Below are 57,671 nucleotides of genomic sequence, written 5' to 3'. Positions count from 1 at the left end.
CGATCTGATCGCCTGCACCCGCAGCGAGCCCCTTGTCGACCACATGCGTCTGGATGTCGTCAAAGATCGGGAAGTCGCGACCGACGTTGTGGAAGGTCACGGCCTTGTAGCCATCCGCCTTGTCGCCTGCGGGCATCACGTCATGTTCGGCACCGGACCACCACACGCCAATGAAGTTTTCCATCGGGAAGCGGATGTTGGCGGCTTCCTGGATCGCCACCTGGTTCATCACGCCCCAGCCCCACATCACGACATTATCGGGACGGTCCCGGCGGATCTGAAGCCACTGCGACTTTTGCTCCTGACCCGGATGGTCCACCGGCAGCAGGCTCAGCTCAAACCCGTGCTTTTCGGAAAGCTCCTCCAGCGTGCGGATCGGCTCCTTGCCGTAGGCGGAGTTGTGATAGACCAGCGCGATCTTCTTGCCGTTCAGGTCGCCCCCGTTTTCTTCGAGCAGGTAATTGATCACGCCCGAGGCCCCATCCCAGTAGTTGGCCGGGTAGTTGAAGACGTTCGAGAAGACCTTGCCATTGGCGGCGGAGGTCCGGCCGTAGCCCATGGTATGAAGCGGAATACCGTCTGCGGTCACTTTGGGGATCAGCTGGTAGGTGATCCCGGTGGAGAGCGGTTGATAGATCAGGGCACCTTCACCCTTGGTGGATTCATAGCATTCCACACCTTTTTCGGTGTTATAGCCGGTCTCGCATTCGATCACGCGGGCCTTGACGCCGCCGATGCCCCCGTCACGCTCGTTCACCAGGGTGAAATAGTCGTTGTAGCCGTCAGAGAACGGAATGCCGCCCGCGGCATAGGGGCCGGTGCGGTAGCTGAGATCCGGGAATACCAGATCCGCCATTGCGGGGCTTGCGGCAATCAGCGCACTCAGCGCCACGCTTGTCAGTTTCAGTTTCATCGGGTGTCATCCTCCCTGAATTTTTCCGATGTTTTTGTAGTTCGGGGCCGACCTCCTCTTGCCGCCCCCGGCGAATATCGTGTGGTCCGCCGCGCTAGTGCGGGAACGGCCAGAGCCGCAGTTTCTCCTTGGCGACACGCCAGAGCTGCGCGAGGCCGTGTGGCTCCAGGATCAGGAACGTGATGATCAGCCCGCCGACAATCACCAGCTGGAAATGCGCCACGATATCCGTGGGCCAGCCCAGCCAGTCGACGCCCACGACCTTGAGGATCACCGGCAGCAGCACCAGAAATGCAGCCCCTGCAAAAGAGCCAAAGATCGACCCCAGACCGCCGATGATGACCATGAACAGCACAAGGAACGACTTGTTGATGCCAAAGGCCTCACCGACCTCGACCGCGCCGAGATAGACCGAGAAGAACAGCGCCCCGGAGATGCCGACAAAGAAGCCAGAGACCGCGAAGGCTGTCATTTTTGCCTTCAGGGGGTTCACGCCGATGATTTCAGCCGCAATATCCATGTCGCGGATCGCCATCCATGTGCGCCCCTGGGTGCCCCGCGTCAGGTTGCGGGCCACGATGGCGCAGAACGTCAGGAAAATCAGACAGAACATATAGGTCGCCCAGGCCGGTGCATTGGGGCCGGTGATGATGATGCCAAACACGTCCCGTTCCGGTGCGTTGATCTGACCAGAGGCCGAGTAGTTGTAGAACCACGGCACCCGGTTGAAGAGCCAGACCAGAAAGAACTGTGCCGCCAGGGTTGCCACCGCGAGGTAAAACCCTTTGATGCGCAAACTGGGCAAGCCAAACAGCACGCAGACCAGCGCCGTGATTCCCCCCGCCAGCAAGACGTGGATGAACATGGACACCTCGGGGAAGGCCGTCATCAGCTTGTAGCAAGCATAAGCGCCCACCGCCATGAACCCCCCGGTGCCCAGCGAAACCTGCCCGCAGTAACCAACAAGGATGTTCAGCCCGATCGCCGCGATCGCGTAGATCAGGAACGGCAACAGGATCGCATTGACCCAGTAGTCATTGACCAGAAACGGCACCACACCAAAGGCCACGGCCAGCACCGCATAATAGCGGTAGCGGTCGAATTTGATCGGAAAGGTCTGACTGTCCTCGACATAGGAGAGTTTGAAATCCCCGGCTTCACGGTAGAACATGGCTCAGAGGCTCCCTTCTTTGAATTTATCGTTCTGCATCAGACCTCTCCCCAGTTGGACTGCGCCGCGTCCCGCTGTGCGCGGGTCATCCGGTTGGAGGGTTTGGCGTAGCCCGTCCGCTCCGAGATCCGCACCAGTTTCAGATAGGCAAAAAGGCCCCCGAACAGACCCAGCGCCGCCAATAGGGTCGCGACGGTGATCTGACCGGTCGTGTAGCCCTCGCCCGTCAGCGCAAGGTAGCCAAAGGCCCAGAACCCGGACCACGCAACGACGTTCAGCACTGCGATCAGCTTGCTCATGACAGGGCCTCCCCGTTAACCATTTCGTCAGATTTCCGCGTTTCGCCACATTTTGCCCCAATCTGCCTCGCACGGTGCGCGTGGGAAAAGTGAGTGGGTGACATGACCGTAATGCTGGAGAGACTCCGGCAGCTGGATGCTGCACGGAAACGAGGTGATCTGACCGACGCGCAATATGCCGATGCCCGGTCAAAGCTTTTGTCAATGGTCGAAGATGCCGAGGTGGAACCCGCCGGACCGCGCGCGCGCAGGTCCGCGGCAGGGAAAGCGGCGCGTCCACGGCCCCGCCCGGCCGCCCCGTCTTCCACGCGCCGCACCGCACCGATGGTGGCTCCGCAGTCGGACCCCGCCGAGAGCCATGACATGTCGTTCTTCTGGGGGCTCATCCTTGTGGGGCTCTGCGCCGCGGGCTTGATGACCTTCCTCATCGGACGGCTCATCGGGGATATCACCATCGCATTGACGCTCGCGGTCACGGTCTTCGCCGCCGTGGTCATCGCCGCCTTCCAGCGGATGCAGAACTGAGTCTGCACACCGCCGGAGGGGGGGAGGATATGCGCCTCAAACCCGTTCAATGATCTTCTCGCCAAAGAGGCCCTGTGGGCGGAACACGAGGAAAATCAGCGCCAGCACGTAGGCAAACCAGTTCTCGGTGGCACCGCCCACCATCGGGCCAATGAGGAACTCGAACAGTTTCTCGCCCACGCCGATGATCAGCCCGCCCACAATGGCACCGGGGATCGAGGTGAAACCACCCAGCATCAGCACTGGCAGGGCCTTGAGCGCGATCAGCGACAGCGAAAACTGCACGCCGGATTTTGTGCCCCACATGATGCCGGCAACCAGTGCGACAAATCCCGCAACCGACCAGACCAGCACCCAGATGAAGTTCAGCGAAATCCCCACCGACAGCGCTGCCTGGTGATCATCCGCCACCGCACGCATGGCCCGGCCTTGTTTTGTGTACTGGCTGAACAACACGAGGCCGGTCACCAGAAGCGCTGCAATGACCGTCGCCACGATATCGAGGTTGTCGATAAAGAAACCGTAGCCGAAGATCCCAAAGGTCGTCTCGTCAATCCAGAGGTTGATCCCTTGAGGCAGGCCCACATCAAGCGTCTTGATCTCGGACCCCCACATCAGATCCGCCACACCTTCGAGGAAATAGGCAAGCCCGATGGTGGCCATAAAGAGGATGATCGGCTCTTGGCCCACGAGGTGTTTCATCACGAGGACCTGCACCAGCCACGCCAGCACCACCATCACCACAACGGTCATCAGGATCGCCACGAATGAGGGAACCGTCCAGCCAAAGTGGGTGATATGGCCGCCAAAGACCGCGTTGATCATATGCGAGAACGGCACCTGCCCCTGCATGATCCCCACCAGCGTCATGGCCGCAAACAGCGCCATCACGCCTTGGGCGTAGTTGAAGATGCCAGAGGCCTTGTAGATCAGTACGAAGCCCAGCGCGACCAGCGCATAAAGCACCCCGGCCATCAGCCCGTTCAGCGTCACCTCCATGGCAAAGATCAGTTGATCAGGCATGGTTCGCCTCCTTGTTCATTGCTGTTGCGCAGGCGAAATCAGTCATGGGACACCCCCAGATAGGCGTCGATGACGTCCTGGTTGTTGCGCACCTCATCCGGTGTGCCATCGCCAATCTTCTTGCCGTAATCCATCACCACCACCCGATCAGACAGGTCCATGACCACGCCCATGTCGTGCTCAATGAGGGCAATGGTGGTGCCAAACTCGTCGTTCACATCGAGAATAAAGCGGGACATGTCCTCTTTTTCCTCGACATTCATGCCGGCCATCGGCTCATCCAGCAGCAACAGCTTCGGCTCCGCCGCCAATGCGCGGGCCAGTTCGACGCGTTTCTTCAGACCGTAGGGCAGTCGCGCGACGGGGGTTTTGCGGATCGCCTGAATTTCAAGAAAGTCGATGATCTTTTCGACGACTTCGCGGTTCTCGACCTCTTCTTTCTCGGCGCGGCCTTTCCAGAAGGCCTGCTGGAACATGCCCGCCTTCATGTAATTCAACCGGCCAGTCATCACGTTGTCGAGCACGCTCATCCCGTCAAACAGCGCGATATTCTGAAACGTGCGCGCAATCCCCTGCCGGGCCACCTCATAGGGTTTCATCGGGGGGCGCTTGGCCCCGTGAAACCAGACCTCGCCTTCTTGCGGCACGTAAAAACCTGAAATCACGTTCAGCATCGAGGATTTCCCGGCACCGTTCGGGCCGATGATCGCGCGGATTTCCCCTTCGCGGATGTCAAAGGAGATATCCTTGATCGCCACCACGCCGCCAAACCGCAGGGTGATGTTCTTCATCTCCATGACCACGCCGCCAATGGTGCGGCCATCCTCGGTCACATAGCTCTCAGCCGCATCAAGCATGGGTCACTCCTTTGGAATTTCGCGCCAGATGATGGGACGGCGGGCGGGGCGATGTGCAGCTTGCCTGCACGAGCGTCGTCAAAGCCGTCATTCCGCTGCCACCTGCTGTGCCATGGGGGATTGCACCTTCGCATCCACACAGGTCAGCGTCGCACTGATCGCGCCTTTGCGACCGTCTTCATAGGTGACCTCGGTCCGGGTCGAGATCTGTTCGGAGCCATCATAAAGCGCGGCAATAATGTCGGCGAATTTCTCCTCGACGATGCGACGGCGCACCTTGCGGGTCCGCGTCATTTCACCGTCATCGGCGTCCAGTTCCTTGTGCAGCACCACAAAGCGATGCACCTGACAGCCCGACAGCATCTCATCCTGCGCCACCGAGGCATTCACCGCCTCCACATGGTTCCGGATCGTCTCCAGCACGCGCGGATGACCGGCCAGCTCCTGATAGGAGGCATAGGCGATATTGTTGCGCTCCGCCCAGTTGCCCACCGCCGTGAGGTCGATGTTGATGAAGGCCACACAGCGGTCGCGGCCATTGCCAAACAGCACCGCCTCCAGAATATCCGGATAGAACTTCAGCTTGTTCTCGACGTATTTCGGCGCAAACATCGCGCCGCTGGCCATTTTGCCAACATCTTTGGCCCGGTCGATGATCCGCAGATGGCCGGAGCTTTCCTCGATAAAGCCCGCATCACCCGTGGCGACCCACCCCTCGGCATCCTTGGTCGAGGCGGTGGATTCCGCATTCTTGTAGTATTCGACAAACGTACCCGGCGAGCGGTAGTGGATCTCGCCCTTGTCGTCGATCTTGATCTCCACATCCGGCGCAGGCACGCCCACGGTATCGGCGCGCACTTCGCCATCGGGCTGCACGGTGATGAACACCGTGGCCTCCGTCTGACCATAGAGCTGTTTGAGGTTGATCCCCAGCGAGCGGTAGAAATCAAAGATCTCCGGCCCGATCGCCTCCCCCGCCGTGTAGCCGACACGGATACGGCCATAGCCAAGCGTATCCTTTAGGGGACCATAGACCAGCAGATCACCCAGGCGATACTTCAGCCGGTCCATCATGCCGACGGGTTTGCCATCCAGGATCAGACCGCCGACTTTCTTGGCATGGGCCAGGAAGTGATGAAACATCTTCTGCTTCAGCTTGCCCGCGTCTTCCATGCGGATCATCACATTGGTGAGCTGACCCTCAAACACGCGCGGCGGCGCAAAGAAATAGGTGGGGCCGATCTCGCGCAGATCGGTCATCATGGTGTCTTCGCTCTCGGGGCAATTGACGCAGAACCCGCACCAGTAGGACTGCCCCAGCGAAAAGATGAAATCCCCCACCCAGGCCATCGGCAGATAGGACAGGATGTCTTCTTTTTCGGTGAGCTTGTCGAACATGCTCACGTTCTTGGCGCTCTCGACAACATTGCGATTGGAAAGCACCACGCCCTTGGGCCGCCCGGTGGTGCCCGAGGTATAGAGCATCACACAGGTGGAATCATAAGTGAGCTTGGCCTTGCGCGCCGCCAGATCATCGCTGAACTCATCGCGCGCTGCACGTCCCTGTTCCTGCACGTGGCTATATTGATGCAACTGGTGATGGTCGTATTTGCGCAGGCCCTTCGGGTCCACGTAGATCATGTGCTTGAGGTTGGTCAGCTGGTCCTTGACCTCGATGACCTTGTCGACCTGCTCCTGATCGCCGGCGATCACATAGGCCGCACCACAGTGATCCAGCACATAGGCCATCTCTTCCGCGCTGGAGTCCTGATAGACCGGCACCGGCACCGCACCAACACTTTGCGCCGCAACCATCGACCAATAAAGCGAAGGCCGGTTGCGCCCGATTATGGCGATAAAATCTCCCTCAGCCACGCCGAGGTTCAACAGACCCAAGGCAAGCGCCTCGATTTCCTCGGCGGTTTCCTTCCAGGTCCAGCTTTGCCAGATGCCAAACTCCTTTTCCCGGTAGGCCGGGCGGTTGGCATGGACAGTTGCGTTTCTCTCCAGCAGGGCCGGAACAGACATAAGCTGCCCGGCGCCAGACGATGTCTGCGCAGCGGTCTGAGACACGTATTTACTCCTCCCATATCCGGTCCTCCCCGACCGGATTGATCGCATCTCCCACAGGTGCGGGATGCGATCCTTATGTCCGCATTAGGACTGTACCTTTGTAACAAAGCAAGTTTTTCGCGATGATTTCTGAAACCTATCGAATTGTAACAAGGTCGCGAAAATGCGACGCTGGGGCCGAGCCGACCGGCGCGAGAAGCCGCTTTGCCAATGCTGCGCAAGCTGCTAGCCCATACGTGGGGAGCTTAAATGAAACAGTCGACTGCACAGCGAATGGCGATGATTGACGCCGGTCTCAACCTGATTGCGCAGGCCATGTCGATCTATGACAGTGATTTGCGCCTCGCCGCCTGCAACCATCGTTTTCAGGAAATGTTCTCCCTGCCCCCCGAACTGGTGCAGGACGGTGCAAGCTTTGAGGACACCATCCGCTTCATTGCGGAGCGGGGCGACTACGGCCCCATTGATGACATCGAATCGTTCGTCCAGTTGCGCGTCGATCAGGCCCGCGCCTTTGTGCCCCATTATGTCGAACGCCAGCGCGCGAACGGGCATGTGATCTCGATCGAGGGCGCGCCTCTGCCGCAGGGCGGCTGGGTCACGGTTTACACTGACATCACCCGCACCAAACGGGTTGAGGAATTGCTGCGCACCCGGTCCGAGGAACTCTCGGATCAGGTGATGAGCTACACCGAGGAGCTTTCGGCCACCAACCGCAAGCTGGCCGCGACCATCACCACGCTGGAGGAAACCAAGCGTCAGCTGACCCAGACCGAGGCCCGCACCCGGCTGACCACCGAAATGATGCCCGCGCATATCGCCCATGTGGACCCGGAGGGGTATTACACCTTCACCAACGGACGTCTGAACAAGGTGTTTCCCGGGCGCCCCTCCGATATTCTTGGCGAACATATTGCCGACGCCCTGGGGCCAGCCGCATATGGCCGCATCGCCCCGCATCTGGACGCCGCCTATCAGGGCGAAAGCCCGGTGTTTGAGTTCACGGAGGATCACGACAGCCGCCGCCTGCGGGTGGCCTTTACGCCCGACACTGAGGGCGGCGTCTTTATCCTGTCGATGGACGTGACCGAGGAAACCCAGACCCGAGTCGCACTGCAACAGGCCCGGAAACGCGAGATTGCAGCACAGATGACCAGCGGTCTGGCGCATGATTTCTCCAATCTTCTGACCATTATCCTCGGTATGCAGACGCGTCTGGCCCGTATTTCCCTGCCCGAAGGTGCAGGTGAACTGGTTGAGGCGACGCTATCCGCTGCACGACGTGGGGGGCGTCTGCTGGACCGGATGGCGGAGATGACGAGCCATCGGGGATTGCGCCCGCAAGCCACCGATCTCCACGCGCTGCTGGAGGAGATGAAAATCCTCGCCACGCCGTCACTGCCGCAGGGCATTGGCCTCAGCGTGCTGGACAATACTGGCGACGGGCGGTTCCTTCTGGATCCGGGCCGGTTGCAGGATGCGCTTTTGAACCTGATCCTGAACGCCCGCGACGCCTGTGGCACCACTGGACAAATCACGGTTGCCGCCCATTTGGTCGGCCAAACATGGATTGAGTTTTCCGTCAGCGACACCGGCCCGGGGTTTTCCAAACCGGCCCTGGAAAACGCGCTCAACCCGTTTTTCACCACCAAAGGTCAGGAAGGCTCAGGCCTCGGGCTGTCAATGGTCTATGACATGGTGAAATCCGCCGGGGGTGACATTCGCATCAGCAACACAGTGTCAGGTGCCATGGTCACACTGCGTCTGCCTCACCGCCCAGCGCCCATGGCAGCGGGCGGCATTGCCCTGTTGGTGGAGGACAGCGACGCGCTCCGGGCGACCTATCGGCAAGTGTTGATGGACCTTGGATATTCGGTGATTGAGGCCACCAGCGTGGACGAGGCCATAGCACTACTGGCCGATGTGGAGGGGATCGCGCTGATCCTGTCGGACATTAAACTGGAGGGCGAGGCCACCGGCGTCGATCTCTGTGCGCGGCTCGGGCCAGACGCGCCGCCCGTTGTGTTGATGACCTCCCTGCCCCACACGGACCCGCTCTACCGCGCGGCATTGGCCTCTGCGCCGCTTTTGCCCAAACCCTTTGAAAGCCCCCATCTGATGGCGCTCCTGCAACAAGAGGCCGACCATGCGTGATGCCACCCCATCCCCGCTCGTGACGATCCTCGATGATGAGCCCGAGATCCGCCAGCTGCTGACCGAAACACTGGAAGATGCGGGCTATCGCACGCAGAGCTTTTCCCGCGCGCGCGATTTCGAGGCGGCGCTCAAACGGGTGACGCCGGATGTCTGTCTGGTGGATCTGTCACTGCCCGACACCGACGGGCTGGCGCTGGTTCATCGGCTGGCGCTGGAACAGGGCGCCAGCGTCATCATCATCTCGGGCCGGGCACAGGTACAGGATCGGGTAACAGGGCTGGAGCTGGGGGCGGATGATTACATCACCAAGCCATTTGATCCCGCCGAGGTCGTCGCGCGCATCCGGGTGCGCCTGCGCGACACGCCGCGTGGTGGTCAAATGCCATCCGGGGATCGCGCACAATTCTCAGGCTGGACCGCACATTTCGACCGCTACGCGCTTGAGGATGAGAACGGAGGCGAGACCGCCTTCTCCCACGCCGAAGGCGAGGTGCTCAGGCTGTTTCTGGAAAGCCCAAAGCGGCTGATCTCGCGCGCACAGATGATGGAACGCCTGGGCGGAGGGGCGGGCGACAGTTTCGACCGCGCCATGGATGTGCGGGTCTCGCGCCTGCGCACAAAATTGCGCGAGAACCCCAAGAACCCGCGCCTCATCAAAACCATCTATGGCGCAGGCTATATTTTTCTGGGCGATGTCAGCTGGAGCTGATCGTTTAAACTGTACACGGATACCCAGATCGCGACGGGGGCGCTCCCGCCCCTGCAGGTGCCTTGCCTGCGGCAAAACCCCTTGGCAGCGTTGGGCCGACCGCTTGCCCTGCCGGGCAAGCGGTCACGCCGCGCCAAAGGCGCGGCGCCGGGCCCAACGGGAGCGGAGGAGATTTCTCCTCCGGCGACGGGCGGGAGGGCCCCCGCCTCTTGCGGCGGTGATTCGGGTGGCGTAAAAAGAGCTATGGCCACCTGTCTGCTCTATCGCCACGCTGAAACCCGCCCTGCCCGGTTCTACCGGATCGAACTGGCGATGAACCTCTTTGACGAGGTCTCGCTCTTGCGGGAGTGGGGCATCAAAGGGGGCAAGGGGTGCTCAACGATCAGCATCTTCGGCAATCTGCGCGAGGCCTCCGTCGCGGCGGATCGCCATCGTCACCGGATGTTGAAACGTGGCTACGACCGCGCCTAAGTGCGACAGCGCCGACTGCCTGCATCCGGCGCATTGCTCACCGCGCGCTTACACCCAATGCAGTTTGACCCTTTTAACCCGGACGCCCCTCCCCTAGTACTTCTGCAACAGGATCGAAGGGGCGCGCATGTCAGAGATAACGCTGGTCCGCCACGGCCAGGCCAATACCGGGGCACGGGACGAAGCCAGCTATGACAAGCTGAGCGCCCTTGGTCATCAGCAGGCCCAATGGCTGGGCCACTATCTGCGCAACTGCAAGGACAACTACGCCCGCATCTATTGCGGCACCCTGATCCGGCACGAAGAAACCGCCCGCGCCATGGGCTTTGATGCGGGGCAATTGATCCGTGACCCCCGCCTCAACGAGATGGAATATTTCACCCTCGCACAGAGGATGGAAGCCCAGCACGGCCTGCCGATCCCGCAAGAACGCGAGGGATTTGTCGCCCATCTCCCACAGGTTTTTGCTGCGTGGGAGGCCGACAAGATCGGTGCCCCGCCAGAAAGCTGGCGTGATTTTGAATCCCGGACCAAAGCCGCACTCGCGGAGATCGCAGACGGTGAAGGCCCCGCATTGGTGGTCACATCAGGCGGGCTGATCTCCATGGTGATGCGCCAGTGTCTGGGGCTCGATACGGCCGCAACCGCGCGTATGGCGCTGGCGATCATGAACACCTCGCTGCACCGCCTGCACAATATCGGCGGGACCTATGCGCCGGTTCTCTTTAATGCGGTGCCGCATCTGGAAGAGCCGGACCGGCAATACGCGCGCACCCACCTCTGAGATCCCGCACAGGAGACAGCCATGCAACTTTACTACGCGCCCCACACCATCTCCATTGCGGTCGCCATCGCGCTCGAAGAGGCCGGCCTCGCCTATGAGGCCATCAAGATCGATTTTGCCGAGAAACAGCAAACAACCAAAGCCTATCATCAGATCAACCCGAAGGGCCGCGTGCCGGCATTGGTGGTCGATGGCGGCATCCTCACGGAGACCGGTGCGCTGTTGGAGTATATTGCCGATCTGGCGCCTGATGCGGGGCTGCGCCCCACCGATCCGGTCCTGATGGCCCGCATGCGCGAGGTGATGTTCTATCTTGCCTCCACCATGCATGTGAACCACGCCCATAAAATGCGGGGCCACCGCTGGGCCTCCAATCCGGCCTCGTTCAAGGACATGAAACGCAAGGTGCCCGAAACCATGGCCGCCTCCTGCGACTACATCTGCAATCACGGCCTGCGCGGCCCGTTTGTGCTGGGGGAAACGCTCAGCCTTGCGGATTGTTACCTCTACGTGGTCTGCACCTGGCTCGACGGGGATGGCGTCAAGGTTGATCGCTTCCCCAAGATCAGAGCCTTTATGGACGCGATGGAAGCCCGCGACAGCGTCAAGGCTGTACGCGCCAAAGATATGCTTTGAAGGACAAGACTATGACACATCTCTGGGTCCGGGCCGAGCAACGCCCGAACGAGGATCGCGTGGGGCTGACGCCTGCGGGGGCAAAGGCCCTGTTGGACGCAGGCATTCGCGTCACCGTCGAAGACAGCCACAGCCGCGCCATCCCGCTGCAAGGCTACATCGACGCAGGCTGCGAGATTGCGGCAGAAAACTCCTGGCCCGATGCGCCGCGCGACGCGATCATCTTTGGCCTGAAAGAGCTGCCCGAGGACGGCACCCCCCTGCCCCATCGCCACATCATGTTCGGCCATGCCTTCAAGGGCCAGCATTCCGGCAAGGAGCTTTTGCGACGGTTCCGCGAGGGTGGCGGGACGCTGTATGATCTGGAATACCTTGTGGACGAGACCGGACGCCGGGTTGCCGCCTTTGGCTATTGGGCGGGCTATGCGGGGGCTGCCGTGACACTCAAGGCCTGGGCTGCGCAACAACGCGGTGAAGTCTGTGGCCCGGTTGGTGTCTACAAAGACAAGGACGCTCTGCTCTCTGATCTGGGGGATGAGCTGGATGCATCCGGCGCTGAGCGTCCCACAGCCATTGTCATCGGAGCCTTGGGGCGCGTGGGCACCGGCGCGGCGGACCTCTGCGAGGCGATGGGCGTCACGGTCACAAAGTGGGATATGAAAGAGACCGCCAGCGGCGGGCCGTTTCCCGAGATCCTGAACCACGATCTGTTCCTGAACTGCATCTTCGCGCGCCCCGGCACACCTGTGTTTGTGCCGCAAGACGCGCTTCAGGCCGACCGTAAACTGACCGCAATTGGGGATGTGGCCTGCGATCCCGACAGCGACTACAATCCGGTTCCGGTCTACTCCCGTGCCACCACGTGGGACGCGCCTGTGCTGCGTGTTGCCAACGCCCCGGTGCTGGATGTGATGGCCATCGACAACCTGCCCTCGATGCTGCCCGCCGAGAGCTCCGAGGATTATGCAGACCAGCTGCTGGCCAGCCTCTTGACCCTGTCCGATCTGGATGCGGGTGTCTGGGGCCGGGCCAAGGCAGTCTTTGACGAACATGTGGCGGGCTAATCAGCCTGCCCGGACGAAGGAGAACAACTATGACTATTCACTGGTGCGGCACGGGCCTCTCCGCCATTCCCGGCCTGCGTCGCCTGCTCGAAGCGGGTCACGACGTGGCCGTCTGGAACCGCACACCGGAAAAAGCCGCCGAGGCCGTTGGCGACCTCACCACCAACATCCACAAGTTTTCCATCGCGCGGCTGTCGGAACTCCTCAGCCCCGCTGACGTGGTGGTCTCGATGCTGCCCGGCGATTGGCATGTGGAACTGGCAGAGCTCGCCATCAACAATGGCGCGCATTTTGTGTCCTCCTCCTATATCTCACCAGAGATGCGGGCGCTGGATCAGAAAGCCAAGGACGCAGGCGTCGCGCTGGTCAATGAGGTCGGGCTTGATCCGGGCATTGATCACCTGATGGCGCATGCCTTGGTGGCCGAATATGCGGAATCCCCCGCATTCGACCCCGACAATGAAATCAGCTTTCTGTCCTATTGCGGCGGCATCCCCAAAACCCCGAACCCCTTCCGCTACAAGTTCAGCTGGTCGCCTCTGGGCGTGCTCAAGGCACTGCGGTCCCCCTCACGTTCGATCCGCGATTTCGAGGTCCTGGACGTGGCGCGCCCTTGGGACGCGATCTCCACCTATGACGCGCCGCTTGCGACGCCCGAAACCTTCGAGGTTTATCCCAACCGCGACAGCCTGCCCTTCATGGCGCAATACCACTTTGACAAGGACTGGAAGGTCAAAACCTTCGTGCGTGGCACCCTGCGTCTGGATGGCTGGACCAAGGCCTGGGCGGATGTCTTCAAAGAGGTCGAAACACTTGAAGGCCCCGAAGGCGATGCCCGGCTCAAGGAAATGTCCGACCAGTTCTGGGATGAGAACGCCTATGACGAGGGCGAGCCGGACCGCGTGGTGCTCTGCGTCGATCTCAAGGCGGAAAAAGACGGCCAGACCAAATGGCACAAGACCTATGTGATGGACGCCTGGGGCGACGAGCGCGGCAGCGCCATGGCGCGTCTGGTGTCCTATCCGGTGTCCTTCGCGATCGAGGCCGCGATGAACGGCAAGATCGCCCCCGGCGTCAGCGCCGCGCCGAGTGATCCGGCGCTTGTGGACAGCTGGATGGGTCGGATCGGTGCGCTGGCCCAGCACCTTCAGGTGGTGTCACACCGCTCCTGAAATCAGTGAATTCAAAAGAGCCCCGTCAGAGAAATCTGGCGGGGCTTTCTTATGTTAGTTACCGCCCCATGACATCCTCGGCGGCGGCTGTCACGTCAACGCCCAGCGCCTCCAATCCCGCCTCAATGTCATAGGCAAGGTTCGGGGTCGCGAGGAGATAATCCTCGGTTGGCGTGGTTTTCTCGGCGCGCGCCGTGGCGACCGCCTGACCAAACTCCTCCGCCTCAAATACACCGCGCCCCACCCAGACCAAAGCCACAAGCTCCGCCTGCTCATCTTCATTCATATCGGCGATGAAGGCGCGCAGCTCAGGTTCCGCGCGCTCGATCTCGCGCGCCATCAGCGCGACCTGTTCCGCCTTGTTGCTTGCAATCTCGACCATCCTGCGCGTCCTTCCATGAAGCTATCGGGTGCTGCAACAGTGACACCCATGGCAGGCCGCGACCTTGATCTACAGCAAATCAGGCCATACCGGCCTCACGCATGCGCTCCTGACGTCCAAAGAGGGCAAGCGGCTGGCTGCGCCCGCGCAAGGGCGCCGGTTCCAGCGCAATCCAGTCCTCGCGCGCGGGCTCCGCTGCCGCCTCAAGCACCGCGCCCGATACGATGATCTCCATCTCACAGGTCTTGGTCATCTGCTCCAGCCGCGCCGCGATGTTCACCGTATCGCCCAGGGCGGTGTACTCCAGCCGGTCCTCATCACCGACCACGCCGGAAAACACCTCGCCCCAATGCAGCCCGATCCCCACATGCACGGCGCTACGTCCGTCTTTCAGCCGCGCATCGGACCAATCGTGCATTTCATCCGAGAGACGCCGCGCGCAGTTCAGTGCCCGGTCCGGCGCGCCCTCGCCGTCAAACAACAACATCGCACCGTCCCCGATGAACTTGTCCACCATGCCACCGGTCTCGCGCGCGGCGCGCTGGACGCGTGTACGGTACTCCGTGACAAAGGCGCCAACCTCCGCCGGATCGCGCCCTTCGGCCCAGGAGGTGAAGCCGCGAATGTCCACGAACATCACCCCCATGTCCTGCCGCTGCTCCTGACGCATGTCGTCCAGGTTCTCGCCCTGCACCCGGTCTGCCAGCCGCGCTGGCAAATAGCGTGTCAGCAGCAGGCGTTTCTCCGTCTCGATCAGCGCGCGATGCAACAGATCCCGCAGCGCCGCCGCGGCCACCACCAGAACCACGCCCGCCAGCAGGATCATGGTCAGCCGCACGATATTGGGCGGCACCGACACCAGGTGCTTCACCCGATCGGCGATATCGGGCGAGACCGTCACCTCGCTGACAAAGCTCAGATAGCCCAGCCCGCCGACGATCAGGGCCACGCAATAGGCCTGAAGGTAGGGATTGAACCGCAGCACCGCAAAGGCCAGCACCACCGGCACCAGCCATGTTGGCGGCAACAGGAATGTCAGCGCTCCGGGCATGGAGACATTCTCCAGCCCCACCCAGGCATTCACCAGCATGAACAGGCAATCGAGCGTCACAACCGGCCAGACCATCCAGCGGCGAAACCGTCCGCTGCGGGCCAGCCACAGGCTGAACACCCCGAGGGCCAGATACAAGACCATCGACAGGACCGCAAAGATCCACTGCCTGCGCAGGAAATCGGCGATTTCCTCCGGGGGTTCCCCGACCGCCAGGAAGAACACCACCATCAGCCCCAGCGCCACAAAGATCCGCAGGATCGAAACGACCTTTTCCGCCCGCAGTTCCGCTTCGCGCAGCAGCGCCGCATCCGGCGCCATCCGGCGACGTGGCAGCCGCATCATTCGCCCGGGCGCTCCAGCGCCACCACCTGTGACACGCTCTCGGGGTTCAGCTCTTCGAAGTCAAAGTTGTCGAGCCGCTGCGCCCGCCGCCCGGCCTTGTCGGCGCTGATCTTGATGTCCGCGATATCCTTCTGCGCCTGGTTGAAATGCCGGTCGAGATTGCCGACCCGGTCGCCGAGGCGCTCCACATCCTTGTGCAGCAGGCCCAGTTCCTTGCGGATCGCGCCGGCCTGTTCGCGCATCCGGGCGTCTTTCAGGATCGCGCGCATGGTGTTGAGGGTCGCCATGCAGGTGGTGGGCGACACGATCCAGACCTTGAGCGAGAACCCCTCGCGCACCACGTCGGAGAAATTGGCGTGCAACTCCGCATAGACCGCCTCGGACGGCAGGAACAGCAGCGCCCCGTCGGCGGTTTCGCCATCCAGGATGTATTTCTCCGAAATGTCCCGGATATGCTTGCGCAGCGCGCCCTTAAGGAGCCGCGCCGCCTGCGCCCGCTCGTCCTGCGTTTCGGCATTGCGCAGCGCCTCATAGGGTTCCAGCGGGAACTTGCTGTCGATAACGATCGGTCCCGGCGGGTTGGGCAGATGGATCAGGCAGTCCGCCCGCTTGCCGTTCGACAGCGTGTACTGAAACGCATAGGCATCGCTGGGAAGCGCCTTTGACACGATGTCATTGAGCTGGATCTCTCCAAAGGCGCCGCGGGTCTGCTTGTTCGACAGGATGTCCTGCAACGACAACACATCGCCTGACAGCTTGGTGATATTGTCCTGCGCCTTGTCGATCACCGCGAGCCGTTCCTGCAACTGCGTCAGCGAGGTGGCGGTGCGCTTGGCGTTGCCGTGCAGGCTCTCGGTCATGCGTTCCTGCATGTCGGTCATGGCGCGGGCTTGTTTCATGGCGTTCTCGGCCAGCCGGTCGTTCATGCGCTGCTGCACGTCGCCCAGCCGGGCCTCCATGGTCTGAAGGATCTGCAACTGGGCATTGGCCTGGGTATCCGACACGGTCTGCAAATTGCCGCGCAGCGCCTCCTGCCCGGAGGACAACTGCTGCGCCACCTGTCCAAGCGTGCTCATCTGCTGGGTCAGCGGCTCGATGGCGCGCGCCGCCCGTGCGGAATTGCGCATCGACTGGATCAACAGAACAAACAGCAGGACCACCCCCACGGCAGCCCCGAGCAGGATCATTCCCAGCGAGTCCATATTGGCGATGGCGGAGTCCATGCCTTGCATCAGATATTCCTTCAGCTGCGACCGAACAGACGTTCGATGTCAGCGAGTTTGAGTTCCACATAGGTTGGGCGGCCATGGTTGCATTGGCCGGAATGAGGCGTCTCTTCCATCTCGCGCAGAAGCGCGTTCATCTCCTCGCCGCGCATCCGTCGCCCGGAGCGGATCGAGCCATGGCAGGCCACACGCGACAGGATCGCCTCCAGCCGCGCCTGTACCAGCTGGCTGTCGCCCTGATCGGCCAGCTCGTCCAGAATGTCGCGGATCATCGCCTCGGCATTGACCTCGCCCAGAATGGCCGGGGTTTCGCGCACGGCCACGGCACTGCCGCCGAAGGCTTCGATCCCGAGGCCGAATTTTGCCAGATCATCGGCTACATCCAGCAGGCGCGCGCAATCGCCATCCGAGAGCTCGACAATCTCGGGGATCAGCAGCCCCTGGGTGGCAACGCCATTCTCGGCCATCTGGCGTTTGAGTTTCTCATAGACCAGCCGTTCATGCGCGGCGTGTTGGTCGACGATCACCATACCGTCGCGGGTCTGGGCAATGATGTAGTTTTCATGCACCTGCCCGCGCGCCGCGCCCAAGGGCAAATCCTCGACCGGGGGCGCGTCTGGCTCTGCTGCGGCGTCTTCGACCAGACGGCCACTGTAGGCGCCGGACATCTCGGCAAAGCCGGCGGGTTCCGCCGGTGGCGGCGCAGGCCAGGACGGCGCGGGCGGCTGATCGGGGGCTTGCGCCGCATAAGAACTGTTGCGTGCGCCCAGGGACGGCCGATCCATCTGATAGACCCTCGGCGCCCCCGTCGCGGTGGGTTGCTCGGGCCGCATCGCGCCCAAGGTCGCCCCCGCCACAGTGCTGGAGGCACGGTGGCCAGCGTCCGCCAGCGCATGGCGCAACGCGGAGACAATCAGCCCGCGCGCCAGTCCGGGATCGCGAAACCGCACCTCGGATTTCGCCGGGTGGACGTTCACATCCACCAGCGTCGGATCGCAATCGATGAACAGGGCCGCCGCCGGATGGCGATCGCGGCTGAGGAAATCCATATAGGCCGCCCGCAGCGCGCCGGTCAGCATCTTGTCCTTCACCGGCCGCGTGTTCACGAACAGGAACTGCGTCACCGCCGCCCCGCGCGAATAGGTCGGCAGCGCTGCATAGCCATAAAGGCGGATGCCCTCGCGCGTCGCGTCGATCTTCAGCGCGTTCTCTGCAAATTCGCGACCAATCACATGCGCAAGCCGCCCGTGCAGCGCATCAAAGAGATCGCCGCTCATGGGGTCGGCGCGGAAGGTCACACGTCCCTCACCGCCGCCGGAAACATCGCGCAGGGTGAAGCCCACGGCAGGTTCCGCCATCGCCAGTCGCTTCACCGTGTCGGAAATCGCCTGCGTTTCTGCGCGGTCTGTGCGCATGAACTTCAGCCGCGCAGGCGTGGCAAAGAACAGATCGCGCAGCTCCACGATGGTGCCCTGACGCAGCGCGGCAGGTTTCACTGGCTCCATGTGTCCACCCGCGACGCGAAGCTGGGCCGCGTCATGGCCCTCCGCCCGGCTGGTGATGGTGAGACGGCCAACCGCGCCCAAGCTGGGAAGCGCCTCGCCACGAAACCCGAATGTGTGGATATTGAGCAGATCCGAGCCGTCGATCTTGGACGTCGCGTGACGCGACAGGGCAAGCGGCAGATCCTCAGGCGACATGCCACAGCCATTGTCGGTCACCCGGATCAGCGTCTTGCCGCCATCTGCGATCTCGACCGTGATGCGGGTCGCCCCGGCGTCGATGGCGTTCTCCACCAGCTCCTTGACCGCGGAGGCCGGGCGTTCGACCACCTCACCCGCAGCGATGCGGTTGATGGCGCTGTCGTCCAGCTGGCGAATGACAGGCCGGTGGGTCTCTATCGCCTGGGAGACGGGGTTTTCGCTGATTTGGGGGTCGATCGTAGCCATGACCCAAGATTTAGCATGTGAGCGCACGATTCTGCCACCCGGAATACGCGTATCGGACACCGCTGGCAACGGGAACCGGCCCCTCGGCGCATCGCCGCCGTCCGGCCCTTTCCGCTGGCGATGCGGGATGCGCCCACACGCCTCCTGCCACGCCGATAGTGACGCGAGCGGGGCAGATCCTGCGGCGACCCCATCAATAACGGCGTACAGGCGCCCCGAAACACCCTGCACACAGGACCCATTTTTTGTCCTTTTGGTCAAATTTTATCGCAGATCCCGTTTCGCAAGCTTGCAATCGCGGGGGTGGACGTGCGATTTTACCTGCAAATCTTTTGAGGACTCCCGCACATGGACAGCCAAATCGCAGAAGCCTCTGCCGCCAAAGCCGCTGCACCGACCTCCGGTCACGGCTCCGACAGCGCCCTGCCCCGCAATCCCGGTGTCGCACTCGATCTGGACTGGGCGCTGGGGCTGGAGGCCAATACCTCCGCCATCGAACGCCGCTGTGCCAGCCTGCCCGGCCGCCGCACGGTCAAGAAGGACCATCAGGCCGCGTGGCTTCTGAAGGCGATCACCTGCATCGACCTCACGACCCTGGCCGGCGATGACACCGAAGCGCGGGTCCGCCGCCTGTGTGCCAAGGCTCGCCAACCGGTGCGCGCCGACATCCTGTCGCAGCTTGGCATGTCAGAGATCACCACCGGCGCGGTCTGCGTCTACCACGACATGATCCCGGCCGCGGTCCGCGCCCTGCATGGCACCCAGATTCCGGTCGCTGCGGTCTCCACCGGGTTTCCGGCTGGTCTGTCGCCCTTCCACCTGCGACTGGAAGAGATCAAGGAAAGCGTCAAGGCCGGGGCCACCGAGATCGACATCGTGATTTCCCGCCGCCATGTACTTTCGGGCAACTGGCAGGCGCTCTATGACGAGATGAAGGCCTTTCGTGCCGCCTGCGGTGACGCCCACGTCAAGGCGATCCTGGCCACCGGCGAACTCGGCACCCTGCGCAATGTCGCCCGGGCCTCGATGATCTGCATGATGGCGGGCGCCGACTTCATCAAGACCTCCACCGGCAAGGAAGGGGTGAATGCCACCCTGCCCGTGTCTCTGGTGATGATCCGCGCCATTCGCGACTATTACGAGCGCACCGGCTTTCATGTCGGCTACAAACCCGCTGGCGGCATTTCCAAGGCCAAGGATGCACTGGTCTATCTTGCGCTCATGAAAGAAGAGCTGGGCAAGCGCTGGGTGCAGCCCGACCTGTTCCGCTTTGGCGCGTCCAGCCTGCTTGGCGATATCGAACGCCAGCTCGAACACCACGTGACCGGCGCCTATTCCGCTGGCTACCGCCACCCGATGGCGTGAGGAAGAACCGATGACAATCAAAGAGATCTTCGACACCATGGAATATGGCTCCGCCCCCGAAAGCGCCGCTGATGTCTATGCCTGGCTGGTCGACCAGGGCAGCCGCTTTGGCCATTTCATCAACGGGGAGTTCACCGCCCCGGGCAAAGGGTTCGAGAGCAAGAACCCCGCAACCGGAGAGGTGCTGGCAGAGCTGACCCAGGCCACCAAGAAAGACGTGGATGCCGCTGTCAAAGCCGCCCGCGCCGCCCAGGGTGACTGGGCCGCGATGGGGGGCTCTGGTCGGGCAACCTACCTCTATGCCATTGCCCGCCTGTTGCAGAAACACAGCCGCCTGTTTGCGGTGCTGGAAACGCTGGACAACGGCAAGCCGATCCGCGAGAGCCGCGACATCGACATTCCGCTTGTGCAGCGGCATTTCTATCACCACGCGGGCCATGCCCAGCTGATGGACGCGGAAATGACAGACCGCGAGCCGCTCGGGGTCTGCGGTCAGATCATCCCGTGGAATTTCCCGCTGCTGATGCTGGCCTGGAAAGTGGCGCCCGCGCTTGCGATGGGCAACACCGTGGTGCTGAAACCGGCGGAGTACACCTCGCTGACCGCGCTGCTGTTTGCCGATATCTGCCGCCAGGCCGGCCTGCCCAAAGGGGTCGTGAACATCGTCACCGGCGATGGCGCCGTGGGCGAGATGATCGTCAAGGCCGACGTGGACAAGATCGCCTTCACCGGCTCCACCTCGGTGGGGCGCAAGATCCGCGAAGCCACCGCAGGCACCGGCAAGGCCCTGACCCTGGAGCTGGGTGGCAAGAGCCCCTACATCGTGTTTGACGACGCCGATCTGGACAGCGCGATCGAGGGGCTGGTGGACGCGATCTGGTTCAATCAGGGCCAGGTCTGCTGCGCGGGCTCGCGCCTGCTGGTGCAGGAAAGCGTGTCCGAGCAGTTTCACAAGAAGCTGCGCGCCCGGATGAAAACGCTGCGGCTGGGTGACCCCCTCGACAAATGTATCGATGTGGGCGCCGTGGTGGACCCGGTGCAACATGCCGAAATCACCCGGCTGGTCGCAACCGCCAAGAACTGCACCGTGCACCAGTCCGCCATCAACATGCCGGCCACGGGCTGCTTCTTCCCACCCACCCTGATCGAGGGGCTGTCGCCTGCCGACCCGCTGATGCAGGAAGAGATCTTTGGCCCGGTGCTGGTTTCCACCACCTTCCGCACGCCATCCGAGGCGGTGGAGCTGGCCAACAACACCCGCTACGGGCTGGCCGCGACGCTCTGGACCGAGAACGTCAACCTGGCGCTGGATATCGCACCCAAGCTGGTCGCGGGCGTTGTCTGGGTCAACGGCACCAACATGTTCGACGCCGCCGCCCCCTTTGGCGGCGTGCGGGAAAGCGGGTTTGGCCGCGAAGGTGGGGTGGAGGGGCTCATGGCCTATACCAAACCCATCGGCGACACAGATCCGCTGAAACCTGTCGCGGCGTTTGAAGGCAGCGACAAGGGGGCTGCCCCGACCGGTATCGACCGCACGGCCAAGATGTACATCGGCGGCAAGCAGGCCCGCCCCGACAGCGGCTATGCGCGCGCCGTGTATGGCCCCAAAGGCGACCTGCTGGGCCACGTGGGCGCAGGCAGCCGCAAGGATGTGCGCAACGCGGTCGAAGCCGCCAATGCCGCCAAAGGCTGGGCCAAGACCACAGGCCACCTGCGCGCGCAGATCCTGTATTACCTGGCCGAGAACCTCGCCGCCCGCGCCGGGGAATTTGCCGCGCGCATAGATGCGATGACGGGCAAGGGCGACGGTGCCGCGGAGGTCGAAGCCTCGCTGCAACGGCTGTTCTCTGCTGCTGCCTGGGCGGACAAATACGACGGGCTGGCGCATGGCGTGCCGATCCGGGGCGTGGCGCTTGGCATGAAGGAGCCCGTGGGCACCATCGGCATCCTCTGTGCGGATGAAGCGCCGCTTCTGGGTTTGATCTCTGCCATGGCCCCGGCCATTGCCATGGGCAACCGGGTGGTGCTGGCGGCGTCCCAGGCCTTCCCGCTGGCGGCCACGGATCTCTATCAGGTGCTTGAGACCTCTGACGTGCCTGCGGGTGTGGTGAACATCCTCACCGGCGCACACAAGGATCTCGGCGACACCATGGCCAAGCACCTCGACATCGACGCGGTCTGGAGCTTCTCCTCCACCGACCTGTCGAAGACCATCGAGGCCGCCTCTGCCGGCAACCTCAAGCGCACCTGGGTCAACAATGCCTGCGCCTTTGACTGGTCGCGCGACCACTCCAAACGGTTCTTGCAGGCGGCGACCGAGGTGAAAACTGTCTGGATTCCCTACGGCGAGTAACTCATTCCCCCTGACACAGAAAAACGGCGCGGCTCCGATGTGGAACCGCGCCGTTTTTGTTTATGGACTGGCGCCCGCCCGGACCGAAGCACGGGCGCAGAGCCAGGGATTTTAATCGGTGGACCTCAGCCCCTCGGGCTCTCCGACGACAACAAACCGCAACCCCTCGGGATCAAGCAGTTCCTTGGCCACCCGGTTCACATCCTCCAGTGTCACCGCCTCGACCTTGTCGTTGCGGGTGACCACATAATCCGTGGGCAGATCATCCATCTGCATCGACACCAGGATCGAGGCGATCTGGCTGTTGCCGTTGAACCGCAAGGGATAAGCCCCGGTCAGATAGGTCTTGGCATCCTGCAACTCGGCTTCGGTCACACCGCCCTCGACCAGGGCCCGCCACTGGTCGCGCACCACACCGACCGCTTCGGCCATCTTCTCATTGGCAGAGGCAAAGGACCCCATATAGGTCGAGGCCAGATCGCGCGGCACCAGATAGCTGTAGGCGCCATAGGTGAGGCCGCGTTTGGTGCGCACTTCCTGCATCAGGCGCGTCTCAAACGACCCGCCGCCGAGGATCTGGTTCAGCACATAAGCGGCAAAGAAATCCGGATCGTGCCGGTCGATACCCTCTTGACCAAACAGCGCCACCGACTGCGGCGTGGCAAAGGGCACCACCGTGGTGCCACCGGTCAGCAGCACCTCCGCCGGGCCGGGCATCGGCGCGCCCTCGGCGGGCAGTGCCCCCAAAAGATCGTCCAGGATCGTCCCCAGTTCTTCGGGAGTGATGTCCCCCACAGCGCTGACATAGAGCCTGTCACGGGCAAAGACCGCCTCATGCGCGGCGAACATGTCCTGCCGCGTCAGCTCCGAGACACTCTCAACCGTGCCCTTGCCGCTGCTGCCATAGGGGTGGTCGCCAAACGCCAGCCTGGCAAAGGTCTTGCCGGCAATCGCATTGGGATCGGTCTGGTCGGAGCGCAGCCCCACCAGCACCTGGGCCCGCACCCGGTCCAGCGCATCCTGATCGAAACGTGGCTCCTGAATGGTCTGGCGCAGAAGCTCCATCACCTCATCGCGGTTTTCGGTCAGGAAACTGGCGGAGATCGCGACCATGTCCTTGTCGGCATCATAGGAAAAATTGGCCGCCAGAGCCTCGACCGCGCGGGCATAGTCCTGCGCGCGCAGCTCGCCAGCACCCTCCTCCAGCAAGCCGCCCATCAGATGCACGGCCCCGCGTTTGCCGGGCGCATCCAGCGACGTGCCGCCGCGAAACCGCAGCTCCAGCGCGGAAAACGGGATGCTGTGGTCCTCGACCAGCCACGCCTTGATCCCGCCGGGCGAGGTGACTTCCTTGATGTCGATCTCAGCCCGCGCCATCTGCGCGGCAAACAGCAGTGCGACACCGATCACCAGCGACAGAACAGCGCGTTTGAACGGGTGCAGATCAAGGGCGCGCACACGGGCGGATGTTGTGGTCCGGCTCATTGGTCAGCCTCCTGCTGGCTTTGGATCAGGTAACCGGTGACAGAGGCCTCGGGGCGCAAAACTTCGCGTGCGACGGCAATAATCTCATCCTCCGTGATGGATTGCAGCACGCGCGGCCAATCCTGCACATCCTCGACCGTCAGCCCCGATGTAAGGGCGCGACCGTAGCGGTTGGCGATGCGGTCCACATCGTCGCGGGCATAGATTTCCGACGCCCGCAGTTGCAGTTTGATCCGCTCCAGCTGCTGACTGTCGACACCGGTGGCCAGAAACTGCTGCACGGTCCGGTCGAGCGCGACCTCGGCGTCCTCAAGCGTCACGCCGTCGGCCGGCACGATCACAAAATCAAATGTGGTATCATCCAGCGATACCCCGGAATAGAAGGCCGCCGTATAGACCGCCACCTGCTGTTCGAACTGCAAGGCATTGGCCAGATACGACGTGCTGCCACCGCCCAGCAACTGCGACAGCAGATAGAGCGCCGCCGCTTTCTCCTGACTGCCGCTGTCGCGTTCCGGCGCCAGATAGGACCGCTGCACATAGGGTTGCGAGACGCGCGCATCGGCGAACGTCAGACGCCGCGCCGCGGTTTGCGGCGGCTCCTCGCTGCGCAGCCGCTCCGGCAGCTCCGGGTTGGCCGGGATCACGCCATAGTAGGTTTCCGCCAGTTCGCGCACCGCATCCGGTTGTACGTCGCCTGACACCACGAGGATCGCATTGTTGGGCGCGTAATAGGTGCCGTAGTAGGACAGCGCGTCCTCCATCGACAGGGTTTCCATCTCGTGGCGCCAGCCAATCACCGGCTGCCCGTAGCGATGGTTGAGATACTGCACCGCGCGCATCTGTTCGCGGAACAGGGCGCTGGGATCATTGTCGGTGCGCTGGTTGCGCTCTTCCAGGATCACCTCGCGCTCGGTGACGATGTCGGTCTCGGTCAGGCGCAGGTTGCGCATCCGATCCGCTTCCATCTGCATCATCAGTTCCAGCCGGTCGGCGGCAACACGCTGAAAATAGGCCGTGTAATCATAGCTGGTGAAGGCATTGTCGCGGCCACCATTGCGCGCAACCGTGGCGGACAACTCTCCGGGCTCCAGCGTATCGGTGCCCTTGAACAGCAGGTGTTCGAGGAAATGCGCTACACCGCTCTGGCCGACAGGCTCATCCGCCGAGCCCGCGCGGTACCAGACCATATGCTGCACCACCGGGGCGCGGTGATCCTCGACCACCACCACCATCATGCCGTTGTCCAGCGTGAAGGTGGTCACCATGTCCACCCCGCTCTCGGCGCTGGTCGGGCTGTCGCTGGCAGCAATCTCCTGTGCGGACACCACAGGCACACCAAGACCTGCCGTCGAGAGCATCAGGGCACAGAGCGCAGCCCGCCAGCAGGTCCGAACCCCGGACGGAATCGCTGCCATAGACGTCATAGTTCCAATCCTCCAATTCCATCACCCGGGTGCAGGCGGTGCGTGCCCCGGGGCAGAGTCACGTATGTCTGCCAAAGCTCAAGTTACGGCGCCTGCCGTCAGCCACAAGCCGGTTTGCCGAAATTGTGAAGGATTATTCGCCCTCTGGCGGCGCGGAGGGGGTCGGGACCCCGGCGCGGCGATAGGCGGTGCTGACATCCTGCGGGTCCAGCGCCTGACGCTCATAGGTTTCCGCGTAGCGGTCGACCGGGAACAGCTTGATGTTAGCAAAGATCTTTGCCCGCTTGCGCCGTTGCTCATCCTCGGCAGACAGGCTTTCGCGAATATCGCCTTCCACGCCATAGCGGCTGGCTGCCGTCACCAGCGCCCCGTCTCCGGCAGGGATACCGGTGCCGGACGGGCGCCCGCCCAATGCGACGATGGCCTCGGCGTTGGGGTCGCGATCCGTGCGGTTGCTGCCCCCGGGCGTGGGCTCCGGCAATGCAGCATAGTTTTCCGGCGCTTCCAGTGGTTTGCTCGGCAACACCAGGAATTCGTCAGGGCTGTTGCGCCGCGCATCGAGATCATGCAGCGGCTTGTCACCACAGGCGGTCAGCAGCAGTACGGAACCCAGGATGATCGGTGCGGTCACAAAGCGCATGGGGCGCGGTCCTCTTCGACGTTTCGCTCACCTCTAGCGCAAATCGCGCGGGAGGTCACGCGGGCTTTTTCGCGCGGCCTTCGAACAGGATCAACCCCGCCGCCCCGGCAAAAATGAACACATCCGCAACATTGAAAACAAAGGGGTTCTGAATACCGCAACAGGACATGTTCAGGAAATCAAGCACATAGCCGTACAGACCCCGATCCAGCACATTGCCCAGGGCCCCGCCGACGACCAGCCCCGCACAGACCTGCATGATCCGGCTCTGGCCATGGCTGCGACGCACCCAAAGGATCACCGCTGCGCAGATCACCAGTGAAATCGCGATCAGGATCCAGCGACTGGCGTCGCTCTGGCCATCGAACAGGCCAAAATTGATGCCCCGGTTTTCGCCGTAGCGAAAGGTCAGGAGCGGCGGAGCCACGTCGATCCGCAGCCGGGTCACCAGATCGAGGCCGAACACGACCGCGATCTTGGTCGCCTGGTCCAAGATCAGCGCAAAAATGGCTGCGAGAAAAAGCGCGTAGCTCCGCATATCAGATAAGGCTCCGGGATCAGTGACGGAAGTGGCGCATGCCGGTGAAGACCATCGCCAGACCGGCCTCATTGGCGGCTTTGATGACCTCGTCATCGCGCATCGACCCACCGGGCTGGATGACGCAGGTGGCGCCATTGGCCGCCGCTTCCATCAGGCCATCCGCAAAGGGGAAGAACGCATCGGATGCCACGGCAGAGCCTTTGGCGAGGCTTTCCGGCAGTTCCATCGCATCCGCCATGCGCTGCGCCTTGACGCCGGCGATCGTGGCCGAGTCCAGACGGCTCATCTGGCCGGCGCCCACACCGACGGTCTGGCCGTCCTTCACATAGACGATCGCGTTGGATTTCACATGTTTGGCGACTTTCCACGCAAACAGCAGATCCGCCATTTGTTCCTCGGTCGGCGCTTTCTCGGTCACCACCTTGAGGTCATCCATGGCGCGGTGGCCAACGTCCTTGTCCTGCACCAGCATGCCGCCAGAGACCTGACGGGTGGTCAGGCCTGCGTCCTGTGGGTTGGGCAGGCCCTCGGTGATCAGCAGGCGCAGGTTTTTCTTCGCCGCAAAGATCGCCTTGGCCTCATCAGAGGCGCCCGGCGCAATCACCACTTCGGTAAAGATCTGGGTGATCGCCTCGGCGGTTTCCGCGTCAAGCGGCATGTTGAGCGCCACAATACCGCCAAAGGCAGAGGTGCGGTCGCAGTCGAATGCCTTGTTGTAGGCGTCCAGCAGGGTTGTGCCGCGCGCCACACCGCAGGGGTTGGCGTGTTTGATGATCGCCACCGCCGGGCCGTCGGCAGGCGCGAACTCACTCACCAGTTCAAAAGCCGCATCGGTGTCGTTGATGTTGTTGTAGGAGAGTTCCTTGCCCTGCAGCTGCTGCGCGGTCGCCACGCCTGCCCGCTCGGTGCCATCGGTGTAGAAGGCCGCCTCCTGATGCGGGTTCTCGCCATAGCGCAGCGTCTGGGCGATCTGACCGGCAAAGGCCCGGCGGCGCGGTGCCTCCAGACCGATCGCACCGGCCATCCAGTTTGATACGGCGGCATCATAGGCGGCGGTGCGCGCATAGGCGTTCTGCGCCAGCCACTGACGGAAGGCAAAGGAGGTCTGGCTGTCGTTCTGGTCCAGCTCTTCCAGCAGCACGCCGTAGTCTTCGACATCCACCACGGTGTTGACAAACGCGTGGTTCTTGGCCGCCGCGCGGATCATCGCCGGGCCGCCGATGTCGATGTTTTCGATCATCTCGTCATAGGCCGCGCCCCGCTTCAGCGCCGCCTCGAACGGGTAAAGGTTCACCACCAACAGGTCGATCTCGCCGATGCCATGCTCGGTCATCGCCGCCACATGGGCGTCATTGTCGCGCAGCGCCAGCAGGCCGCCATGCACCATCGGGTGCAGGGTCTTCACACGACCGTCCATCATTTCCGGGAAGCCGGTGACCTCCGACACATCCTTCACGGCGAGACCCGCATCACGCAGCGCTTTTGCAGTGCCACCGGTCGAGAGCAGTTCAACCCCGCGTTCAGCGAGGGATTTGCCCAGCTCGATCAGCCCGGTTTTGTCAGAGACGGACAGAAGGGCGCGGCGGACGGGGTGGAGGTCGGTCATCGGTGTCAGAATCCTTGTTCAGGTTCACTCTTCGTAAGCCATGGGTTCGTCGCGGGCCAGATCGCGCACGGCCACGGCCGTTTCCTGCGCCTTGCTGAGGGTCCAGCGGATCTGGGTCGCGTATTGAATGGCCCGGCCCGACAGGACAATTTGCAGCGATTGACGCGGCTTCAAGCGGGTCTTTTCCAGGTAAACGCTGGTTTCCAGCTTCAGATCGCATTGACCGTCGTGACGGAATACCCAGATTTCCCCACTCTTGAGCGCCATGGATACTGCCGCGCCGCCCAAGTCAAGGGCTGCGTCCACATCCGGGTGCAAATGGAACCGTAAATCAAAGCCGATGCCCTTCAGGCCGCCCGCATCCAGCGCCTTGTCAAAGCGTTTCTTGGCCGCGCCATCCAGCGCCAGCAACATATCCTCGCCCGAGAGCATGCGCCCATCCACCGACAATTCCAGCGAGCGCGCCGCCGTCACGCCAAAATGTCTGGCATAGCCATCATGGGCGCCCTGGAAACGATACCCGTCATCCAGGTCATCCCGCTCGATCGGCACGTCGGTGGGCGGCTCGATCAGGAACTCATGGCCGGTGCCCTTCTGCGGCGAGGCCAGCCGCGCGCTGGAGTGCCCCTCGACACAGAGCGCCGAATGCGATGGCGTGGCCCGCCCGGCCCGACGCCACTCCAGACCGAAATTCTCCCCCGCGCCGCAGCTGACGATCAAGGGACGCCGCCCCGAAGTCAGCTCAAACGCCAATGTGGAGGCATGCGCATTATACGACGCCTTGCCAACCGGGGGCACGGTGGCATCGACAATGATCGAGGTGCGCCGGGCAGACAGTCGGGCAAACCCCATCGCAAGGCCTTCAAAGGGGCGCGCGGGCACTTGCGAAGCGGCCAGCGCATGATCAAGCCAGCCCTCCTGTCCGCGTCCGCCGCCATGAAACCGCGCCAGGGCGCCATCACTGTGGCGCAGGGCGCGCAGGGTCGGCGCGATCCTGTCGAGGGCTGCATGATGCTCGCGCGGCACCGATCGCCCCGCCTCATGCAGCGCCGCCGCCGCCCAGGTGAGCAGGGTGAACACATCCAGCAGCTCTTCGGGGTTGCGGGTCGGCAGGCCCCCGTCGGCATTGATCTGGATCGCGCAATCCTGAGCAAGCGCCTTGACCGCCGGATCCGCCAGTTCCTCGCAGCCCTTGAGCGCAAGACCGGCATAAATCAGCCCTGTCAGCGCCTCAAAGCGTGGCAAGCCGGGGGATGCCCCCTTCCAGCGCTGCGCGAGGAACCAGGTTTGCTGCGACAGCGAGCGGTAAAAGGCATCAGAGGCAACTTTGTCCTGCCCGCTCAGCAGGAACAGCGCGTGGTTGATCCATCGAATCACCCGCCGCCCGGTCAGATCCGGCGACCAGCCCGGCCCTGTGCCATTGCCGAATTCATCGATCCAGCCCCAGACCCAATGCTGCGCCTTCTTGCGCGCCTTGATGTCCCCCACGGCGGCCAGATCGTCCAGCCAGGTGCAGCCCTGCCGCTCTGCCTCAAAGGCAAAATCAGGTGAATCCACATCCCAGAGCCCGGTGGTGGCGCTTTCGACCAGATAGCCCGCAAACAACAGGTTGCCGGCCACAAGCTGCCGCCCGCGGGCAAAACTGCCAATGGTGCGCGGCTCCGGCTGGGACACGAACCCCGTGGCCGCAGGCTGCTTGCGCGCCTTCCAGGCGGTATAATGGTTCAGCAGCCGCGTGCCGCGACTGGCCATTCGATCATATCTGGACATGCACTCTTGCCTCACACGCCTTTGGCGTTTTGGCCAGAGGATAACGCGCCTGCCGCCGGGTGTCATGCGCTCTCTGCCCTGCGTGAGACATCGCGGCAAACTCTCCCGCCCGTCGCCGGATCATGCAGAGATGATCCGCTCCCGTTGGGCCCGGCGCCCTTCGGGCGCGGGCGGTGGCATTTCTGAGCGTTGCGATCAGTGCTCGGCCTTGACGAGTTCCGCCATGTAGAACCCGTCCATGCCGCCGATCTCGGGCCAGTAATCCGGCCGAAGGCGCAGGCCACCCTCCTCAGTGATCCACGCCGGATCAATGCCTTCGAGTGTCTGAATTCTGTCGCCGATCCGGACCTCGGGGAACATCTCCAATGCATCCTCGATCTGGCACTCGCCCTCATCCGGCAACAAAGAACAGGTGCAATAGACCAGCCGCCCGCCGGGCCGCACCAATGTCCACGCATGCGCCAGCATTTGCGCCTGCAACTCGATCAAGGCGCCAAAACCGGCCCCGTCCTTGGCGTGGGGCAGATCCGGGTGGCGGCGGATTGTGCCCGTCGCGGAACAGGGCGCATCCAGCAGAACCGCATCGTATTGCCCCTTTTGCGCAAGCACATCCCCCGCGATCACATTCGCCGAGAGCCCCGTGCGGGTCAGGTTCTCCTGCAGACGCGCCAGACGGCCCTCGGAAATATCAACCGCCGTCACATCGGCCCCCGCCGCAGCCATCTGCAACGTCTTGCCCCCCGGCGCCGCGCAGAGATCCAGCACCCGTTCACCTGGCTGGGCATGGATCAAACGGGCAGGCAGGGCTGCGGCTGCGTCCTGCACCCACCAATCGCCTTGCGCATAGCCCGGCAACGCCGAGACCTGCCCCGCGTCGTCCAATCGCAGACTGCCGGTCGGAGTTGGCTTGCCCCCCAACGCCGAGAGATCCGCGCCCGGTTTAAAGCTCAGATCAAGCGGCGCGCCCTTTAAATGCGCAGCCTCGATGGCCAGCATTGCATCACTGCCCCAAGCTTGCGCCAACGGGCTGCGCAGCCATTTTGGCAATCGCGGCACGCGCAGCTTCGCCCACTCTGCTGGGCCATCTGTCGCCACTTTGCGCAGAACCGCGTTGACCAGCCCCTTGAGCTGGGCGTGACGGCGATGACGCGCCACCAGATTGACGATATCGTTCACCACCCCATGCGCAGCCCCACCAGAACACAGCTCCACCGTTCCCAGACGCAATGCGTTTCGGACATGAAGCGCGGGGGGCTTGCGCAGATGTTTCGCCAACACCCGATCCGCGCGTTCGAGGGATCGCAACACGTCCAGCGCCAATCGCTGAGCGCGCGCGCGATCTGAAGGCTCCAGCCGCTCCAGCACCTGCGCGTGACACTCTGCCAGCAAAAGCCCCTCGCCCAGAACCTTATCAAGAAGCGTCACAGCCGCACGGCGTGCGTCAGAGGCAGATGTGGGGCGGTCGGTCATGGGTGAGGGCTCCTGATCGGGGATCGGCTTGTCCATAGCGGACGCGGGCGTATATCATGGTGTCAGAATAAAGAAACCCACCCTGCGGAGAAGCCCCCATGAGTGACGCCCCCGAATCCCAACGGGCAAAGGATCTGCCCGCAGCCGCCCAGCGCGCCCTTGCCGAGGCCGAGGAACGCCGCAAGGCCCGCGAGGCGCACCCCCCCCAGCCAACCGAACTGGGAGGCCGCGATGGCCCTGACCCAGCGCGCTATGGCGATTGGGAGAAAAAAGGCATTGCGATTGATTTTTGAATTTGGCGGCTCAGGGGCGCTCACGCCGGGACAATTCAGGTTAGAAGAACGATGAGCGCTTCATCTTTTTCCAAATACCTCCGCCGGAGGCAACCGCCCGCAAGGGTGGCCCATGATCCTCACAAGCCAAGCACATCGATCATATCATAGGCACCGGTGGCTTTGCCCTGCCCCCAAAGCGCGGCCTTGAGCGCGCCACGTGCAAATATCGCACGGTCGGTGGCCATATGGCGCAGGACGATCCGTTCGCCAGCCGCCGCAAACAGCACATCATGTTCGCCCACGATGTCGCCGCCGCGAATGGCGGTGAAGCCGATGTCGCCTTTCTTGCGCGCGCCAGTGATGCCGTCCCGGCCCCGGTCCGCGACATCGGATAGTTTGACACCCCGGCCCTCGGCCGCTGCTTCACCCAGCATCAAGGCCGTACCTGAGGGCGCATCGACCTTGTGATGGTGGTGCGCCTCAATGACCTCAATATCGAACTCCTCATCAAGGGCCGCCGCGACCTTTTTGGTCAATTGCACCAGAAGGTTCACCCCAAGCGACATATTGCCCGCACGCACCAGCACGGTGTCGCGGGCGGCGGGGTCCAATGCTGCGATCTGCTCATCACTCATGCCGGTGGTGCCGATCACATGGACACAACCCGCCTGCGCGGCCAGCTTGGAAAAGGCGATGGTCGCCTCTGGTGTGGTGAAATCGATCACCGCCTGCGCCGCAGAGAAGGCTCCAAGCGCATCGTCGGTGACCGCCACGCCAAGCGCCGCGCCGCCCATGGCGATGCCAATGTCCTGACCGACCCAATCGTGACCTGGACGTTCCACCACGCCGGCAAGCTCCGCCTTGTCGCTGTCCAGCACCGTCTTGATCAACATTTGCCCCATGCGCCCCGAAGCGCCGGTGATCACGATCCCTGGTTTATCCGTCATGGCTTTACTCTCTGATTGGACTATCCGCTGGATTCCTCCTACCCTGACGAGGACCGCTTGGCAAAGGGCGGCTTTCGGCATAGATCGAGTCTCATGGCTAAGAACAAATTCCACGACGGCCCCGGCCCCTCTCAGCGTCAGCTTCGCGTCGGCGAAGTGATCCGCCGCACACTCTCCGAGGTGCTGGCGCGCGGCGACATTCACGACCCGGACCTGAACCGTCTGTCCATCACCGTCGGCGAGGTGCGCACCTCGCCGGATCTGAAGATCGCCACCGCCTATGTCCTGCCCCTGGGCGGCAAGGGGCAGGAGGACGTGTTGCAACTGCTCGCCCGCAACAAGAGCGAACTGCGGCGCATGATCGGCAAGAAGACCGGGCTGAAATTCACCCCGGACCTGCGGTTCCAGATCGACGAGACCTTTGACCGGATGGATGACACCCGGCGCCTGTTCAATCAGGATGCGGTGCGCCGCGACATCGAGGACTGAAGTGATGCGCGTGCGCCGGTCGCTGAGCCTGCTTCTGGGACTGGCCCTCTGGGCGGGTCAGGGCGCGGCGGTCGAGTGCCGCGACGAGAGCTATCAGGGCAATCGCTATTCCCTTTGCGAAGTGGATGCCAGTCGCGAAAACCTGCGCCTGTTCCTACGTGATGACACCGGCGCGGTCATGGGGCATTTCTCCACCATCGAAGACCGTCTCGCGGCCCAGAACAAGACCCTCGCCTTTGCCACCAACGCGGGGATGTATCACACGGATCGCTCCCCGGTCGGGCTTTATGTCGAGGATGGCAACGAGGAAATGCGGCTGGTCACCAATCCCGGCCCCGGCAATTTCGGGCTCGTGCCCAATGGCGTATTCTGCCTGCGCGAAGGCCGCGCCGATGTGATCGAAACGCTTGCCTTCGAGGCCAGCACGCCCAGCTGCACCAGCGCCACTCAATCCGGGCCGATGCTGGTGATCGACGGAGAGCTGCATCCGAGATTTCTGAAAGACAGCGATTCCCGCTATATCCGCAACGGGGTCGGTACCAGCGCCGATGGCCGCCGCGTGGTGTTTGCGATCTCGCGCAATACCGTGAACTTCCACGACTTTGCCAGCCTGTTTCGCGATCACCTCGACCTGCCGCAGGCGCTCTATTTTGATGGCAATATCTCGCGATTGCACGCCCCCGACCTCAACCGCTCTGATGCGGGGTTCATGATGGGGCCTGTGGTTGGCGTGGTGGAGGATGTCGCAGAGGACGACGCAGGCACGCTGCAGAATTGACAGCCTGCCCGCGCTGCGCTACCTCGCGCGCCTTATCCGACATTTCTGGGGACATTCATGGGACGCAAACGCAAGGGACGCGACATTTCCGGCTGGCTGGTGGTGGACAAACCCGCAGGCCTCACGTCGACCGCTGTGGTCAACAAGGTCCGCTGGGCGTTTGACGCCAAGAAGGCCGGTCACGCCGGCACACTCGACCCCGACGCCACCGGCGTTCTGGCCGTCGCTCTGGGCGAGGCCACCAAGACCGTTCCATTCATCACCGACGCCATGAAAGCCTATACGTTCACGGTGACGCTGGGGGCTGCGACCAACACCGATGACGCCGAGGGCGAGGTGATTGCGACCTCTGCCGAGCGTCCCTCGGATGAAGACATCAAAGAGGCGTTGCTTGGGTTCATTGGCGAAATCCAGCAGGTACCGCCGAAGTTCTCAGCCGTAAAGGTCGACGGCCAGCGCGCCTATAAGCTCGCCCGGGATGGCGAAGAGGTCGAGCTGTCCTCCCGCCCGCTCTGGGTTGAGGAATTGGTGATGCTGGACCGCCCCGACGCGGACCACGTGGTGCTGGAGATGACCTGCGGCAAGGGCGGCTATGTGCGGTCCATTGCCCGAGATCTGGGCGAGAAACTCGGCTGCCTCGGCCATGTTCAGGAACTGCGGCGGATCTGGTCCGGCCCGTTTGACGCCGAGGACGGTGTGACGTTGGAACAGATCGACGATCTGGCAAAGTCGCCCGAGATCGATCAGTTCCTGCGGCCGCTCGAAGAAGGGCTTGCGGACCTGCCGGAACTGAAATGCACGCCACAGGGCGCAACCCGGCTCAGAAACGGCAACCCCGGCATGGTGATCGCATCGGACGTTGAGTACGGCGATGAGGCCTGGGCGTCGCTAGAGGGCAAAGCGGTTGCCGTGGGGATCTACAAGGCAGGTGAATTGCATCCATCGCGGGTGTTCAATCAGGACTGATACGCCATCACGCAGGCGCATCACCTCCGCCGCACATCCGTTAACATCATGTAAATGATAGAGAAAACACGCTGACCCATTGTTTCGCACGCGAAACAATGGGTCATATGCGTTGACCTACAAATGCCGCAATGCGACCGCGAGATCAGGCCATTTCCACAGGGAATTGCGAAGCGCGCAGCGATAGGCCAAAACCTTCACCATGATCACCCGCCATCACATCAAGGGCGACGCGCCCTCCACCGCCCTTTATTCGGACTGCGAAACCTATCGCTACAGCCTGACACGCGTCTGGGCACCCGAGGGGCAAAAGGTGATGTTTGTGATGCTCAACCCATCCAAAGCCACCGAAGTTCAGAACGACCCCACCATCGAACGCTGCGAAAGGCGCGCACGGGCCTTGGGGTTTGGCGGGTTTCAGGCCACCAATATCTTTGCCTATCGCGCCACCGATCCGCGCGACATGCGTGCGGCCCCCGATCCCGAAGGGCCGGAGAATATGCCGGTGCTGCTTGCCGGGATGGATTGGGCGGACATGGTGATCTGTGCGTGGGGCACCCATGGCGCGCATCGCAATCAAGGTCCCGAGGTTGCCACTCGCCTGCGTGCCACGGGCCGCCCTCTGCACCACCTGGGCCTGAGCAAAGCCGGCCATCCCAAACACCCGCTCTATATTCCTTATGCGCAGACTCCGTTGCTTTGGCCGGACCAGTCCACGCGATAAGGAGATTGTTAACCCATGTTCCTGTTTTGTTTTGAGATGGGCAACGGGGTGTGTCACACTCGATACTGGTGTCGTAGCTGGAACGAAGTGGACCAGTACAGTGTTGTGGTTAGCCAGTATTCTCGGGATCGTTGCTGTTGGCAGCGCGGTCATGATCGACTTCGAATCCGATGAGGATTACGAAGATGACAGCAATGCCCCCGACGCAGGCAGCGAAGGGGGTGGAAACACGATCGTGTCCCCTGATGTGTTTCTGTCCGGCGGAAGCGACGATGATGACCCAGACACCGACACGCCCCAGGATGATGGCGCGAACGCCGTGATGACCGGAACGTCCGATCTCGACCACCTGACCGGCACCGCGGCTGACGAGGTGGTCATGGGGCTCGACGGGGACGACCAGATCCACGGTTATGGCGGCAACGATTCCCTTGATGGTGGCGACGGCCGGGATGAGATCTTTGGCGGCGAAGGCAGCGACAGCCTGCTCGGCGGCAGCGACGATGATACGCTTCATGGCGAAGATGGCACGGATACGCTCGACGGCGGCGAGGGCGACGACACGCTGTATGGGGGATTTGGCGACGACCGAATGACCGGCGGGACCGGTGCGGACTCGCTGCACGGCGGGGGCGGTCAGGACACGCTGGCGGGACAGGCTGGCGCAGATGCCCTGCATGGCAACGCCGGGGATGATGCCCTGTCTGGTGGAGCCGGACAGGACGTGCTCTTCGGTGGGCAAGGCAACGACACCATCAATGGGGCTGATGATGGCGACACCGCCGATTTCCTGAACGGCGGCGACGGGGATGATACGCTGATCGCAGGCGCCTCCGACGTGGTTACAGCGGGAGACGGCGCGGATCAGATCCTGTTGGGCGACTGGATTGCCGGCGGACAGGTCGACCTGATCGATTTCGACAGCGCGGAAGACCAGTTGCTGCTGATCTATGATGGTGCCCTGGGGCACCCCAGCGTTGACGTCGACGACGACCCGGAAAATCCGGATCAGCGGATCATACGTCTTGACGGCGAGGAGGCCATGCGGCTCACCGGCGCCGAAGACCTGAGCGCCGAAGATATCCTGTTGGTCGAGGCCAGCGATGAGGACGTCGCCTATCTCCCGCTGCCCGAGTGACAACGCCGGCATGGCTATGGCACGCCCGCTTCTCAGCACCGCTTGCGAAGTCTGTTTTTAGCAGTCCGTTTCACAGGTGTTTCGCTTCGGGCTTTGCCCGAAGCGACCGGCGCGGCGCAGGCCTTTCAGGCCTGCGCCGCGCCGGCTCCGATACCGTGACGGATTTCCTTCGGAACACAGGGCCGGTTTGCACGTCACCGCAGTGTCAGGCATGCTCCAAAGACAGGTGCTGGGCTGGCCCCGCCGTGTGTCGGCCCATGGTCTTGTGATGCGCAGGGCGTTGTGCGGAGCCGCAGTGCCGGTGCACAGCGCCTCACCATGGGATCTGGTCCGGCATGCAACCGGTGGCGGCGTGCACCGGTTCATCGCCCTGTCCCGCCAGTCACCGGCCTGGCGATGACGTCACAACAAGACCGGGAACGTTTGGTGGCAACTTCTTTCGCCCCCCCCCCGGATCTCAGGTGTCGGGCCGGTCCCTGACATGATCGCCCCGCAGCGCGGGTTGCCAAGTACGCCACGTCCTTTTCCTTTGCAAATCGCGGTGAAATCCCGTAGGCACCCGCATCCGCTGCGGAATCACATTGTGATCCCGGGTGGAGCACTCCATGGGCCTGTGCTGGACGACATCCCGGCCAGAGCCATCCACACACATCATATGAAGGAGACCCCGATGTCGATTACTGCCGAAGAAAAAACACGCTTGATGAAAGAATTCGCAACCAAAGACGGCGACACCGGTTCCCCGGAAGTCCAGGTTGCAATCCTGACCTCGCGCATCAACACCCTGACCGAGCACTTCAAGACCCACAAGAAGGACAACCACGGCCGCCGTGGTCTTCTGAAGATGGTCGCCCAGCGCCGCAAACTGCTGGACTACCTGAAAGGGAAAGAAGAAGCACGCTATCTTGACCTGATCAAGAAGCTGGGTATCCGTCGCTAAGACGCCCTCAGCATTGTCAATCAGGAACGCCCGCCCTGCTCAGGAGCGGGCGTTTTCTTTGGCACTTGCGGCGATGTTCCCCTGGCGCATGCGTTGCCATCGCTTGCGTCTCTGGGTAAGGGGAGGGTGCACCAATCAGCCAGGCAAGATGTCCCCCGACGTCCTCCCCCGCGACCACAAAACCGTGAGGGACACATCATGATGCATCGCATCACTTCGAGGAACATCGCCACCCTTCTGCTCGGCACCGCCATACCGCTTGCATCGGCGGCGGGGGCGCAGGATCTGACCGACGCCTTCATGCTCGACGACATTCGCGTCGAAGCACCGGACGCACAGGCGCTGCTGGGCAACGACGAAATCACCGAAGAGGAAATCGCCGCGCGCAACCCCTCCACCACAAAGGATGTCTTTGTCGGAGAGAGCGCAGTCACCACCGGGGGCGGCGCAGCGATCGCGCAGAAGGTCTATGTGAACGGGATCGAGGAAAGCCTGCTCTCCGTCACCATCGACGGCGCGCGGCAGAACAAATCCGCCTTTCACCACACCGGCAATGTGCTGCTGGATCCGGAGCTGCTGAAACAGGTCGAGATCAGCAAAGGTCTGGCCCCCGCGGATGCCGGTGCGGGCGCCCTGGCCGGTTCGATCGCCTACGAGACCAAGGACGCGAGCGATCTGCTGGACGCCGGTGACAATTTTGGCGGCCGCCTGCGCCTGTCAACCGACAGCAATGCCAACAGCCGCGAAGGGTCGCTGACCATCTACGGAATCGAAGGCGGGTTTGAATACGTGCTGAGCCACACCCGCCGCACCGGCGATGACTACAAGGATGGCGACGGCAACACCGTGACCGGCACCCGCGCCGACCTGACCGACTATGTGGGCAAATTCGCCTATGAAAGCCTTGAGGGGCACCGGTTCGAATTTGCCGCCTCGCGCACCGAGGACACGGGGTTGCGGGCTGCGCAGCCGGGACCGGGTGGCCTGTTCTTCACCCGTCCGGATTTCTGGGGCGTCAACGGCACCAACAGCACGCTGATCGAGGCGCTGTCACGACGCACCTCCTACACCTTTTCCTACCGGAACACGCAGGCAACCGGCATCTGGAACCCCGAATTCCAGCTCAGCCACAACGCGCAGGAAATTGATGCCAGCGGCGTCTATGGCGTCAACAAGAGCTTGAGCGGGACGCTGAAGAACCGCTTCGACATTGCTGGGGGCAATGTGACTGCGGGGATCGACTTCTTCCGGGAAACGGCAGAGGGCGAAGGCCGGGGCCCCGGCCCCGCTCTGGGCAGCAGCGGCGAAGAAGAGCTCCGCAATATCGGGCTGTTTGCGCAGGCCCGGCAGGACATTGGCGCGCGGGTCTCGGTCAGCTATGGTGCCCGCATCGACACGCAGAAGTTTACCGGCGCCGATGGGTCCGAGTTTTCCGAGACCGGCCTGAGCGTCAACGGCACCGTTGATGTCGTGCTGTCCGACACCTGGTCGCTGAACGCAGGTCTGGCCTCCTCCTGGGGTGGTTTTGAGCTGGGCGAGGCTGCGCTTGTGAACTTCGGAGGGGCGTGGAACTACGCCGGGTTCACCTCCTCGCGTGCAAACGCTGGCCGGATCGGTCTGCGCTTTGACAACGGCGCCTGGAAGGCCAGCGCGGCACTGTTCCAGACCAATGTCGATGACATCGCAGCGGTGCTGCCGTCCAGCGGTGCGCGTGGGGCCCTGTCCGATCTGCGCAGCCGCGGGATCGACACCTCGCTGCAATACACCTGGGATCGCGGGTTTGCGCGTGTGAATTGGACCTATGCCGATGTGGAAGTGGATGACGCAGCTGTTGGATCGACCGCATACTATCTCGGTCGTCCGATGGGGCACCTCATCGCGCTCGAAGCGGGGATGGACCTGACCTCGCAATGGCGCATCGGTGGATCGGCCGAAATCGCGCTGGAAAACGATGAGGCCGGCACCACCCTGCCGAGCTACGAGGTTGTCAATCTCTACGCCACCTATGTGCCCGCACGCTACGACGCCCTCGAGCTGCGTCTGGACCTGCGCAACCTGTTTGACGAGGCCTATGCCAGCCGGAGCTCCGACGGGATCGGCAGCAGCCGGGTTGTCGCCTTGAATGAACCGGGCCGCGCCATTGCGCTGACCGCACGCCTGCGGTTCTGATCCGCACCACAGCCTGAAGTGCCCCACCGCGTCCCCTGAAGGGGGCGCGGTTTTTCACATTATAGGGGGCTTGCCTCTTTTGGCACTTCGTGATTGTTACATTATAACATTTCATACAGGAGTCGCAGATGTCCGATCCCCGCCTTCCCGTCACCGTCCTCTCCGGTTTTCTCGGAGCGGGCAAAACGACGCTTCTGAACCGTATCCTCAACAATCGTGAAGGCCGCCGGGTGGCGGTGATCGTGAACGATATGAGCGAGGTCAACATTGACGCCGATCTGGTGCGTGAGGGCGGCGCAGACCTGAGCCAGACCGAGGAAACGCTGGTGGAGATGTCAAACGGCTGCATCTGCTGCACCCTGCGCGATGACCTCCTGGCGGAGGTGCGCCGCCTGGCTGCCGAACAGCGGTTTGACTATCTGCTGATCGAATCCACCGGGATCTCGGAACCGCTGCCCGTCGCCGCGACCTTTGATTTCCGCGATGCCGAGGGCGAGAGCCTCTCGGATGTGGCGCGGCTTGATACGATGGTCACGGTGGTCGACGCGGTGAACCTGCTGAACGATTTTGCCAGCCACGACTTGCTGGCAGACCGGGGCGAAACACTGGGCGAAGAGGACGAGCGCTCCCTCGTGCATCTGCTGACCGACCAGATGGAATTTGCGGATGTGGTGGTGTTGAACAAGGTGAGCCTTGCCAGCCCCGAACAAGTAGACGCCGCGCGCAAGATCATCCGCAGCCTCAACGCCGATGCCGAAATCATCGAGACCGATTTCAGCGAAGTGCCTGCCGACAAGATCCTCGACACCAAGCTGTTTGATTTCGAAAAGGCACACGAGCACCCGATGTGGGCCAAGGAGCTTTATGGCTTTGCCGATCATGTGCCGGAAACCGAAGAATACGGCATCGCGTCCTTTGTCTATCGCGCGCGGGCGCCGTTTGATCCCGGCAAATTGCATGCGGTGCTGAACGGCAATCTGCCCGGCGTAATCCGCGCCAAGGGGCATTTCTGGGTTGCCACCCGTCCCGAGTGGGTGGCGGAATTCTCGCTCGCGGGAGCGCTTTCGAGCGTAGCGCCGCTGGGCACGTGGTGGGCCTCGGTGCCCGCCGAACGCTGGCCCACCCACCAGCAGGCGCGCGACTATATGCAGGCGCATTGGCAGGAGCCCTTTGGCGATCGCCGTCAGGAATTGGTGTTCATCGGCGCAGGCATCGACTGGCCCGCGATCAAATCCACATTGGATGCTTGCCTGATCCGCGAAGCAACGGCCGAGACTCTGCCGGACTACGCGGATCTGGACGATCCCTTCCCGCTGTGGCGGCGGGCCGATCAGGCGGCGTAACCATGCGACGTCGGGATAAGAACGGCAACCGGGGGGCAGTCGCACTGCCCACCCGGCGCAGGCGCGAGGACCCAATGGCAGCTTATGACCGCTTGCCCGCCCCTCTGCGCGCCTGGCTGCAGGAGGCCGCATTGCCCTGGTCGGCGCAGTCCTGCCGGCGCATCTGGCAGGCGGCACAGCGTGACGGCCTGTCGCCAGAGGCCGCCCTGGCCCGGCTGGATGCCGCAGAGCGCAAAACCCTGAACCGCAGCCAACAGGCCTGATCCGGCAGCCCACCGCGCAAGCGAACACTTTCTTTCTGCGACGAACTCATGTATGGGCGGATCTATCTGAGACGATGTGCCCAGACCCCGGCACGCGAAAGAAAGATAGCATAAGGGTCGGCGGCAATGGGGCCGCCACGCAATTAGGAGACCCGGGATACGCCTGGGAGCGCTCCGACTTAGGATACGATAGATGTTCAACGTAACGACGAAAACAATGCAGTGGGGCGAAGAAACGCTCACACTGGAAACCGGTAAGGTTGCGCGCCAGGCAGATGGCACCGTGATCGCCACCCTCGGCGAAACCTCGGTCATGGCCAACGTGACCTACGCCCGCGAACAAAAGCCCGGTCAGGATTTCTTTCCGCTGACCGTGCACTACCAGGAAAAATACTACGCCGCCGGTAAAATTCCGGGCGGCTTTTTCAAACGTGAAGCGCGTCCGACCGAAAAAGAGACGCTGACTGCACGTCTGATCGACCGTCCGATCCGCCCGCTGTTCGTTCCCGGCTTCAAAAACGAAGTTCTGGTGATGTGCACCGTGCTGTCCCACGATCTGGTCAATGACCCCGACATCGTCGCGATGATCGCGGCCTCCGCGGCGCTGACCATCTCTGGCGTGCCGTTCATGGGTCCGATCGCGGGTGCCCGCGTCGGTTACGAGGATGGCGAGTACATCCTGAACCCGACCGTCGACGACATGCAGGACCTGCGTCTGAACCCCGAGCAGCGTCTGGACCTTGTTGTTGCAGGCACCAAAGACGCCGTGATGATGGTGGAATCCGAAGCTTACGAGCTGACCGAAGAAGAAATGCTCGGCGCTGTGACCTTCGCACACGAGCAGATCCAGCCGGTCATCGACCTGATCGTCTCGCTTGCGGAAGAAACCGCAAAAGAGCCGTTCGACTTCACCCCGCCGGATTACTCCGACCTCTATGCTGCCGTTAAAGCAGCGGGCGAAGAGAAAATGCGCGCAGCCTATGCAATCTCTGACAAGCAGGAACGCGTTGCTGCTGTTGGCGCCGCCAAGGAAGAGATCATCGCATCCCTGACCGAAGAGCAGCGGGAAGACGGCAATCTCAGCTCCGCGCTGAAGAAGCTCGAATCCGTTGTTCTGCGGGGCGACGTTGTGAAAAACGGTCGCCGCATCGACGGTCGTGCACTGGATCAGGTCCGCGCGATTGAGTGCCAGACCGGCCTTCTGCCCCGGACCCACGGGTCTGCCCTGTTCACCCGTGGTGAAACGCAGGGTTTGGTTGTGACCACGCTGGGCACTGGCGACGATGAGCAGTTCATCGACGCGCTGCACGGCAACTTCAAATCGAACTTCCTGCTGCACTACAACTTCCCGCCCTACTCGGTTGGTGAAGTGGGCCGCGTGGGCTCCCCCGGCCGTCGTGAAATCGGCCACGGCAAGCTGGCATGGCGCGCGTTGCAGGCGGTTCTGCCCGCTCCGACCGACTTCCCCTACACCATCCGCGTGGTCTCCGAGATCACCGAATCGAACGGCTCCTCCTCCATGGCATCTGTCTGTGGTGGCTCGCTGTCGATGATGGACGCAGGTGTGCCGCTGAAAGCGCCGGTTGCCGGTGTGGCCATGGGCCTCGTGCTGGAAGAAGACGGTTCCTACGGCATCCTGACCGACATCCTGGGCGACGAGGATCACCTCGGCGACATGGACTTCAAGGTTGCGGGCACCGAAGCCGGCATCACCTCCCTGCAAATGGACATCAAGGTTGCAGGCATCACGCCTGAAATCATGAAAAACGCGCTGGCTCAGGCCAAAGCGGGCCGTCTGCACATCCTCGGCGAAATGTCCAAGGCACTGACCGAAGCCTCCGAGTTCTCGCAGCACGCACCGCGCATCGAGACCATGCAGGTTCCGACCGACAAGATCCGTGAAGTCATCGGTTCCGGCGGCAAGGTCATCCGCGAGATCGTCGAAGTCTCCGGTGCCAAGGTCGACATCAACGACGACGGCGTGATCAAGATTGCCTCCGCCAACGGCGACGCCATTCAGAAGGCCTATGACATGATCCACGCGATCGTGGCAGAGCCGGAAGAAGGCGCGATCTACACCGGCAAGGTCGTGAAGATCGTCGACTTCGGCGCCTTCGTGAACTTCTTTGGCAAGCGCGACGGCCTGGTGCATGTGTCCCAGATCGAAAACCGCCGCCTGAACCACCCCAGCGACGTGCTGAAGGAAGGTCAGGAAGTGAAAGTGAAGCTCCTGGGCTTTGACGATCGCGGCAAGGTGCGCCTGTCCATGAAGGTCGTGGATCAGGAAACCGGCGAGCCGATCACAGCCGAGAAGAAAGAAGAGGCGGAATAAGCCTTTTCCCGCCACATGCGGATCTGACATAAGATGCCCGGGACAGGAGTGTCCCGGGCATTTTTTTGGTCGCGCGTCACTGACGTTGCCGCATGCCACCGGAAAGGATCACATGAGCCGCGTTACCCTTGTTACCGTTGCCTATAACTCTGCTGCCGTTCTGCCGACGTTGCTGGCCTCGGTTCCCGAAGATGTGGACTGTGTGATCGTCGACAATGGCTCGCAGGATACCGATGAGGTCCGGCACCTCGCGGCGACGCATGGCGCAGAACTGGTGATCTCAGAGCACAACATCGGTTTTGGACCGGGCTGCAATCTCGGCGCGGCACATGGAACCGGCGAGTTCCTGTTCTTCGTCAACCCGGATGCGACGCTGTCTCCGGGCGCGGTGGAGGCGCTTTTGGCAGCGGCCGATGCGCATCCCGAGGCCTGCGCCTTCAATCCGCGCCTGCGCGAGGGCAATGGCAAGATTGCCTTCAAACGGCGCAGCAAGCTGTTGCCAAAATCGCTCTGGCTGCCGCGCGAGGCGGCGGAGCGCGACTGCGACCTACCCGTCCTGCAAGGGTCAGCGATTTTTGTGCGGCGCGCCGCCTTTGAGGCGGTTGGCGGGTTTGACCCCGAGATCTTTCTCTATCACGAGGATGACGACCTCAGCTTGCGGCTGCGCCAGACCTGCGGCCCGCTGCGCCTGGTGACAGCGGCAGAGGTTGTGCATCTGTTTGGCGAATCCACCGTGCGCTCGCCGCGGACAGCGGCGTTGAAGGCCTGGTACATGGGACAATCCCGCGTCTATGCGTGCCGCAAGCACGGCATGTCCAGCGCCTTTGCTGTGGCCCTGAGGGACGCGATGATGCAGCTCCTGTCACCATTGACACTGCTCTCGGCACGCAAGCGCGCCAAGCACTGGGCCTATCTGCGTGGAGTCTGGGCCGCGCGGAATGCGCCCGGCGCCAATCAGCCCTTCCTGACGGACTAAGCGGGCCGCGTTGCACAGCCAGCCCCAACAGGCTAAGTCCGCAGACATTGTTTCAAAGTCACAAGGTGTTTGAATGGCGCTGCCCCTCTGGAAGATCAAACGCGAGCTGACCCGTCCTTTTTTACAGCTCAAACGTTTGCCGCCGCGGCTGACGAGCCTTTTGTTTTCAAAAACCTACTATGATCGCGTTCTGGCCCCCCGCAAACAGGTGACAGAGGGCACGGCGTCACCTACGGGGAAGGTCGCGATCTATCTGATCTTTCCTCAGACCGGGGTACTGGCATCGCATCTGGAGGCCTTGCGTTACCTTGCAGCCAATGGCTATGCGCCGGTCGTCGTGTCGAATCTCCCGCTGAACGACGCGGACCGCAGCACGATCCATGAACACGCATGCCTGCTGATAGAGCGGCCGAACTACGGATATGACTTCGGAGGGTACCGCGATGGCGTGCTGGAAATCGCCCAACGGTTTGCAGACGTCGAACGACTGGTTCTCTTGAATGATTCTGCCTGGTTCCCTCTTCCGGGATCTACCAACTGGCTGCATGAGGCGGAACAGCTCGATCTGGACTACGTCGGCGCCGCAACCAACTATGGGCACGCCCGGGTGAATCCCGAAGAGTTTCGCAACCTGAGCTGGAGCTACTCCAGCGAACACCGAAACTTTCACTACTGCTCCTTCGCCCTGATGATTAGCGGCAAGCTGTTCTCGGACCCTTCCTTTCAGCGGTTCTGGCGCAACTTCCCGCTCACAAACAACAAGACCGTGACGGTGCGTCGCGGCGAAATCGGGATGTCGCAATGGGTGATCCGCAATCAATTCACCCATGCCAGCACTTTGGACATCGCCGGTCTCGATCAGCACCTCTCGGCACTGCCCGATGATGAGCTGAGACATATCGCTGAACAGACCGTGATCCCGGAAATGCCGCAGATGCAGGACATTCTGGCAAAGACGCTGGCGGGAACCCCAACCCGCGAAGAGCTGATCGGCCTCATCCTGACCAGCATCGCACGCCAGGGGATCAGCTACACGCAGCCGCGACTGGTGCATCGTGACTTTGGCTTTGCCTTCCTGAAGAAATCACCGATCTGGCTCGACGAAACAGCGTCGGATCTGACTTTGGCATTTGCCCGCGACCTGGATGGGCCCTTTGGTCAGGTGATCTGGGACGAGGCGCTGGATCTGCGCCGCACCCGCGCCAAAGCGTTTGCCCCCGTCGCAGACTAAGCGAACATAGAACGGGCCACGGCAAACCCACCGTGGCCCATATTTATCTTGCGATACCGAACCGCTGATGGTCGGTGCGCCCGCCTTACTCTGGCGCCTTGGTCTTGCGCAGGTAGGGGAAGATGGTCTCGAACTCACCGAACTTCGCCTTGGCGTCCTCATTGGACACGCTTGGCGGAATGATGACGTCCTCGCCCGGCACCCAGTTTGCGGGGGTCGCAACGCCTTTGCCGGACATCTGCAACCCGTCGAGCGCGCGCAGGATCTCGGCAAAGTTCCGCCCCACGGTCATCGGGTAGGTCATCGACAGCTTCAGTTGCTTGTCCGGACCAATGATGAACACAGAACGCACGGTGGCGCTGTCGGCCGGCGTGCGACCGTCGGGCAGGTAGGCCTCGGCGGGCAGCATGTCGAACGCCTTGGACACCGCCAGCCCCTCGTCAGCGATGATCGGGAACCCCGCTTCCGCCTTGCCGTAAGATTCGATGTCGCCCTTCCATTTGCGGTGGTCCTCGGCGCTGTCGACAGAGACGCCGATCACCTTGGTGTTGCGGGCTTCCCATTCCTTGCCCAGTTGCGCCACGGCAGAGAATTCCGTGGTGCAGACCGGGGTGAAGTCCTTGGGGTGGGAGAAGAGAATCGCCCAGCTGTCGCCGATCCAGTCATGAAAGGTAATGGTGCCCTGATCGGTCTCGGCCGTGAAATTCGGCACCACGTCGTTAATGCGCAAACCCATTTGAGTGCTCCTTCTTGTGCAAGTCACGTGAATCGCTGGGTCAAACCTACTCCCTTTCCGCCCGTGTTAAAGCACATTGCCCATCCGCGGCGGAAATTGTCGCAGACCACCCTACCTACTCGCCCCGGAGAAGCTTTGATCGATAGGGCCGTGAGCAAGGCGCGGAATCGCGCGCTTCAGAATTTGATCAAAAATCCGGCTTGTGGTGGGACACGGTCGCTGCCACACTGCCGGCAACGCGCCGGAAACCGGCCCGAGCCATCGTCTCGACAAGGGAGCAAACCATGCTTGAGAAACGCGAATTCTATATCAATGGTCAGTGGGTCTCTCCTGCGACCGCCAACGACTATGCCGTCATCGATCCGTCGACGGAGGAGCCCTGCACGGTGATTTCTCTGGGCAGCCAATCGGATACCGATGCCGCCGTTGCCGCCGCCAAGGCCGCCCTGCCCGGTTGGATGGCGACCCCGCCATCCGAGCGTATCGCACTGGTGGAGAAACTGATCGAGGTCTACAACACCCGTGCCGAGGATCTGGCGCAGGCCATGTCCACTGAGATGGGTGCCCCGATCGATCTGTCGCGCTCCAGCCAGGTGGGCGCCGGGACCTGGCACCTGAACGGCTTTATCGAGGCGGCCAAGAATTTCCAGTTTGAACGCCCGCTTGGCGATCACGCCCCCAATGACCGCATCATCTACGAGGCGGTCGGCGTTGCGGCGCTGATCACACCGTGGAACTGGCCGATGAACCAGATCACGCTCAAATTCGGGGCCGCCGCGATCGCGGGCTGTACCATGGTGCTGAAACCGTCTGAGCAAAGCCCGCTCAACGCGATGATCTTTGCCGAGATCGTGGATGAGGCCGGTTTCCCGCCCGGTGTGTTCAACCTCGTGAACGGCGATGGCGCGGGTGTCGGCACCCAACTGTCCTCGCACCCGGATGTGGATATGGTGTCCTTCACCGGCTCCACCCGCGCGGGCACCGCGATCTCCAAGGCGGCAGCTGACACGCTGAAGAAGGTGCATCTGGAACTGGGCGGCAAAGGGGCGAACCTCGTGTTTGAGGACGCCGATGAAAAAGCGGTGAAGCGCGGCGTGCTGCACATGATGCAGAACACCGGCCAGAGCTGTAACGCGCCCTCCCGCATGCTGGTGCAAAAGGGCATCTACGACCGCGTGGTCGAAGAAGCTGCCGCAGTGGCCAACAAGGTCGAGGTCGGCCCCGCGTCTCAGGAAGGCCGCCATATCGGCCCCGTGGTCAATGAGCTGCAATGGACCAAGATCCAGGATCTGATCCAGAAGGGCATCGACGAGGGTGCGCGTCTGGTTGCCGGTGGCACCGGTCGCCCGGACGGGCTGAACAAGGGCTACTATGTAAAGCCGACGGTCTTTGCCGATGTGAACAACCAGATGACCATCGCGCGCGAAGAGATCTTTGGCCCGGTGATGACCATCATCCCGTTCGAAACCGAGGAAGAAGCGGTCGAGATCGCCAATGACACGCCCTATGGCCTGACCAACTACGTACAGACACAGGACGGCGCGCGCGCCAACCGCATGGCGCGAGTGTTGCGCTCCGGCATGGTGGAGATGAACGGTAAATCCCGCAGTGCCGGTGCGCCCTTTGGCGGCATGAAGCAATCCGGCAATGGCCGCGAAGGTGGCGTCTGGGGGCTTGAGGACTTTCTCGAGGTGAAAGCCGTCGGCGGCTGGACCCCCGAGAGCTGATCCCGGCAGCCAGCCTCCACACACACAGATGGACCGCCCCTGAACCGGGCGGTCCTTTTTGTTTGCTCCCGTTCCTGACAGAAACCAGGAAGCAACGTCTTAAAACGTTTACCGAAACTTGCGAGAGTTCGCGCGGTATTCACGCTCTGCCGGGCGTATTTTTCAGATCTGTTTTCAGACCCCGTGTTAGGCTGACCTCGCCCCGGAGGTGCGCAATGGACTTTTTAAACGCTTTGGGCCTGACCGGAGACTGCCCGACCGATCACATTCCAACCACATTGGCAGGATCGTCAAAACCGGTGGTGACGCGTATCGTCGCCTATCCCGACGCGTACCTGATCGCTGACAAGCTCTGCCGACTGGAGCGTTACTGCGCCAGTCCGCTGCGTCTGGAGGCCAGGCCGGTCGGTGGCAGCGGCCTGTCTCTTGCGCTGCATCCCGTGTCATCCCCGGCGGACCTTGAAACAAGATGTGCAATCCTGCATGGGCTGCTGCTGCGCGCCGGATTTGACGGGGTGTCCTCCAGCGGGGCGGGCCTCACATGGCGGCAGGCGCCGGAGCCGGTCGGGCTTGATACAGGCGGATCTCCGCGGTTGTCAGACCACCTGCTGCGCCTGATTGCGGCCGATCCCGCCCGCGCCTGGCGGTTGCAGGAGGCGGCGGCAGAGCTTGGCGTATCCAGCCGCAGCCTGCAACGCTACCTGTTGGCGGAGGGCAGTACCTTCTCGACCGCCTTGCGACAGGCCCGCACCAAATCTGCCGCCAGCCTCTTGCGCACGTCACGGATCAGCCTCGCGGAGATCGGTTTCTGCTGCGGGTATGCCGATCAGGCGCATTTTCAACGCGAATTCCGCGCTGTCTCGGGCGCGACGCCCCGGCATTTCCGCGCCGGGGAGGGGCAGCTGCAAAAACCGGCGAGAGCCTAAAACGGCGCCTTCGCCCGGAACTTCTGCGACACCCCGCCCTCGGGATGCTTCAGCCGCAGCTCCTCGGAATGCAGCATCATGCGCGTATGCTCCAACGCTGCCCCCGATGCGTAAAGCGGATCGCCGAGGATCGGATGACCCAGCGCAAGCATATGAACCCGCAACTGATGGGATCGGCCTGTCTTGGGGTGCAGCCGCACCCGGGTTTCATCCGCACCGTAGCTTATGACCTTCCAGTCGGTATGGGCAGGCTTGCCGGTTTCCGTGCAGACCTTTTGCAGCGGACGGTTGGGCCAATCCACGATCAACGGCAGATCAACGGTCCCCGAACGCGGCTCCAGCTTGCCGGTCAGACGGGCCACATAAGCTTTCTTCGTCATGCGCTTTTCAAACTGCAGCCCCAGATGCCGCTGCGCATGCGCGGTCATCGCAAAAACCATCACGCCGGAGGTATCCCGGTCGAGCCGATGCACCAACAAGGCCTCGGGAAACACCGCCTGGATACGGCTGATCAGACAGTCTGACAGATGCGCGCCCTTGCCTGGCACCGACAGCAACCCCGCAGGCTTGTTGACCACCAGGATCTGAGAATCATGGTGCAGGATCTCGAGCGGGGCGCTCGGCGGGCAATAGGCGCTGGATACGGTCATGCGCGCTGCGTAGCGGCGTCGGGACCGCAACGCAAGCATCCGCCGCAGGCCCCGTCACACACCACACCCGCGATCGGCTGGGATGTCGTGTCGGATCAGGTCGCCGCCGTCTCAGGTCTGCGCGGGGGACGTGGCGCATCCCAGACCGCGCCGCCTTCGGGGTTCAACACCCCCCACAGATAGACACCGCGGTTGTACCAATTGACCACGATCTCCCGCTCGCCCTCAAAGATCACCACGCAATAGGATGTATCCGTGATGGTGCAGGAATCTCGGTCGAGCAGCTGCGTGATGAAGGGTTCCGCAGTGTAGCTCTTGATATTGACCCATATGCGGTTGAGCTTGCTCGAAAAGAACATCGGGCCAAGGATGATCACCGCACCGGCCAGCAGCAGGGCGGGGCCGGACAGATTGCGAAACGGGTTCACGCCCGTGAGCTTGTCACCATAGGCGACAAACACCAGACGCCCGATCCCCCCAACCAGAACAAAAACCGCAAGCAAGGACATGGATTGCGTCACCTGTTGCGTCATGCCCGTCACAGCGGACACGTCTACTCCTAAATCCAAAACGTCACCTTCGTAATATCTGAGAATCAAACTGAATCGTCGCCAGCCCGTGGCTGGTACGAGGAAGATGTGGCGAGGGTTTGGGGCCCCAAAATGGCAAAGGCGAGACCAACAGATGACAACCGATAGTTGCAATCAAGAGGTGGCGTGCTTCAGGCTTCGCGGGCAGGTGCCGCCTCGGTCAGCGCCTCCCGCCCCTTGCGTCGCATCTCGCGCAGCAGCGACGTGGAATAGATCACCAGCGCGGCCCAGATCAGCGGGAAGGCCACCATGCGCGCACCGCCAAAGGGCTCTTTGAAGACAAAGACGGCGACCAGAAAAATCATCGTCGGGGCGATATATTGCAGGATCGCAATGGTCGAGAGTTTCAGCAGCTTGGCGCCATTGGCATAGATGATCAGCGGCACCGCCGTAACCACGCCGCAGCCCAGCAGCAGCAGCGTATCATGGCGCAGGGCGGCAAAATGGCTCTGTCCGGTGGCGGTGAGATAGCCGATGTAGCCCAGCGCCGGAATGGTGAGGATCAGCACCTCCAGCAGGAAGCCCTGATTGGGGCCGATGGGCAGGGATTTCTTGAAGAACGCGTAGAACCCCCAGGACACGGTCAGACCCAGCGCGGCCAGCGGCAGCCGCCCCGTTTCCACGGTCAGGATGATCACCGCAATCGTCGCAAGGCCAACCGCCACCATCTGGGCTCGCGTCAGCCGCTCGCCCAGCAGCAAGGCGCCCAGCGCGATCGAGAACAGCGGATTGATGTAGTAGCCCAGCGCCGCCTCCAGCGCGTAGCCGGAGCCGACGGACCAGACATAGATCCCCCAGTTCACCGACACGAAGGCCGCTGTCACACAGCCCATCGCCAGCACGCGCGGATTGCACAGCGCAGCCTTGAGGTCATTCATCCGCCCCAGCAACAGCAGCAGAACGGCGGCGATCGGGACCGACCAGATCACCCTATGTGCCACCACTTCTGTCGGCGGGATATGGGCCAGCATTTTCATGTAAAGCGGCAGGAACCCCCACATGAAATAGGCTGTCAGTGCAAAGGCGAGGCCCTGAGGCGTGTCCTCGTTTGTCGCTGTGCTGCTCATGACCGGACCTCCCCGTCCTGCGAATCATATGCCCGGCTGAAACACGCCAACGCCTTAATACACAAAGAAAACCGCAGCGCCGCTGATCCATCGGGCGCTGCGGTCCAAACTGGCTAGCAGATCGATCAGACCTTTACACGATCCGATTTGGGATCATACATCGGCCGGAGCGATGCCTCGGCGCGCACCCGGGTGCCGCACACGTCGATCTCGTAGGTCGACGCCAGAACCTGCGCCGCGGTTTCCCCCGCGCAAGGAACATACCCCAGGCCGATGGCGCCGCCGAGGGTGTGACCATAGTTCCCAGACGACAGGTAGCCCACATACTCGCCATCGCGCAGGATCGGCTCGTTGTGAAACAGCAGCGGCTCCGGATCGGTGAGGCGGAATTGCACAAGACGTTTCTGGGGGCCGGTCTCCTTACGCTGTGCCACTGCCGCACGGCCGATGAAATCGCAACCCTTGTCGACTTTGACCGCAAATCCCAGCCCGGCATCCACCACATGATCCTCGCAGGTGATGTCATGGCCGAAATGGCGAAAGCCTTTCTCGATCCGGCAGCTGTCCATCATGTGCATGCCGCAGAGCTTGAGATCCATCTCCTGCCCGGCCTGCCACAGGGTTTCGAACACATGGCCCGCCATGTCGGTGGGCACATAGATTTCCCACCCCAGCTCGCCCACATAGGTGACGCGGTGAACGCGCGCCAGCCCCATGCCGATCTCGATCTCCTGCGCGGTGCCAAAAGGGTTCACGGTGTTGGAAAAATCACTGGGCGAGACCTTCTGCAACAGGGTGCGCGCGTTTGGTCCCATCACCGCCAGCACGCCCTCGCCCGCCGTTACATCGGTGATGACCACGTTGAAGTCCCCCTTGTGGCGCGCCATCCAGGTCTGATCGGCAAGCCGTGTGGCCGCCGGTGTCACCACGAGGTAGGCCGTCTCCGACAGCCGGGTGACGGTCACGTCGGCCTCGATCCCGCCCCTGCGGTTGAGGAACTGGGTATAGACGATCTTGCCCACCGGCACGGCATAATCACCGCCGCCGATGTGGTTCAGGAACGCCTCGGCCTCCGGCCCTTCGACGCGGATCTTGCCGAAGGAGGACATGTCGTACATGCCGACATTCTCGCGCACGGCACGATGTTCCGCGGCGGAGTTTTCAAACCAGTTCTGGCGTTTCCAGCTGTATTCATAGTCTTTGTTCTGGTCCGGCTGCGCAAACCAGTTGGCGCGCTCCCAGCCCGCCAGTTCGCCAAAGACCGCGCCCTGATCCTTCAGGTGGTGATGAAAGGGGGTGCGGCGCACCCCGCGTGCCGTCGCCTTCTGCCGGTAGGGGAAGTGATCTGCATACAGCAGCCCAAGCGTTTCTTTGGAGCGTTCAAACAGATAGTGTCGGTTACCCTGAAAGGGCTGCATCCGCGCGATGTCGACGTCGCCGAGGTCAAAGGGTTTCTCGCCCTCCTCCATCCACTGCGCCAGCGCCATGCCCGCGCCGCCTGCGGATTGAATACCGATCGAATTGAACCCCGCCGCAACCCAGACATTGTCCATCTCCGGCGCCAGGCCCAGGTGATAGGCATCATCCGGGGTGAAGCTCTCCGGCCCGTTAAAGAAGGTATGTATCCCGGCCTCGGCCAGCATCGGCATCCGGTTCACCGCAGCCTCCAGGATCGGCTCAAAGTGGTCGAAATCCTCGGGTAGCTGATCGAATTCGAAACTGTCGGGGATGCCCGCCATGCCCCAGGGTTTTGCATTGGGCTCAAACGCGCCAAGCAGGATCTTGCCCGCGTCCTCCTTGTAGTAGGCGCATTCGTCCGGCACCCGCAGCACCGGCAGTTGGGTGAGGTCGGGGATGTTCTCGGTGACGATATAGAAATGCTCGCAGGCATGCAGCGGGACGTTGACACCGGCCATACGCCCCACCTCTCGCCCCCACATGCCGGCGCAGTTCACGATCATGTCGCAGGCGATATGTCCCTGATCCGCGCCGTCATCAGAACACCAGTCGACACCGGTGACACGACGCCCGTCGCGACTGATGCCGCTGACCTTCACACGTTCCTTTATCAGCGCGCCCTGTTGCCGTGCGCCCTTTGCCAGCGCCAGCGCGATATTGGCCGGGTCTCCCTGCCCGTCCCGCGGCAGCCAGACACCTGCGGTGACGTCCTCGATATTGAGGTGATCGTAGCGGGCCTTGACCTCCTGGGGCGAGATCTCCTCGACCTCCACCCCGAAGGCGCGGGCCATGGCGGCCTGGCGGAAGATTTCTTCGCGACGCTCTGCGGTCAGGGCCACGGTGATCGAACCGCAGCGCTTGAACCCGGTGGCAACGCCGGTTTCCGCCTCCAGCGCGCCATAGAGTTCCTGACTGTATTTCGCCAGCTTGGTCATATTCGCGGTGGCGCGCAGCTGCGCGATGAGGCCCGCCGCGTGCCAGGTGGTCCCGGAGGTAAGCTGCTTGCGTTCCAGAAGCACCACATCCTTCCAGCCGAGTTTGGTCAGGTGATAGGCGACGGAACAGCCCACGACGCCACCGCCAATGATGACGACACGGGCCTGTTCGGGAAGATCTGCCATGGGAAGGCTCCTTTCATGCAGGCGGTTCGCCGGGGGCGCTGCCCCCGGACCCCCGGGGTATTTGAGAGAAGATGAAGGCTCAGGCGCGCAGGCGCAGGTTGTCCGGATCCCAGAGCGGTTGATCGGGCTGCACCACGGCGCGGTGTTTGCTGCCGTAGATTTCCACCTCGAGTTCGGTGCCTGGGGATGCAAGGTCCGCCCGGACCATGCCCAGCGCGATCGAGGCGCCGACCCGGTAGCCCCAGTCGCCCGACGTGGTTTCACCGACAATCTCGTCCCCCTTCCAGAGGCAGGACATATAGGGCGCGTCCGCCTCGGCCGCGTCGACCAGAAGGGTCACAAAGCGTTTCTTTGGCCCTTCTTTCTGCTCGGCCAGGAGCGCCGCCTTGCCCGGGAAATCCTGCACTTTATCAAGCCTGACAAACCGGTCCAACCCGCCCTCAAACAGGCTGTAGTCGGTGGACAGGTCTCCCTTCCACGCGCGATAGCCCTTTTCGATGCGCAAACTGTTCAGCGCATACATGCCGAAGGGTTTGGCGCCTGCCGCAAGCAGCGCCGCGTAGATGTCCGGCATGTGGTCGTTCAGCGCGTGAACCTCCCAGCCAAGATCACCGGCGAAGGACACGCGCACAAGATGGGCAGGCTGTCCGGCCACGGTGGCATCCTGATGGCTGAGCCACCCGCGCGCGAGGTCGGCATCCGTCAGCGGGCCGAGGATCTCGCGCGATTTTGGCCCGGTGACGATCAGCGTGTCGCGCGTGGTGGTGACATCCTCCAGCCGGATCCCCTCCGGCAGGGCCGCGCGCAGGAGATCACGGTCGTGCCATTGGGCGCTGGCGGCGGTGATCATCGTGAACTCATCCTCACCGCGGCGCAGGCAGGACATCTCTGTCAGGATACGCCCCCGGCTATCCGCGACATAAACGAGGTTCATCCGCCCCACCTTGGGCAGGGCACCGGTGATGAGGCCGCGCAGCGCCTCTGCCGCGCCCTCGCCGGAGATCGCAAACCGCGAAAACCCCGGCAGATCCAGCACGCCGCAGTGATCGCGCACCGCCTCGCATTCCTCGCGGATGCGTTGCTGCCAGGGACCGGAGCGTTCCCAGGTGTGGGTCGCCTCTGGCGCGGTGTCATCGCCCGGCTGCGCAAACCAGTTGGCGCGCTCCCAGCCATTGTAGACCCCCATCTGACCGCCCTGCGCAATAACCTGATCATGCACCGGCGAGCGTTTCTTGTTGCGCCCGGCGGGCCATTCGTGACGGGGGAAGTGCATGGCGTATTCGTTTCCATAGACCTCCATGCCCTTTTGCACGCAATAGTCGTGATCGGTGTAATCGGTGAACCGGCGCGGGTCGCAGGACCACATGTCCCATTCGGTGTGCCCGTCGACGATCCATTCCGCCAGCACCTTGCCCGCGCCACCGCCCTGGGCGATGCCGAAGGTAAAGACGCAGGCCTCGAAGGCATTCTTGACGCCGGGCATGGGGCCGAGCAGCGGCAGGCCATCGGGGGCGTAGGGGATCGGGCCATTGATCACCCGCGAGACACCGGACCGGGCCATCAGCGGCACCCGGGCCATCGCGTCGGTGACGATATCCTCGATCCGGTCAAGGTCATCGGACCAGAGCTGGAAAGAGAAATCCTCCGGCATCGGATCGTCTGATGTGTCCCAATGGGCGCGGCAGTTCGGCTCGTAGGGGCCGAGGTTGTAGCCGTGTTTTTCCTGGCGCAGATAGTAGGAGACATCGACGTCGCGCAAGAGCGGCAACTTCTTGCCGGTGGCCTTGGTGTGGGCCTCGATCTCGGGGATTTCCTCGGTCAGCAGATACTGGTGGCTCATCACCATCATCGGCACGGTGCGACCGCCGTAGGGTTTGAACCACTCACCGACCCGTTGCGCATAATAGCCGGCGGCATTCACCACATGGTCGCAGGCGATGTCGCCCTTGTCGGTGTGCACGATCCAGCCGTCCCCGGTCTGGGTTACACCGGTGGCGGGGCAGAAGCGGATGATCCGCTGCCCCATGTCGCGCGCGCCCTTGGCCAGCGCCTGCGTCACCTGCGCCGGGTCGATGTCGCCGTCGTTGGGATCATACAGCGCTCCGGCCAGATCATGCGTCTCTATAAAGGGATAAAGCGCCTTCACCTCCTCCGGTGTCAGGATCTTGATATCCATTCCCTGATAGCGCCCCATGGCGGCGGCGCGTTCGAACTCCTGCATGCGCTCCTTGGAATGCGCCAGCCGGATCGACCCGGTCTGGTGGTAGTTCATCGGATAGTCGACCTCTGCGCCGAGGCGGGCATAAAGCTCGGTCGAGTAGCGCTGCATGTTCATGATCGACCACGACGTTGAAAACGTCGGCACATTGCCTGCCGCGTGCCAGGTGGAGCCGGCGGTCAGCTCGTTCTTTTCCAGAAGAACGCAGTCGGTCCAGCCCTTCTTGGCCAGATGATACAGCGCGGAGCAGCCGACAACGCCGCCTCCGATGATGACGACGCGGGCCTGTGTGGGAAAATCAGACATGGTCGGCTCCTTCTTGCAAGGGGTGGCAGGTCAGGCGTTTTGCGGCAGACCGTCGGCGATCTCGTAATAATCGCCCTTGTCGGCCACGAAGATGTGCTTTTCGAGGGTGATCCCAGTGGGGGCGGCAACCGCCCCAAGCGCAAAACTGGTGGTGTCTTCCTCCAGCGCCTTCCAGAACAGAAAGGAGCCGCATGTGGCGCAGAACCCGCGCTTGGCACCGGGGCTGGAGGCAAACCAGGTGACATCACCGGTGATGGTCAGATCCGCGTCCGCCACATAGGCCGAGGACCAGATGCCGCCGGACTGGCGCCGGCATTGGCCGCAGTGGCACATCGACGGCCCCCGTGGGTCCGCCTCGGTTTCAAACTGGATATTGCCGCACAGGCAGTGTCCCTTGATCATGATGCTGTCTCCAGATTTGGGGTGCTGCTGGCGCCGAGAAGGACGCCATAGACAATGAAACAGATCGCCAGCAGGCGGCGGATCCAGACGTTGAAGACCGCTGCCAGCGCCGCCCGACCCATGCCGGCGCCCAGCAGTGTGAAGCCGGTATAGCTGAGCGTTGTCAGCGTCAGCGCGGTAGGCACGATGACGGCCATCTGCGACCAGATCGGCACATCGGGCTGCACGAACTGCGAAAAGGCGGCGAGGTAGCCCGCGACGCTCTTGGGGTTGATCGTCGCCACCGCCAGCGCATGCAGGTAGACATGCCGCGCCGGACGTTCGGCCACCGGCACCGGGTTTGTCGAATTGCGCCAGCCGCGGATGCCCTGAAAGATCAGAAAACCCGCGCCGGCCAGCTTTGCGATGAAAAACCCGGTGGGCGAGGCCGCAATC

At 62.6% G+C, this 57,671-nt stretch carries 51 protein-coding genes (2 of these 51 running past the window's edge); 25 read left to right on the top strand and 26 right to left on the bottom strand.

Going from position 1 to position 57,671, the window contains the following annotated elements; all coding sequences use genetic code 11:
* The 3 genes from MHM88_RS18820 to MHM88_RS18810 all read right to left on the bottom strand — a co-directional run.
* Positions 1–913, bottom strand: partial view of an ABC transporter substrate-binding protein gene (locus tag MHM88_RS18820; RefSeq protein ID WP_239324414.1) — the 5' portion only. It extends 371 nt beyond the left edge of the window; only the first 913 of its 1,284 coding nucleotides appear in the window; it begins with the start codon at positions 911–913; its stop codon lies off the left edge, out of view.
* Positions 914–1,007: 94 nt separating this feature from the next.
* Positions 1,008–2,084 (bottom strand): branched-chain amino acid ABC transporter permease, encoded by a 1,077-nt coding sequence (locus tag MHM88_RS18815; protein WP_239324424.1) that lies wholly within the window; start codon positions 2,082–2,084, stop codon positions 1,008–1,010.
* A 38-nt stretch (positions 2,085–2,122) separates the two neighbouring features.
* Positions 2,123–2,383, bottom strand: coding sequence for a hypothetical protein (locus MHM88_RS18810; RefSeq protein WP_239368150.1), 261 nt, complete (start codon positions 2,381–2,383; stop codon positions 2,123–2,125).
* Between the two features lie 111 nt (positions 2,384–2,494).
* Here MHM88_RS18810 and MHM88_RS18805 point away from each other — a divergent pair, with 111 nt between their 5' ends.
* Entirely contained in the window at positions 2,495–2,908 is a 414-nt protein-coding gene (locus tag MHM88_RS18805) for an SHOCT domain-containing protein (RefSeq protein ID WP_239368148.1), read from the top strand.
* A gap of 36 nt (positions 2,909–2,944) precedes the next feature.
* Here MHM88_RS18805 and MHM88_RS18800 read toward each other — a convergent pair whose 3' ends face one another.
* From MHM88_RS18800 to MHM88_RS18790, 3 genes are all read right to left on the bottom strand, one after another.
* A complete protein-coding gene (locus MHM88_RS18800; RefSeq protein WP_239324430.1) occupies positions 2,945–3,931 on the bottom strand; it encodes a branched-chain amino acid ABC transporter permease in 987 nt (328 codons plus the stop codon).
* A gap of 38 nt (positions 3,932–3,969) precedes the next feature.
* The gene (locus MHM88_RS18795; RefSeq protein WP_005659446.1) at positions 3,970–4,788 is read right to left on the bottom strand and encodes an ABC transporter ATP-binding protein; all 819 of its coding nucleotides are present in this window, start codon (positions 4,786–4,788) and stop codon (positions 3,970–3,972) included.
* Between the two features lie 87 nt (positions 4,789–4,875).
* Positions 4,876–6,816: an AMP-binding protein gene (locus MHM88_RS18790; RefSeq protein WP_219174984.1), complete on the bottom strand. Its 1,941-nt coding sequence runs from the start codon at positions 6,814–6,816 to the stop codon at positions 4,876–4,878.
* 294 nt (positions 6,817–7,110) lie between these two features.
* Here MHM88_RS18790 and MHM88_RS18785 point away from each other — a divergent pair, with 294 nt between their 5' ends.
* The 7 genes from MHM88_RS18785 to MHM88_RS18755 all read left to right on the top strand — a co-directional run bounded on the left by MHM88_RS18785 (position 7,111) and on the right by MHM88_RS18755 (position 13,854).
* Positions 7,111–9,015 carry a PAS-domain containing protein gene (locus MHM88_RS18785; RefSeq protein WP_239368146.1) on the top strand — a complete coding sequence of 635 codons (1,905 nt, stop codon included), beginning with the start codon at positions 7,111–7,113 and terminating at the stop codon, positions 9,013–9,015.
* The gene (locus MHM88_RS18780; protein WP_239368144.1) at positions 9,008–9,727 is read left to right on the top strand and encodes a response regulator transcription factor; all 720 of its coding nucleotides are present in this window, start codon (positions 9,008–9,010) and stop codon (positions 9,725–9,727) included. The genes MHM88_RS18785 and MHM88_RS18780 overlap by 8 nt, the downstream gene beginning before the upstream one ends.
* Positions 9,728–9,970: 243 nt before the next feature.
* Entirely contained in the window at positions 9,971–10,198 is a 228-nt protein-coding gene (locus MHM88_RS18775) for a WGR domain-containing protein (protein WP_239368142.1), read from the top strand.
* 127 nt (positions 10,199–10,325) lie between these two features.
* A complete protein-coding gene (locus MHM88_RS18770) occupies positions 10,326–10,982 on the top strand; it encodes a histidine phosphatase family protein (RefSeq protein ID WP_239368140.1) in 657 nt (218 codons plus the stop codon).
* A 21-nt stretch (positions 10,983–11,003) separates the two neighbouring features.
* Positions 11,004–11,618, top strand: a complete 615-nt coding sequence (locus tag MHM88_RS18765) for a glutathione S-transferase family protein (protein WP_239368138.1) — start codon at positions 11,004–11,006, stop codon at positions 11,616–11,618.
* 11 nt (positions 11,619–11,629) lie between these two features.
* Positions 11,630–12,682, top strand: a complete 1,053-nt coding sequence (locus MHM88_RS18760) for a saccharopine dehydrogenase (protein WP_239368136.1) — start codon at positions 11,630–11,632, stop codon at positions 12,680–12,682.
* 29 nt (positions 12,683–12,711) lie between these two features.
* The gene (locus tag MHM88_RS18755) at positions 12,712–13,854 is read left to right on the top strand and encodes a saccharopine dehydrogenase family protein (RefSeq protein ID WP_239368134.1); all 1,143 of its coding nucleotides are present in this window, start codon (positions 12,712–12,714) and stop codon (positions 13,852–13,854) included.
* A 58-nt stretch (positions 13,855–13,912) separates the two neighbouring features.
* On the opposite strand, the gene MHM88_RS18750 is transcribed toward MHM88_RS18755, so the two are convergent.
* The 4 genes from MHM88_RS18750 to mutL form a co-directional block, all read right to left on the bottom strand.
* Positions 13,913–14,236 (bottom strand): DUF3775 domain-containing protein, encoded by a 324-nt coding sequence (locus MHM88_RS18750; RefSeq protein ID WP_009177776.1) that lies wholly within the window; start codon positions 14,234–14,236, stop codon positions 13,913–13,915.
* Between the two features lie 79 nt (positions 14,237–14,315).
* The gene (locus MHM88_RS18745; RefSeq protein ID WP_239368132.1) at positions 14,316–15,632 is read right to left on the bottom strand and encodes an adenylate/guanylate cyclase domain-containing protein; all 1,317 of its coding nucleotides are present in this window, start codon (positions 15,630–15,632) and stop codon (positions 14,316–14,318) included.
* Complete coding sequence (locus tag MHM88_RS18740; RefSeq protein ID WP_239368130.1) at positions 15,629–16,864, bottom strand: DNA recombination protein RmuC; 1,236 nt, start codon at positions 16,862–16,864, stop codon at positions 15,629–15,631. Before MHM88_RS18740 ends, MHM88_RS18745 begins: the two co-directional genes overlap by 4 nt.
* An 11-nt stretch (positions 16,865–16,875) precedes the next feature.
* Complete coding sequence (gene mutL, locus MHM88_RS18735) at positions 16,876–18,807, bottom strand: DNA mismatch repair endonuclease MutL (RefSeq protein WP_239368128.1); 1,932 nt, start codon at positions 18,805–18,807, stop codon at positions 16,876–16,878.
* A gap of 348 nt (positions 18,808–19,155) precedes the next feature.
* Here mutL and deoC point away from each other — a divergent pair, with 348 nt between their 5' ends.
* Together deoC and MHM88_RS18725 are read left to right on the top strand one after the other, a co-directional pair.
* Entirely contained in the window at positions 19,156–20,172 is a 1,017-nt protein-coding gene (gene deoC / locus MHM88_RS18730) for a deoxyribose-phosphate aldolase (protein WP_239368126.1), read from the top strand.
* 10 nt (positions 20,173–20,182) lie between these two features.
* On the top strand, positions 20,183–22,525 hold the full coding sequence (locus MHM88_RS18725) for an aldehyde dehydrogenase family protein (RefSeq protein WP_239368124.1): 2,343 nt from the start codon (positions 20,183–20,185) through the stop codon (positions 22,523–22,525).
* 111 nt (positions 22,526–22,636) lie between these two features.
* Here the strand turns inward: MHM88_RS18725 and MHM88_RS18720 are convergent, their stop codons facing one another.
* From MHM88_RS18720 to MHM88_RS18690, 7 genes are all read right to left on the bottom strand, one after another.
* Complete coding sequence (locus MHM88_RS18720; protein WP_239368122.1) at positions 22,637–24,010, bottom strand: pitrilysin family protein; 1,374 nt, start codon at positions 24,008–24,010, stop codon at positions 22,637–22,639.
* Entirely contained in the window at positions 24,007–25,437 is a 1,431-nt protein-coding gene (locus MHM88_RS18715; protein WP_239368120.1) for a pitrilysin family protein, read from the bottom strand. Before MHM88_RS18715 ends, MHM88_RS18720 begins: the two co-directional genes overlap by 4 nt.
* Positions 25,438–25,570: 133 nt before the next feature.
* Entirely contained in the window at positions 25,571–26,077 is a 507-nt protein-coding gene (locus tag MHM88_RS18710; protein WP_239368118.1) for a DUF3035 domain-containing protein, read from the bottom strand.
* A 55-nt stretch (positions 26,078–26,132) separates the two neighbouring features.
* On the bottom strand, positions 26,133–26,615 hold the full coding sequence (gene lspA, locus MHM88_RS18705; protein ID WP_239368116.1) for a signal peptidase II: 483 nt from the start codon (positions 26,613–26,615) through the stop codon (positions 26,133–26,135).
* Between the two features lie 19 nt (positions 26,616–26,634).
* Positions 26,635–28,224, bottom strand: coding sequence for a bifunctional phosphoribosylaminoimidazolecarboxamide formyltransferase/IMP cyclohydrolase (purH, locus tag MHM88_RS18700; protein WP_239368114.1), 1,590 nt, complete (start codon positions 28,222–28,224; stop codon positions 26,635–26,637).
* Between the two features lie 24 nt (positions 28,225–28,248).
* On the bottom strand, positions 28,249–29,994 hold the full coding sequence (locus tag MHM88_RS18695; RefSeq protein ID WP_239368112.1) for a heparinase II/III family protein: 1,746 nt from the start codon (positions 29,992–29,994) through the stop codon (positions 28,249–28,251).
* A gap of 195 nt (positions 29,995–30,189) precedes the next feature.
* Entirely contained in the window at positions 30,190–31,464 is a 1,275-nt protein-coding gene (locus MHM88_RS18690; protein WP_239368110.1) for an RsmB/NOP family class I SAM-dependent RNA methyltransferase, read from the bottom strand.
* 98 nt (positions 31,465–31,562) lie between these two features.
* Between MHM88_RS18690 and MHM88_RS18685 the strand changes: the two genes are divergently transcribed.
* On the top strand, positions 31,563–31,757 hold the full coding sequence (locus tag MHM88_RS18685) for a DUF1674 domain-containing protein (protein WP_239324487.1): 195 nt from the start codon (positions 31,563–31,565) through the stop codon (positions 31,755–31,757).
* 119 nt (positions 31,758–31,876) lie between these two features.
* Here the strand turns inward: MHM88_RS18685 and dapB are convergent, their stop codons facing one another.
* Positions 31,877–32,686 carry a 4-hydroxy-tetrahydrodipicolinate reductase gene (dapB, locus tag MHM88_RS18680; RefSeq protein WP_239368108.1) on the bottom strand — a complete coding sequence of 270 codons (810 nt, stop codon included), beginning with the start codon at positions 32,684–32,686 and terminating at the stop codon, positions 31,877–31,879.
* A 93-nt stretch (positions 32,687–32,779) separates the two neighbouring features.
* Here dapB and rbfA point away from each other — a divergent pair, with 93 nt between their 5' ends.
* The 12 genes from rbfA (at position 32,780) to MHM88_RS18620 (ending at position 46,035) form a co-directional block, all read left to right on the top strand.
* Positions 32,780–33,175 carry a 30S ribosome-binding factor RbfA gene (gene rbfA, locus MHM88_RS18675; RefSeq protein WP_239324489.1) on the top strand — a complete coding sequence of 132 codons (396 nt, stop codon included), beginning with the start codon at positions 32,780–32,782 and terminating at the stop codon, positions 33,173–33,175.
* Positions 33,176–33,179: 4 nt separating this feature from the next.
* Positions 33,180–33,953, top strand: a complete 774-nt coding sequence (locus MHM88_RS18670) for a phosphodiester glycosidase family protein (protein WP_239368106.1) — start codon at positions 33,180–33,182, stop codon at positions 33,951–33,953.
* 57 nt (positions 33,954–34,010) lie between these two features.
* Positions 34,011–34,919 carry a tRNA pseudouridine(55) synthase TruB gene (gene truB, locus MHM88_RS18665; RefSeq protein WP_239368104.1) on the top strand — a complete coding sequence of 303 codons (909 nt, stop codon included), beginning with the start codon at positions 34,011–34,013 and terminating at the stop codon, positions 34,917–34,919.
* A 202-nt stretch (positions 34,920–35,121) separates the two neighbouring features.
* Positions 35,122–35,643, top strand: a complete 522-nt coding sequence (locus MHM88_RS18660; protein ID WP_239368102.1) for a DUF1643 domain-containing protein — start codon at positions 35,122–35,124, stop codon at positions 35,641–35,643.
* Positions 35,644–35,794: 151 nt separating this feature from the next.
* Positions 35,795–36,781 (top strand): calcium-binding protein, encoded by a 987-nt coding sequence (locus tag MHM88_RS18655; RefSeq protein ID WP_255734761.1) that lies wholly within the window; start codon positions 35,795–35,797, stop codon positions 36,779–36,781.
* A gap of 670 nt (positions 36,782–37,451) precedes the next feature.
* A complete protein-coding gene (rpsO, locus tag MHM88_RS18650) occupies positions 37,452–37,721 on the top strand; it encodes a 30S ribosomal protein S15 (RefSeq protein WP_239324499.1) in 270 nt (89 codons plus the stop codon).
* 198 nt (positions 37,722–37,919) lie between these two features.
* Entirely contained in the window at positions 37,920–39,890 is a 1,971-nt protein-coding gene (locus MHM88_RS18645; protein ID WP_239368098.1) for a TonB-dependent receptor domain-containing protein, read from the top strand.
* Positions 39,891–40,018: 128 nt separating this feature from the next.
* A complete protein-coding gene (gene zigA, locus MHM88_RS18640) occupies positions 40,019–41,233 on the top strand; it encodes a zinc metallochaperone GTPase ZigA (RefSeq protein ID WP_239368096.1) in 1,215 nt (404 codons plus the stop codon).
* Positions 41,234–41,235: 2 nt separating this feature from the next.
* Positions 41,236–41,496, top strand: coding sequence for a DUF6525 family protein (locus MHM88_RS18635; RefSeq protein WP_239324513.1), 261 nt, complete (start codon positions 41,236–41,238; stop codon positions 41,494–41,496).
* 193 nt (positions 41,497–41,689) lie between these two features.
* A complete protein-coding gene (gene pnp, locus MHM88_RS18630) occupies positions 41,690–43,828 on the top strand; it encodes a polyribonucleotide nucleotidyltransferase (RefSeq protein WP_239368094.1) in 2,139 nt (712 codons plus the stop codon).
* 112 nt (positions 43,829–43,940) lie between these two features.
* Positions 43,941–44,804 carry a glycosyltransferase family 2 protein gene (locus MHM88_RS18625; RefSeq protein WP_239368092.1) on the top strand — a complete coding sequence of 288 codons (864 nt, stop codon included), beginning with the start codon at positions 43,941–43,943 and terminating at the stop codon, positions 44,802–44,804.
* 73 nt (positions 44,805–44,877) lie between these two features.
* Positions 44,878–46,035: a rhamnan synthesis F family protein gene (locus MHM88_RS18620; protein ID WP_239368090.1), complete on the top strand. Its 1,158-nt coding sequence runs from the start codon at positions 44,878–44,880 to the stop codon at positions 46,033–46,035.
* 85 nt (positions 46,036–46,120) lie between these two features.
* Here the strand turns inward: MHM88_RS18620 and MHM88_RS18615 are convergent, their stop codons facing one another.
* A complete protein-coding gene (locus tag MHM88_RS18615; protein ID WP_239324517.1) occupies positions 46,121–46,771 on the bottom strand; it encodes a peroxiredoxin in 651 nt (216 codons plus the stop codon).
* A 284-nt stretch (positions 46,772–47,055) separates the two neighbouring features.
* Between MHM88_RS18615 and MHM88_RS18610 the strand changes: the two genes are divergently transcribed.
* A complete protein-coding gene (locus tag MHM88_RS18610) occupies positions 47,056–48,498 on the top strand; it encodes an aldehyde dehydrogenase family protein (RefSeq protein WP_239368088.1) in 1,443 nt (480 codons plus the stop codon).
* Between the two features lie 215 nt (positions 48,499–48,713).
* Positions 48,714–49,424 carry a helix-turn-helix transcriptional regulator gene (locus MHM88_RS18605; protein ID WP_239368086.1) on the top strand — a complete coding sequence of 237 codons (711 nt, stop codon included), beginning with the start codon at positions 48,714–48,716 and terminating at the stop codon, positions 49,422–49,424.
* Here MHM88_RS18605 and MHM88_RS18600 read toward each other — a convergent pair.
* The 7 genes from MHM88_RS18600 to MHM88_RS18570 form a co-directional block, all read right to left on the bottom strand.
* Positions 49,421–50,074: an RluA family pseudouridine synthase gene (locus tag MHM88_RS18600; protein ID WP_239368084.1), complete on the bottom strand. Its 654-nt coding sequence runs from the start codon at positions 50,072–50,074 to the stop codon at positions 49,421–49,423. The two genes, MHM88_RS18605 and MHM88_RS18600, sit on opposite strands and share 4 nt — an antisense overlap.
* 95 nt (positions 50,075–50,169) lie before the next feature.
* Positions 50,170–50,625 carry a hypothetical protein gene (locus MHM88_RS18595; protein WP_239368082.1) on the bottom strand — a complete coding sequence of 152 codons (456 nt, stop codon included), beginning with the start codon at positions 50,623–50,625 and terminating at the stop codon, positions 50,170–50,172.
* A 170-nt stretch (positions 50,626–50,795) separates the two neighbouring features.
* A complete protein-coding gene (gene rarD, locus MHM88_RS18590) occupies positions 50,796–51,731 on the bottom strand; it encodes an EamA family transporter RarD (protein ID WP_239368080.1) in 936 nt (311 codons plus the stop codon).
* Between the two features lie 125 nt (positions 51,732–51,856).
* The gene (locus MHM88_RS18585; RefSeq protein WP_239368078.1) at positions 51,857–54,310 is read right to left on the bottom strand and encodes an FAD-dependent oxidoreductase; all 2,454 of its coding nucleotides are present in this window, start codon (positions 54,308–54,310) and stop codon (positions 51,857–51,859) included.
* Positions 54,311–54,389: 79 nt separating this feature from the next.
* Positions 54,390–56,834 (bottom strand): FAD-dependent oxidoreductase, encoded by a 2,445-nt coding sequence (locus MHM88_RS18580; RefSeq protein WP_239368076.1) that lies wholly within the window; start codon positions 56,832–56,834, stop codon positions 54,390–54,392.
* Positions 56,835–56,864: 30 nt separating this feature from the next.
* A complete protein-coding gene (locus tag MHM88_RS18575; protein WP_239368074.1) occupies positions 56,865–57,236 on the bottom strand; it encodes a GFA family protein in 372 nt (123 codons plus the stop codon).
* Positions 57,233–57,671 carry the 3' portion of a LysE family translocator gene (locus MHM88_RS18570; RefSeq protein ID WP_239368072.1) on the bottom strand. The gene runs 191 nt beyond the window's last position, so 439 of the gene's 630 nt are visible here — the last part of the coding sequence; the start codon falls outside the window, past its right edge; its stop codon occupies positions 57,233–57,235. Before MHM88_RS18570 ends, MHM88_RS18575 begins: the two co-directional genes overlap by 4 nt.

This window comes from Epibacterium sp. MM17-32 (assembly GCF_022348205.1).
In the GTDB taxonomy this organism is placed as follows: Bacteria; Pseudomonadota; Alphaproteobacteria; order Rhodobacterales; family Rhodobacteraceae; genus Epibacterium.
The sequence above is the reverse complement of the archived record's forward strand: the minus strand, read 5'-3'. Positions and strand labels throughout refer to the sequence as shown.

Coding starts and splice junctions, on each gene's coding strand:
- MHM88_RS18685 (WP_239324487.1), top strand. CDS start 31,563: ATGAGTGACGCCCCCGAATCCCAACGGGCAAAGGATCTGCCCGCAGCC.
- rpsO (WP_239324499.1), top strand. CDS start 37,452: ATGTCGATTACTGCCGAAGAAAAAACACGCTTGATGAAAGAATTCGCA.
- MHM88_RS18795 (WP_005659446.1), bottom strand. CDS start 4,788: ATGCTTGATGCGGCTGAGAGCTATGTGACCGAGGATGGCCGCACCATT.
- MHM88_RS18585 (WP_239368078.1), bottom strand. CDS start 54,310: ATGGCAGATCTTCCCGAACAGGCCCGTGTCGTCATCATTGGCGGTGGC.
- MHM88_RS18710 (WP_239368118.1), bottom strand. CDS start 26,077: ATGCGCTTTGTGACCGCACCGATCATCCTGGGTTCCGTACTGCTGCTG.
- MHM88_RS18605 (WP_239368086.1), top strand. CDS start 48,714: ATGGACTTTTTAAACGCTTTGGGCCTGACCGGAGACTGCCCGACCGAT.
- MHM88_RS18635 (WP_239324513.1), top strand. CDS start 41,236: ATGCGACGTCGGGATAAGAACGGCAACCGGGGGGCAGTCGCACTGCCC.
- MHM88_RS18695 (WP_239368112.1), bottom strand. CDS start 29,994: ATGTCCAGATATGATCGAATGGCCAGTCGCGGCACGCGGCTGCTGAAC.
- purH (WP_239368114.1), bottom strand. CDS start 28,224: ATGACCGACCTCCACCCCGTCCGCCGCGCCCTTCTGTCCGTCTCTGAC.
- MHM88_RS18610 (WP_239368088.1), top strand. CDS start 47,056: ATGCTTGAGAAACGCGAATTCTATATCAATGGTCAGTGGGTCTCTCCT.
- MHM88_RS18800 (WP_239324430.1), bottom strand. CDS start 3,931: ATGCCTGATCAACTGATCTTTGCCATGGAGGTGACGCTGAACGGGCTG.
- MHM88_RS18755 (WP_239368134.1), top strand. CDS start 12,712: ATGACTATTCACTGGTGCGGCACGGGCCTCTCCGCCATTCCCGGCCTG.
- MHM88_RS18770 (WP_239368140.1), top strand. CDS start 10,326: ATGTCAGAGATAACGCTGGTCCGCCACGGCCAGGCCAATACCGGGGCA.
- MHM88_RS18620 (WP_239368090.1), top strand. CDS start 44,878: ATGGCGCTGCCCCTCTGGAAGATCAAACGCGAGCTGACCCGTCCTTTT.
- MHM88_RS18785 (WP_239368146.1), top strand. CDS start 7,111: ATGAAACAGTCGACTGCACAGCGAATGGCGATGATTGACGCCGGTCTC.
- MHM88_RS18745 (WP_239368132.1), bottom strand. CDS start 15,632: ATGATGCGGCTGCCACGTCGCCGGATGGCGCCGGATGCGGCGCTGCTG.
- MHM88_RS18720 (WP_239368122.1), bottom strand. CDS start 24,010: ATGAGCCGGACCACAACATCCGCCCGTGTGCGCGCCCTTGATCTGCAC.
- MHM88_RS18670 (WP_239368106.1), top strand. CDS start 33,180: ATGCGCGTGCGCCGGTCGCTGAGCCTGCTTCTGGGACTGGCCCTCTGG.
- MHM88_RS18805 (WP_239368148.1), top strand. CDS start 2,495: ATGCTGGAGAGACTCCGGCAGCTGGATGCTGCACGGAAACGAGGTGAT.
- dapB (WP_239368108.1), bottom strand. CDS start 32,686: ATGACGGATAAACCAGGGATCGTGATCACCGGCGCTTCGGGGCGCATG.
- MHM88_RS18760 (WP_239368136.1), top strand. CDS start 11,630: ATGACACATCTCTGGGTCCGGGCCGAGCAACGCCCGAACGAGGATCGC.
- MHM88_RS18810 (WP_239368150.1), bottom strand. CDS start 2,383: ATGAGCAAGCTGATCGCAGTGCTGAACGTCGTTGCGTGGTCCGGGTTC.
- MHM88_RS18600 (WP_239368084.1), bottom strand. CDS start 50,074: ATGACCGTATCCAGCGCCTATTGCCCGCCGAGCGCCCCGCTCGAGATC.
- lspA (WP_239368116.1), bottom strand. CDS start 26,615: ATGCGGAGCTACGCGCTTTTTCTCGCAGCCATTTTTGCGCTGATCTTG.
- mutL (WP_239368128.1), bottom strand. CDS start 18,807: ATGGCTACGATCGACCCCCAAATCAGCGAAAACCCCGTCTCCCAGGCG.
- rarD (WP_239368080.1), bottom strand. CDS start 51,731: ATGAGCAGCACAGCGACAAACGAGGACACGCCTCAGGGCCTCGCCTTT.
- MHM88_RS18790 (WP_219174984.1), bottom strand. CDS start 6,816: ATGTCTGTTCCGGCCCTGCTGGAGAGAAACGCAACTGTCCATGCCAAC.
- MHM88_RS18625 (WP_239368092.1), top strand. CDS start 43,941: ATGAGCCGCGTTACCCTTGTTACCGTTGCCTATAACTCTGCTGCCGTT.
- MHM88_RS18775 (WP_239368142.1), top strand. CDS start 9,971: ATGGCCACCTGTCTGCTCTATCGCCACGCTGAAACCCGCCCTGCCCGG.
- MHM88_RS18780 (WP_239368144.1), top strand. CDS start 9,008: ATGCGTGATGCCACCCCATCCCCGCTCGTGACGATCCTCGATGATGAG.
- MHM88_RS18580 (WP_239368076.1), bottom strand. CDS start 56,834: ATGTCTGATTTTCCCACACAGGCCCGCGTCGTCATCATCGGAGGCGGC.
- MHM88_RS18575 (WP_239368074.1), bottom strand. CDS start 57,236: ATGATCAAGGGACACTGCCTGTGCGGCAATATCCAGTTTGAAACCGAG.
- rbfA (WP_239324489.1), top strand. CDS start 32,780: ATGGCTAAGAACAAATTCCACGACGGCCCCGGCCCCTCTCAGCGTCAG.
- MHM88_RS18750 (WP_009177776.1), bottom strand. CDS start 14,236: ATGGTCGAGATTGCAAGCAACAAGGCGGAACAGGTCGCGCTGATGGCG.
- MHM88_RS18815 (WP_239324424.1), bottom strand. CDS start 2,084: ATGTTCTACCGTGAAGCCGGGGATTTCAAACTCTCCTATGTCGAGGAC.
- MHM88_RS18660 (WP_239368102.1), top strand. CDS start 35,122: ATGATCACCCGCCATCACATCAAGGGCGACGCGCCCTCCACCGCCCTT.
- MHM88_RS18715 (WP_239368120.1), bottom strand. CDS start 25,437: ATGACGTCTATGGCAGCGATTCCGTCCGGGGTTCGGACCTGCTGGCGG.
- truB (WP_239368104.1), top strand. CDS start 34,011: ATGGGACGCAAACGCAAGGGACGCGACATTTCCGGCTGGCTGGTGGTG.
- MHM88_RS18690 (WP_239368110.1), bottom strand. CDS start 31,464: ATGACCGACCGCCCCACATCTGCCTCTGACGCACGCCGTGCGGCTGTG.
- MHM88_RS18615 (WP_239324517.1), bottom strand. CDS start 46,771: ATGGGTTTGCGCATTAACGACGTGGTGCCGAATTTCACGGCCGAGACC.
- MHM88_RS18740 (WP_239368130.1), bottom strand. CDS start 16,864: ATGCAAGGCATGGACTCCGCCATCGCCAATATGGACTCGCTGGGAATG.
- MHM88_RS18655 (WP_255734761.1), top strand. CDS start 35,795: ATGATCGACTTCGAATCCGATGAGGATTACGAAGATGACAGCAATGCC.
- MHM88_RS18725 (WP_239368124.1), top strand. CDS start 20,183: ATGACAATCAAAGAGATCTTCGACACCATGGAATATGGCTCCGCCCCC.
- MHM88_RS18765 (WP_239368138.1), top strand. CDS start 11,004: ATGCAACTTTACTACGCGCCCCACACCATCTCCATTGCGGTCGCCATC.
- MHM88_RS18645 (WP_239368098.1), top strand. CDS start 37,920: ATGATGCATCGCATCACTTCGAGGAACATCGCCACCCTTCTGCTCGGC.
- pnp (WP_239368094.1), top strand. CDS start 41,690: ATGTTCAACGTAACGACGAAAACAATGCAGTGGGGCGAAGAAACGCTC.
- deoC (WP_239368126.1), top strand. CDS start 19,156: ATGGACAGCCAAATCGCAGAAGCCTCTGCCGCCAAAGCCGCTGCACCG.
- zigA (WP_239368096.1), top strand. CDS start 40,019: ATGTCCGATCCCCGCCTTCCCGTCACCGTCCTCTCCGGTTTTCTCGGA.